Source organism: Streptomyces sp. NPDC002265 (assembly GCF_040296125.1).
Taxonomy (GTDB): domain Bacteria; phylum Actinomycetota; class Actinomycetes; order Streptomycetales; family Streptomycetaceae; genus Streptomyces.
In genome coordinates this window covers 1-42,510 of the sequence record NZ_JBEOWS010000040.1, presented here as the reverse complement: position 1 = coordinate 42,510, position 42,510 = coordinate 1, and the positions used below count along the sequence as shown (strand labels likewise).

The following is a 42,510-nucleotide window of genomic DNA, read 5'->3' as shown; positions in this document are numbered from 1 at the left end:
ACGACGGCTTCAGCATGCTCCTCCCCGGCCGGGAGGACGGCGCGGGAGACCCGATAGTCAAGGTCCGCGAGCCCCGCAAGCCCGCCGAGCCGTCCGACGAGGTGCAGTCCATCAAGGGCTCCACCCGCCTGGAGGCCAAGAAGCAGCGCCGCCGGGAAGGCCGCGAGCAGGGCCGCCGGCGCGTGCCGATCATCACCGAGGCCGAGTTCCTGGCCCGCCGCGAGGCCGTCGAGCGCGTGATGGTCGTCCGCCAGAGCGGTGAGCGCACCCAGATCGGCGTCCTCGAGGACAACGTGCTCGTCGAGCACTACGTCAACAAGGAGCAGGCCACCTCGTACGTCGGCAACGTCTACCTGGGCAAGGTCCAGAACGTGCTGCCGTCGATGGAGGCCGCCTTCATCGACATCGGCAAGGGCCGCAACGCGGTCCTGTACGCCGGTGAGGTCAACTTCGAGGCGCTCGGCATGGCCAACGGGCCGCGCCGCATCGAGGCCGCCCTGAAGTCCGGCCAGTCGGTCCTCGTCCAGGTGACGAAGGACCCGATCGGCCACAAGGGCGCCCGCCTCACCAGCCAGGTCTCCCTGCCGGGCCGCTACCTCGTGTACGTGCCCGAGGGCTCGATGACCGGCATCAGCCGCAAGCTGCCCGACACCGAGCGGGCCCGGCTGAAGACCATCCTCAAGAAGATCGTCCCCGAGGACGCGGGCGTCATCGTGCGCACCGCCGCCGAGGGCGCGAGCGAGGACGAGCTGCGCCGTGACGTCGAGCGGCTCCAGGCGCAGTGGGAGGAGATCCAGAAGAAGGCGAAGAGCGGCAACGCCCCGACCCTGCTGTACGGCGAGCCGGACATGACCGTCCGCGTCGTGCGCGACATCTTCAACGAGGACTTCTCCAAGGTCGTCGTCAGCGGCGACGACGCCTGGGGCACCATCCACGGCTATGTCTCGCACGTCGCGCCCGACCTGGCCGGACGGCTGTCGCGGTGGACCTCCGAGGTCGACGTCTTCGCCACCTACCGGATCGACGAGCAGCTCGCCAAGGCGCTGGACCGCAAGGTCTGGCTGCCCAGCGGCGGTTCGCTGGTGATCGACCGGACCGAGGCGATGGTCGTCGTCGACGTCAACACCGGCAAGTTCACCGGTCAGGGCGGCAACCTCGAGGAGACCGTCACCAGGAACAACCTGGAGGCGGCCGAGGAGATCGTGCGCCAGCTGCGGCTGCGCGACCTCGGCGGCATCATCGTCATCGACTTCATCGACATGGTCCTGGAGTCCAACCGCGATCTCGTCCTGCGGCGCCTGCTGGAGTGCCTGGGCCGCGACCGTACGAAGCACCAGGTGGCCGAGGTGACCTCGCTGGGCCTCGTGCAGATGACCCGCAAGCGGGTCGGCCAGGGCCTGCTGGAGTCCTTCTCCGAGACCTGCGTCCACTGCAACGGGCGCGGTGTCATCGTGCACATGGAGCAGCCGACCTCCGCCGGGGGCGGCGGCAAGCGCAGGAAGCGCGGGCGTGGCGGTGACGGCCAGGGCCACGAGCACGAGCACGAGGCGGTCGCCTTCGACAGCGTCGAGCAGGAGGCCGAGGCCGAGGCGGTCGCCGAGGTCGTCGCCGAGGTCGCCGAGCCGATCGCGCTGCCCGCGCCCGACTTCGCGCCCGACGAGGAGCTGTACAGCAGCATCGCCGAGGCGGAGGCCGCGGCCGGCCGCGGCCGCTCCCGGCGCCGGACGAGCCGGCGGGCCTCGGCCCCGGCCGGTGCGCCGCGCGGCCGGAACGGGCGCGGCGAGGAGCCGAGGGCCGCGGAGCCGAAGGCCGAGGAGACCGAGGCCGAGTTCGCGGCCGTGGCCGAGTCGCCGGTGCTGCCGGAGACGGCCGCCGTCGCGCAGGCCGAGCCGGTCGCGGTCGAGGACCCGGTCGTCGAGTCCCGCGTCGCCGAGGCCCCGGCCGTCGAGGAGGCCGCGCCCCAGGGGCGTACGCGCCGTCGCGCCACCCGCAAGGTGTCCGCGCCGGCCGGTTCGCCCGCGGGGGCGGAGGCCGCCGTGGTGACGGTCGCCGAGGCCGCGCCGCAGGAGGCCGTCGCGACGGAGCCGGCCGCGCAGGCCGAGCCCGAGACGGCCGCCGAGAGCGCCGCTCCGGCCCGTCCGCGGCGTCGTGCGGTGCGCAAGGCCACCGCCGCGACGGCGTCCGAGGAGGCGGCCGTGACGGTCGTCGCGTCGGCCCCGGCGGACGAGACGCTCGTCGCCGAGGTCCCGGCCGCCGCCGAGGCCCCGGCGGAAGCCGCCGCGGAGGCTGCCATGGAGGCCGCCGTCGAGGCGGGCGCGGAGGCCGAGGCGCTGGAGGAGACCGCGCAGGAGGCTCCGGCCAAGAAGGCGGCCGCCCGCAAGACGGCGAAGAAGGCCACGGCGAAGAAGGCCGCGACCAAGAAGACGGCCGCCAAGAAGACGGCGGCCAAGAAGGCCACGGTGAAGAAGGCCACGGCCGCGAAGACGACGGCGAAGAAGACCGCCGCCAAGAAGACGGCGGTGGCGGCCGAGCAGTCCTCGCCGTCCGTCTCGGCGACGACGGAGGACTGACCCCGTAGCGCATCGCTGAAGCGCGGGACACCGAGACGGACTTCGGTGTCCCGCGCTTTCTTTGTCGTGCATTGCGTTCGGGGAGAGTTTCGGTAACACTGCGTGAATCCTGTGATGGATTGCACCTCAACCAGGGGTTTCCCTGTAGTAACTCTGAGGAAAAGATTTGCACCTCTGCTGGTAACGTGACGGTGGACTCGGCAGCTGGTGACATGTGAGCCGTAGACCACGCGAGGTACCTCGGGGCAGGGCCTCGTGGAAGACGTTCGCCGCAGCAAGGACAGAGGTGGACGGACTTTCCAGGGATGCGGACGTGCGACGCTCGACACCGTCCCTTCCCGACCCGTGCACGACGTGGTGCGCCCTAGAGGTCACTGATGAAGGAGGGGGAGTCGATGAGCGACGCCCATGAGTTGATACCCGCCGCCCGGCCCGTGATCGGCGAGGCGGAGATCGAGGCCGCCGTACGCGTGCTGCGCAGCGGCCGCGTCGTACAGGGCCCCGAGGTCGCCGCCTTCGAGGCGGAGTTCGCCGAGGTGGTGAGCAACCGCCACTGCGTCGCGGTCAACTCCGGCACCTCCGCGCTGCACCTGACGCTGATGGCCCTCGGGCTCGGCCCCGGCGACGAGGTCATCGTGCCGTCGTTCTCCTTCGCGGCCTCCGCCAACGCGGTGCGCCTCGTCGGCGCCGACGTGGTCTTCGCCGACATCGAGGCCGACAGCTTCTGCCTGGACCCGGCCGCGGTCGAGGCGGCCATCACGCCGCGCACCGCCGCGATCATGCCGGTGCACCTCTACGGCCACCCCGCCGCCATGGACAAGATCATGGACATCGCCGGGCGGCACGGCCTCGCCGTGGTCGAGGACGCCTGCCAGGCGCACGCGGCCGCGCTGCACGGGACGCCGGTCGGCGCCTTCGGCAACGCGGGCACGTTCAGCTTCTACCCGACCAAGAACATGCACAGCCTCGAAGGCGGCATGATCAGCACCGCCGACGCGGAGGTCGCCCGGACCCTGCGCCTGCTGCGCAACCAGGGCATGGAGCAGCGCTACGCCAACGAGATCGTCGGCGCCAACGTGCGCATGACGGACGTCTCCGCCGCCATCGGCCGGGTGCAGCTCACCCAGCTGCACGGCTGGACCGAGCAGCGCATCGCCAACGCCGCGTACCTCACGGAGCACATCAGCACGCCGAACGTGGTGACGCCGACCGTCGCCGAGGGCGCCCGCCACATCTTCCACCAGTACACCGTGCGGGTCCGGGGCGACCGTGACGCCGCCATGGCGCGCCTGACCGAGGCCGGCATCGGCAACGCCGTGTACTACCCGACGCCGATCCACCGGCTCAAGCCGTACTGGGAGCCGGACCAGAAGGCCGGCCGCACCTGGGACCTGCCCGAGACGGAGCGCGCGGCCGCCGAGGTCGTCTCATTGCCCGTCCACCCGGGTCTGTCCGCGGACCACCTGGAGCGCATCGTCTCCGCCGTCAACGCGCTGGGGGAGCAGCTGTGACCACCACGCGCACCCTGCGGGCCGGACTGGTCGGCCTCGGTTCCATGGGCCGTCACCACGCCCGCGTCCTGGCCGGTCTGGAGGGCGTCGACTTCGTCGGCGTCGTCGACCCGATGGGCGACAAGTTCGGTGCCGCCCAGGGCGCCCCGGTCCTCGACGCCGTCGAGCAGCTCATCGCCCTGGGCGTCGACTACGCCGTCGTGGCCTGCCCCACCGGCCTGCACGAGACGGTCGGCATGCAGCTCGCCGAGGCCGGCGTCTGCGCGCTGATCGAGAAGCCCGTCGCCGACACCGTGGACGGCGCGCGCCGTCTCGTCGAGGCGTTCGAGTCGCGCGGCCTGGTGGCCGGCGTCGGTCACATCGAGCGGTGCAACCCGGCGCTGCGTTCGCTGCGCGCCCGGCTGGAGGCCGGCGAGCTCGGTGACGTCTACCAGGTCGTCACCCGCCGCCAGGGCCCCTTCCCGCACCGCATCGCGGACGTCGGCGTGGTCAAGGACCTCGCCACCCACGACATCGACCTCACCGGCTGGGTGACCGGCCGCGAGTACGTGTCCATCGCCGCGCACACCGTCTCCAAGAGCGGTCGCGCGCACGAGGACATGGTCTCCGCGGTGGGCCGCCTGGACGACGGCACGATGGTCAACCACCTGGTCAACTGGCTGAGCCCGCTCAAGGAGCGCTTCACCTCGGTCACCGGAGAGCGCGGCTGCTTCATCGCCGACACCCTCACCGCCGACCTGACGTTCCACTCCAACGCCGCGATGGCGACGGAGTGGGAGGCCCTCCAGGCCTTCCGCGGCGTCTCCGAGGGCGACATGATCCGCTACGCCATCCCGAAGCGCGAGCCGCTCCTCGTCGAGCACGAGCTCTTCCGCGACGCGGTGCTCGGCAAGCCCGCCGACATCTGTACGCTGCGCCAGGGCACGCGGACGGTGGAGATCGCGGCGGCGGTGCTCGAGTCGGCGCTGGACAACCGCAGCATCTCGCTCCTGTCGGAGGACCTGGCCGTCCATGGCAGCTGAGCACCACACGCCGGCGGAACTCCGCCGGCGGGGCACCGCGCCCGAGAGCTCCACCGTTTCGCGAGTCCTTCCTTCCAGCGCGCAGCCGCTCGACGGCTGATGGAGACCAGGAGCCGGAAAACATGAGTACCGCACCTGACGTCAGTGTGGTCGTCGCGGTCTACAACACGATGCCCTACCTGACGGAGTGCCTGAACTCTCTGATCGGGCAGAGCATCGGCCTGGAACGGCTGGAGATCGTGGCCGTCGACGACGGCTCCACCGACGACAGCGGCGCCGAGCTCGACCGTTTCGCCGAGCGCTACCCGAACACCGTCAAGGTGATCCACCAGGCGAACTCCGGCGGCCCGGCCGCTCCGAGCAACCGGGCGCTGGACATCGCCACGGGCCGCTTCGTCTACTTCATCGGCTCCGACGACCACCTCGGCGAGGAGGCGCTGGAGCGCATGGTGGCGTGCGCCGACGAGCACGGCTCGGACGTCGTCGTCGGCAAGATGGTCGGCACCAACGGCCGCTACGTCCACCAGGCGCTCTACAAGGAGAGCAACCCGGACATCCGGCTGACCGACTCCGCCCTGCCGTGGACCCTGGCCAACACCAAGCTGTTCCGGCGCGACCTGGTGGAGCAGTACAAGCTGCGCTTCCCCGAGAACCTCCCGGTGGGCAGCGACCAGCCGTTCACCATCGAGGCGTGTGTGCGCGCCAAGAAGATCTCGGTGGTGGCCGACTACACCTGCTACTACGCGGTGAAGCGGGGCGACGCCAGCAACATCACCTACCGGGCCGACCATCTGGCCCGGCTGCGGTGCACGGCCGAGATCATGGACTTCACCGCCGGTCTCATCGAGGCGGGCCCGGAGCGCGACGCGGTGCTGCGCCGGCACTTCACCTGGGAGCTGGCCAAGCTCGTCCAGGACGACTTCCCGGGGCTGGAGCGCGAACTCCGGCGCGACATCTGCGCGGGCATCGCCCGGCTCGCCGACGCGTACTTCACCGACGGCATCCGCGACGCCATGGACGTCAAGCGCCGGGTGCGCATCGCGCTGGCCCGGGCCGGCGCGGTCGACGAGCTGTGCGAGGCGATCACCTCCGAGCTGGAGCACGGCGCACCGCCGTTCGTCGTCGAGGGCGAGCGCGCGTACGCCCGCTACCCTGGCTTCCGTGACCCTCGTATCGGCCTGCCCGACCGGGTCTACGAGGTCGTCGAAGAGTCGGTCGCCGGCCCTCTCGCCCAGGGCACGCGGCTGCTCGTCTCCGCCTGGGAGCAGGAGGGCGACGACATCGCCTACACGGTCTCCCTGCGGCTGCCGGTGCTCGGCGACGTCGACGGCGCGGTGCTGCGCCTCGTACAGGGCGCGATGCCCAAGTCGGCGGACAAGCCCGGCGGCAGGAGACTGCCCGCGGACCACGAACTGCCCGCCGTGGTGGGCGAGTTCACGACCGTGCCGGCCGAGGACGGGGCCGCGGCCGTGCTGCGGGCGCGCATCCCGCTGGAGCGGAGCGCGGTCAAGCTCGGCGTCCGTGCGTACGTCGGCCTGGCCGGTTCGACGTACGAGATCCCGGTGCGCGGCAAGGACCTGCCCATGCCGCTGGCGCGCCGCTGGGGCGCCTACGAGGACCCGTACCGGGTGACGGCGACGGTGAACCCCAAGGGGCGCGTGGTGATCGCCACGGCTCCCCTGTACCCGCCGAAGCGGTCGCTGGCCTCCCGGGTCAGGTCGGCTCTCGCCCGGCGGCTGAAGACCCGATCCGCAGGCTCGAAGCCGAGCGGTTCCCCCACGAGCGGTTCGAAAAGGAAGTAGCGACCGTCCATGAACATCTGTGTAGTAGCCCTCGGCAAGATCGGGCTCCCGCTGGCCGTGCAGTTCGCGTCCAAGGGCCACCGGGTCATCGGGGCGGACGTCAACGAGAAGGTCGTCGAGCTCGTCAACGCCGGCACCGAGCCGTTCCCCGGTGAGCACGACCTCGACGTCAAGCTCAAGCAGGCCGTCGACGCCGGACTGCTGAGCGCGACGACGGACACCGCGTCCGCGGTCGCCCAGTCCGAGGCCGTCGTCGTGGTCGTCCCGCTGTTCGTGGACGCCGAGGGCACCCCGGACTTCGGCTGGATGGACGCGGCGACCAAGGCGATCGCCCAGGGCCTCAAGCCCGGCACGCTGGTCTCGTACGAGACGACCCTCCCGGTCGGCACCACCCGCACCCGCTGGGCGCCGATGCTGGCCGAGGGCTCGGACCTGACCCCGGGCGAGGACTTCCACCTGGTCTTCTCGCCCGAGCGGGTCCTCACCGGCCGCGTCTTCGCCGACCTGCGCCGCTACCCCAAGCTGGTCGGCGGCATCGACGAGGCGTCGTCGGCCCGTGGCGTGGAGTTCTACGAGCAGGTCCTCGACTTCGACGAGCGCGACGACCTGCCGCAGGCCAACGGCGTTTGGGACCTGGGCACGGCCGAGGCCTCCGAGCTCGCCAAGCTGGCCGAGACCACCTACCGTGACGTCAACATCGGTCTGGCCAACCAGTTCGCGCGTTTCGCGGACAGCAACGGCATCGACGTCAAGAAGGTCATCGAGGCCTGCAACTCGCAGCCGTACAGCCACATCCACCAGCCGGGCATCGCCGTCGGCGGCCACTGCATCCCGATCTACCCGCGGATGTACCTGTGGAACGACCCGGCCGCCACCGTGGTGCGCTCCGCCCGTGAGGCGAACGCCGCGATGCCGCAGTACGCCGTCGACCTGCTGGCCGCCGCGTACGGCGACCTGACCGGGGTGAACGTGCTCGTGCTGGGCGCCGCCTACCGCGGCGGCGTGAAGGAGACGGCGTTCTCGGGCGTCTTCCCGACGGTCGAGGCGCTCAAGGCGCGCGGCGCGGTCCCCTTCGTCTCGGACCCGATGTACACGGACGAGGAGCTGGCCGCGCACGGTCTGACCCCGCACGCCGGTGAGACGGTCACCGCCGCGATCCTCCAGGCCGACCACGCCGAGTACCGCACCCTGACCCCGGCCGACCTGCCGGACGTCACGGTCCTGGTCGACGGACGCCGTACGACCGACCCGGAGGCCTGGAAGGGCGTCCGGCGGGTCGTCATCGGCGGCTGAGGACACTCGAACACGCAGCGTCGGCCCCGCCCCGCCTCCCGGGGCGGGGCCGACGTGCAGAAAGGTTTCCCATGACCTGGCTCATCACGGGCGGCGCGGGCTTCATCGGCTCGCATGTGGTGAAGGCGATGACGGACGGCGGTGAGCGCGTCGTCGTCCTCGACGACCTCAGCACCGGCCGCGCCGACCGGCTCCCGGACGGCGTCCCGCTGGAGGTCGGCACGGTCCTCGACCGTGACACCGTGGCCCGGGTGCTGCGCGAGCACGCCGTCACCGGCATCGTGCACATCGCCGGCAAGAAGCAGGTCGCCGAGTCCGTCGAGCGGCCGCTGTACTACTACCGGGAGAACGTCGAGGGCCTGCGCGTCCTGCTCGACGCGGCCGTCGAGGCAGGCGTCACCCGGTTCGTGTTCTCCTCCTCCGCGGCCGTGTACGGCATGCCCGACGTCGACCTCGTCACCGAGCGGACGCCCTGCGCGCCGATCAACCCGTACGGCGAGACCAAGCTCGCGGGCGAGTGGCTGGTCTCCGCGGTCGGCGCCCGGCACGGCCTGGCGACCGCGTCGCTGCGCTACTTCAACGTGGCCGGCGCGGCCACGCCCGAGCTGGGCGACGACGGCGTCTTCAACCTCGTCCCGATGGTCTTCGAACGCCTCGAGGACGACGGGTCGCCGTGGATCTTCGGGGACGACTACCCGACGCCCGACGGCACCTGTGTGCGCGACTTCATCCACGTCGAGGACATCGCGTCCGCGCATGTCGCCGCCGCACGCCGGCTGGCCGCCGAGCCCGGGGCCCGGCTGGTGCTCAACATCGGCCGGGGCGAAGGCGTCTCGGTGGCGGAGATGATCGAGCTCATCCAGGAGGTCACGGGCCGCACGGACGTGAGTCCCAAGGTGACCGGGCGACGGGCCGGCGACCCGGCGCGCGTGGTGGCCGCAGCGGACCGCATCCGGGCGGAGCTGGACTGGAGCGCCGAGCGCGGCGTGCGCGAGATGGTCGAGTCGGCCTGGGCAGGGTGGCGGCTGCGGCATCCGTGAGACCGCGCACGGACCACGACCTGCGCGAAACGCCCGACCGGGAATCCCCGGCCGGGCGTTTCGCACAGGCGGCACACCGTGCGCTCCGTACGACTTGCACGACCGCACTACGAGAACAGCCCCCGGGGAAGCGTGTCCCCGGGGGCCGTTCTCGTAGTGTGCTAAGCCTTGCCGAGGAACAGCTCCTCGAAGTGCTTCCGCACCACGGGCCAGTCCCACACGGTCAGCGCGTGCTCGGTCGCGAGCGCGCCCTCGGCACGCCACGCCTCCTCGGTGGCCGTCGCCTTCAGGATCCGCTCGGCCGCCTCCTGCGGTGAGGCCACGACCCAGCCCTCCGGGTAGAGGGTGCGGGCGCTGTTGGGCTTGCCGGCGTAGAACGGCCAGTCGCGCGCGACCGGGACGGCACCGCTGGCCGCGCCCTCCATCAGGCCGACGTGGCAGCCCTCGCGGACCGAGGAGCTCAGGATCGTACCGATCTCGACGAGCTTGGAGGGCACGTCGTCCGTCGGGCCGAGGCGGACCACCGCGCCGGACTCCTCCAGCGGGGCGAGCGTCTTCTCGAACTCGCGCAGGTACTCACGGGTGGCCTGGCTGGTCTTCGGGTCCATGTCGCCGCCGACCAGCAGCAGCCGGTACCGCTCGTCGTGCTTGCGCACCCGCTCCAGGACGTCCACGGCCCACTGGGGGTCCTTGGCGACCTGACCGATGCCGATCAGGCCCAGGTTGAAGCGGGCCTCGGCCGGCTTGGGGCGGTTGAAGCCCGACAGGTCCATGGCGTTGTCGATGACATGGAAGCGCGGGGCCTGCTCGCCGCGCAGCATCGGCACCAGCGAGAGCGTCAGGTCCTTCACGTGCGGGGCGATGAACATCAGGTCGTCGACCCGTGAGAAGTCCGTCATGTGCGGCCAGCGCGTGAACGCCTCGTAGCTGTGCAGCCGCATGACGATCCGGGTGTCGCCCGGGTCGATCGTGGTGAGCATGCCGGCCGGACCGGCCGCCCACTCCAGGAACACCGTGTCCGCCCAGTCGAGGTGGGGACGCATCAGGCGCTCCACCTCCTCCTGGTAGTCGCTCTCGCCGTCCTCCAGCCGGTCCTGGAGCATCCGCGTGGCCGCCCACGAGATGCCCTTGAGGTGCTTGCTGGTGGACAGGTCCAGGAAGCGCAGCTCGACGCCCGGGTGGTTGCCGAACTGCTCCCTGATCAGGGGCAGGAAGTTGTCGTTGGCGCTCGTGGTGATGAGCAGCCGCAGCGGACGGTCGGTGGGCGCCGGGGCCGCAGGGACCTTGCGGCCGCGCGGCCGGCTCGCCGCCTGCATCGCCTTGGAGCGGTAGACCGGCGCCACGAAGCCGGCCGCGTCCTTGGCCAGCGGAGAGGACAGCTGATCGATGTGCAGCACCCGGTGGAAGCCCAGGTGCAGCGCCCGGTCGAGCGCCTTCGCGGCCTGCTTGGTACGGCCCTGCGCGAACTCCCGGTCGGCGAGGGCCAGCCGGGCCTCCACCGACTTCTCGATGCCGCGCGGGCTGATGCCCTTGCTGATCTCCTGCATCGCGGCCTCGTCGAAGAGGTCGGACCTGAGCTGGGGATCGGCGATCCGCGCGGCGGCCTCCGCGAGGGTGAGCGCGGCGCCGCTGGTACGGCCGGCCCAGCGCATGCCCTCGGCGACGTACCGCGAGGTCGAGGCGCGGATCTTCACCGGCACACCGGGCGCGGTGATCGCACCGCGCCACAGCCGGGCACCGACGCCGGAGTACATCACCGGGCGCGGGGTCGCCGCCCGGAGGAGCTGCCCGGGCAGCTGGTCCACGCTGCGCTTGACCTCACGGGTCACGGTGGACAGCGGCGGCAGGACCGAGCCGCGCGCGTCACCGGCGCCGCCCTGCTCCTGCAGGGCCTTGACGGCCCTGAGCGCGGGCGCGAGCCCGAACTGGGCGGCGGCGGTGCGGTTGTACTCCGCGAGCCGCCACACCGTGTACACGGAGCGGGGGTCGAGGGCGACGAGCACGTCCGCCTTGCGGGCGTGCGAGCGCAGCCAGGAGTCGCGCTGAGCCTGCAGCCAGGTGCGCGCACCGGCCGGGGACTTGGTGGCCCGGCGGCGCAGCGCCTGGCTGCGGTGCTTGAGGTTGCGCGGCAGCTGGTGCAGCTCGGCGAGCTCGATCGGGGCGAGCTGCTCGGGCACGCCCTCGGCGTCCATCGCGAAGGTGCCCGCGAGCCGGACGCGCGCGCCGAGCGCGTTGAACTTGCGCACCGACTCGGCGAGGACTCCGAACTGCGGCGCGGTCGAGGCGATGATCAGGACTTCGGTCACTTGGCCAGCTCCTCGACCAGGTTCTTGACGGCGACGGACATCAGCGCCTCCCGGGTGAACTGGTTGGCGTGCGTCATCGCTTCGGCGTGCTCCTCGTCGGTCGTCTCGACCGCCATGTGCGCGGCCCTGACGAACGACTCCGTCAGGCCCGCCGCGTCGATGCCGACGGCCCCCGTCCACAGCGGGTGGCCCCGCAGCACGTTCGACGCGTCGTGCTCGACGGCGTGGGCCGAGACGATGGGCAGGCCGGTCGCCATGTACTCGTAGACCTTGCCGGAGGTCACGTACCGCCCGCCGATCAGGATCAGCACCATGGCGTCCCAGCCGGCGTAGATCGAGGAGACCTCGGCCTTGGCGGCGGGGCCCCCGAAGAACACGCCGTCGGCCGCGGCCTCCTTGATGACCTCGGCGTGGCGGTTCGCACCGCGGTTGGCGCCGTTGCCTATGTGGCCGCGCAGCTCGAAGCGCGCGTTCGCCAGCAGCGGCTCCTTGGCCCGGGCCGCACGCCAGGCGTTCAGCACGGTCTCCAGGTGCGAGATGGAGAAGTTGACCGTGCCCAGGTACCCGAAGACGAGTCCGGAGTCGGGGTCGGGGTTGTGCACGCGGCCGGGCGAGCTGTCGGCGTCGTAGCCGTTGCGCACGACGTGGACGCGGTCGGCGAACGCCGGGTACCGCTTGCGGTAGTGCTCGGCGATCGGGTCGTTGACCACCCACAGGGAGACGGCGTGGTCGAGGATCTTCTGCTCCCAGCGGGCCTCCTCGGAGTCCCGGGCGAAGGGCTCGACGCCGTCGATGACGTCGATGGACCAGCCGTCGCGGAAGTCCACCGCGTACGGCACCTTCGCCTCCTCCCACAGCTTCCAGGCCGCGGCGAGGTTCACGTAGGGCACACAGCTGGCGAGCAGCAGGTCGGCGGGCTTGTCCCGGTGGATCTTCAGGACGGCCTGCTCGAGGTCGTGCCGCCACTCGCCGAAGTTGGGCTCGGGGAAGGTCTCGGTCTGGCGATCGCGCAGATCGGCGAGCCAGCCGTTGGGGTTGAGGGCGCGCGCCTCGGAGAAGGCGCGGATGTCGGTCTCCAGGTCCTCACGGGCCAGCTGGAGCTCGACGATCTCGACCCGCGGGTCGACCTGCTCGAGCAGGGAGAGGTCGATGCCGGAGTCGAGTTCCCAGGATTCGCGGGCGATGTTGACGACCGTGACGTCCCAGCCGGCTTTCACGAACTGGTTGGCCGTCTCGCGCATGCGGTAGGTCGAGCTCTTGGCGGCCGGCGGGAAACCGATGGCGAGATAGACGACGTGGGGCCGCTTGCCGTCCACAGGCGGACCGGGCGGGGGAGACGATGGCATAGCGATTGACGCTAGCACGCTGACGTGCGCGGATCCGGCCGTACGAAGCCGCCCGGGTAGCCGGGCGGCCGAGGGCCGAGTGGACCGCGTCACGCGTGCCGGCTGCCTCCCTTCAGCTCCTGGGTGAACTGCTCCATGAGACGCACCACGTTCTCGGCGGCCTTGCCGTCGCCGTACGGGGTGCCCGGGTCGTCGGTCGGCACCGGGCGGGTGACGGTGGCGGCGAAGTCGGCGGGCGACAGGGTGTGCGGGTCCGGCACGAGGACGTTCCAGCCGGTGTTCACGGTCTCCACCCACTCCGTCTCCGGGCGGATGGTGGTGCAGATGCGCTCCAGCAGGAAGGCCTCCTTCTGGAGGCCGCCCGAGTCGGTGACCACGCCGACGGAGGCGAGGACGGCGGCGACCAGGCTCGCGTACGGCAGCGGGCGGCCGACGTGCAGATTGCCCTGGGCCAGGGTGATGCCGTGCGCCTCGGCCTTGGCGACCAGCCGCGGGTGGGCGGCCAGCGCGACCGGCACCGGCAGCTTGGCGAGGGACTCCAGGATCGCGGACAGCCGCTCCGGGTCGTCCGTGTTGTCCGGGCGGTGCAAGGTCGCCAGCAGGAACGGTTCGGCCGGGTCGATGCCCTCCGGCAGCACGGGCGCCGGGAACTCGCCGGCCCGCACCTGGTCGCGGATGCGCAGGCAGATGTCGACCATCACGTCGCCGGCCAGGCGCGCCCGGTCGGCGAGGCCCTCGGCGGCGAGGTGGCGCATGGCCTCCTCGGTCGGGGCCAGCAGCAGGTCGGCGCTGTGGTCGGTGAGGACGCGGTTGTGCTCCTCGGGCATCCGCCGGTTGAACGAGCGCAGACCGGCCTCCAGGTGGGCGACCGGCAGGTGCATCTTCACCGCGGACAGCGCGCCGGCGATCGTGGAGTTGGTGTCGCCGTAGACGAGCACCCAGTCGGGCTGCTCCCGCTCCAGGACCGGGTCGAGGGCGGAGAGGACGGCTCCGGTCTGCACGCCGTGGCTGCCCGAGCCGACGCCGAGATGGACGTCGGGGTCGGGGATCCCCAGGCCCGAGAAGAAGACGTCGGAGAGGTCCGCGTCGTAATGCTGCCCGGTGTGCACGATGACGTGCTCGTGCTCGGTCCCGGCGAAGGCAGCCGCGATGGGGGCGAGCTTCACCAGTTGAGGACGGGCTCCGACGATGCTGATGACTTTCACGGGCACTCTTCTTCTCGGTCGGATCGGTGATCCGGACGCTCTTCGGCGGAGGTTTCCGCACGCAATGGTAGGCAACTGCCGCGCCGGCCGACCCCGCCGCCGAAGGGCGTGCGGGGCCCGGGACGCGTTCGTACGGCGATCGGGATGCAGGTGGCAGGGCGTGATCGGGCTTCGGGTGCGGACCCTGCGGCGGACGCATAACGATTGTATGAACCATCGGCGCACGTCCGCTGAAGCACAAGCGACACCCTTGGGGAAGTAGATGCCCGAGAGCCCTCGAAGGTTGTGCTGTGCCGTACTAAACGGCGCGCTCGCTCAGCACGCCGTCCTTCTCGTCGTGCAGGGCGCCGGTCCGTGGGCATTCCCACACGCCCGGCTCGTCCGCGCGCTCGACGAGGCGCTCACCGGCCCGGCCGACCCAGCCGGCCCGGCGTGCGGGCACACCCATGACCAGGGCGAAGTCCGGCACGTCCTTGGTGACGACGGCGCCGGCGGCGACCATCGCCCAGCGACCGATGGTGATCGGGGCCACACACACCGAGCGCGCGCCGATCGATGCGCCGTCGAGGATCTTGACGCCGACGGCCTCCCAGTCGGCGCCGCGCTTCTGCTTGCCCTCGGGGTCCACCGAGCGCGGGTTGTGGTCGTTGGTGAGGACCACGGCCGGGCCGATGAAGACACCGTCGCCGAGCTCGGCCGGCTCGTAGACGAGCGCGTAGTTCTGGAGCTTGCAGTTGTCCCCCATGCGCACGCCCGAGCCGACGTACGCGCCGCGGCCGATGACGCAGCCCTCGCCGAGGCGGGCGTCCTCACGGATCTGGGCGAGGTCCCAGACGCTGCTCCCGGCACCGATCTCGGCGGTTTCGTCGACCTGGGCACTGGGCTGGACCCTGTAGTTCACTTCTCTGCCTCTCGGTGTTCGGCTTCGCTCGGGGAGCATACGGGGGCGCGCTGCTCCCCGTATCCGTACTGCTCGGTGACCCTGCCGACAGGCCGACGGGGTCCGGTTTGACCCCTCAAGCCGGGCCCCGTAACCTTGACCGTCGGCGTGTCGACTGGCATGCCACATCCCCGTAAACCTCTTCCTCCCGGGCGCTTCGGTGGCCGGGAGAGGCCGCCCGTGTTCGTCCCGGACGGCTGGACTGCGGGGGTGCCGTTCCCGAGCGAGAGAGTGAGATCCGCGTGTACGCCATCGTGCGCAGCGGTGGCCGCCAGCACAAGGTTGCTGTCGGCGACATCGTTGAGGTTGACAAGATTTCCACTGCCAAGGTTGGCGACACGGTCGAGCTCTCGACCCTGCTCGTTGTCGACGGCGACGCTGTGACCAGCGACCCGTGGGTGCTGGCCGGCATCAAGGTCCAGGCCGAGGTCGTGGACCACCACAAGGGTGTGAAGATCGACATCCTTCGCTACAAGAACAAGACCGGCTACCGCCGTCGTCAGGGCCACCGCCAGCAGTACACGGCGATCAAGGTCACTGAGATCCCCGCGGCTGCGAAGTAAGGGACTGAGGAGACATGGCACACAAGAAGGGCGCATCGTCCACCCGGAACGGTCGCGACTCCAATGCCCAGCGGCTCGGCGTGAAGCGCTTCGGCGGTCAGGTCGTCAACGCTGGTGAGATCCTGGTCCGCCAGCGCGGCACCCACTTCCACCCGGGCTCCGGCGTCGGCCGTGGCGGCGACGACACGCTGTTCGCGCTTCAGCCCGGTGCGGTGGAGTTCGGCACGTTCCGCGGCCGCAAGGTCGTGAACATCGTTCCGGTCGCCTGATCGGAAGCTTTCGCGAGGCGGACCTCACTTCCCGTTCGGGAAGGCGGGTCCGCCTTTCGCGTGTTACGCAAGAGAGAGACCGGCAGCGCACAGGCCGGCAGCAAGAAAACCGTACGTAAGACCGAAGTGCTGGAGGCACCCCACCATGACCACCTTCGTGGACCGCGTCGAACTGCACGTCGCCGCGGGTAACGGAGGCCACGGCTGTGCCTCCGTACACCGGGAGAAGTTCAAGCCGCTCGGCGGCCCGGACGGCGGCAACGGCGGACGCGGCGGGGATGTCATCCTCACCGTCGACCAGTCCGTGACCACCCTCCTCGAGTACCACCACTCCCCGCACCGCAAGGCCACCAACGGCAAGCCCGGCGAGGGCGGCAACCGCTCCGGCAAGGACGGTCAGGACCTGGTCCTGCCGGTGCCGGACGGCACGGTCGTCCTGGACGCGGCGGGCAACGTGCTCGCTGACCTGGTCGGACACGGGACGTCCTATGTCGCGGCCCAGGGCGGCCGCGGCGGCCTCGGCAACGCGGCGCTCGCCTCCGCCCGCCGCAAGGCGCCCGGATTCGCGCTGCTCGGCGAGCCCGGCGATCTCGGCGAGATCGTGCTGGAGCTGAAGACCGTCGCCGACGTGGCACTGGTCGGCTACCCGAGCGCGGGCAAGTCCTCGCTGATCTCCGTGCTGAGCGCCGCCAAGCCGAAGATCGCCGACTACCCCTTCACCACCCTCGTCCCGAACCTGGGCGTCGTGACCGCCGGCTCGACCGTCTACACGATCGCCGACGTCCCGGGTCTCATCCCCGGCGCCAGCCAGGGCAAGGGGCTCGGCCTGGAGTTCCTGCGCCACGTGGAGCGGTGCAGCGTGCTCGTGCACGTGCTGGACACGGCCACGCTGGAGTCCGAGCGCGACCCGGTCACCGACCTCGACATCATCGAGGAGGAGCTGCGCCAGTACGGCGGCCTCGACGACCGTCCGCGCATCGTCGTCCTGAACAAGATCGACGTACCGGACGGCAAGGACCTCGCCGAGATGGTGCGCCCGGATCTCGAAGCGCGCGGTTACCGCGTCTTCGAGGTGTCCGCGGTGGCGCACATGGGGCTCAAGGAGCTGTCGTTCGCGCTCGCCGACCTGGTGGCGAAGGCGCGGGCCGCCCGTCCGAAGGAGGAGGCCACGCGGATCGTCATCCGGCCGAAGGCCGTCGACGACGCCGGCTTCACCGTCACCCTGGAGGAGGACGGCCTGTTCCGCGTGCGCGGCGAGAAGCCCGAACGCTGGGTGCGCCAGACCGACTTCAACAACGACGAGGCCGTGGGCTACCTCGCCGACCGGCTCAACCGCCTCGGCGTGGAGACGGAGCTGATGAAGGCGGGCGCCCGCTCCGGCGACGGCGTCGCGATCGGCCCCGAGGACAACGCGGTCGTCTTCGACTGGGAGCCGTCGGTCACCGCGGGTGCGGAGATGCTCGGCCGGCGCGGTGAGGACCACCGCTTCGAGGCACCGAGGCCCGCGGCCCAGCGCCGCCGGGACCGGGACGCGGAGCGGGACGAGGCCGCCCGCGAGTTCGACGGCTTCGAGCCCTTCTAGAGCCCCTTTCCGGAGCCCTCGCGGACCTCTTCCCGGGCTCTGGAGAAGTTCTCGCGGTGCCGTTCCGGATCCCTTCCGGGACGGCACCGGCATGAGGTGACACCACCGTCCGGACTGTCCACCCGCAGTCCCCGGGACCCGTTGCGGCAAGGGCGCGTTCGTCCCGCCTTCGCCACCTGGCAACGGGTCCCTTCTTGTCCGTCCGCTTGTCATGCACGCGAGGTCCGCTGTTCAGCGGGCCGACCGGCCGCCCGTGGGAGCTTCCGAACGACCAAGAGGCCGGCGAGGCAGGGGAGTTCGTCCCATGACCCCAGTGACCGGACCCGAATCGCCCGACCGACGCCGCCTGTTGACCACCGGTGCCGCCGTGCTCGGCGCCGCCACCACCCAGCTGTGGCTGCCCGCCACCGCCAGTGCCGCCCAACCCAGGCTTCCCGCGGGAGTGTTCAGCCTCGGAGTCGCCTCCGGGGACCCGTTGCCCGACGGCATCGTGCTGTGGACCAGACTCGCCCCCGACCCGCTGCACGGCGGCGGTATGCCGGCCCGTACCGTGCCGGTGCAGTGGGAGATCTCGGAGGACTCGCGTTTCGTCACGGGCGTGCGCCGGGGCACCGCGCAGGCGAAACCCGCGTACGGACACAGCGTTCACGTGGATGTACGGGGGTTACGCCCGGACCGTGCGTACTGGTACCGCTTCCGCGCCGACGGCCAGATCTCGCCCCGCGGCCGCACCCGCACCGCGCCCGACGCCACCGGCCGCGGCCCGCTGCGGGTGGCGCTCGCCTCCTGCCAGAACTGGCAGCAGGGCTACTTCACGCCGTACGCCGACATGCGGGTGCAGGATCCGGACGTCGTCGTCTTCGTCGGCGACTACATCTACGAGTCCCCGCCGTCGGCCACGGGTGTACGACGGCACGAGGGCACGGGGGAGCCGCACAGCCTGGTGCAGTACCGCAACCGCCACGCCCAGTACCGCAGGGACCCCGACCTGCGGGCGATGCACGCGGCCGCCCCCTGGGTGGTCACCTTCGACGACCACGAGGTCGACAACGACTACGCCGGCCAGGTCCCGCAGGACCCCGACAAGCAGTCCCACGCCGCGTTCGTCGCCCGGCTGACCCGCGGCCTACCAGGCGTACTACGAGCACATGCCGGTACGGGCGAGCGCGGTCCCGAACGGCCCGCACATCCGGATGCACCGCCGGCTGGACTTCGGGAGCCTGGCCCGGCTCGACGTGCTGGACACCCGGCAGTTCCGCAGCAACCAGGCGACCACCCAGGCGGGCGCCCGCAGCCCGTCGCGCACCATGCTCGGCGCCGCCCAGAAGAAGTGGCTCCTCGACGGGCTGCACGGCTCCACGGCGACCTGGAACCTCGTCGCCTCGCAGATCATGATGGCCGAGACGGATCTGCTGATCGGCGCGGGCAAGCAGTGGTACTACGACGCCTGGGACGGCTACCAGACCGAGCGCAACGCGCTGCTCGCCCAATTCGCGACTGTACGCAATCCCGTCGTGCTCAGCGGTGACCGGCACGTCACGATGATCAGCGATCTGAAGAGGGACTTCGCCGATCCGCGCTCGGCCGTCGTCGGCGCCGAGTTCGTCGGCACCTCGATCTCCAGCGGCGGCGACCAGGACCAGGCCGCCTTCCACGCCTTCACGGATCCGCGCAAACCCGACAACCCGCACTGGAAGCTGGTCGACGCACACCGCGGCTACCACCTCTTCGACATCCACCGCGACCGCATCGACGCGCAGGTCAGGGTGGTCGGCACGGTCCTGCGGACCAGGTCGTCGGCGCGGACCCTGGCCCGACTGCGGGTCGAGGACGGCAGGCCGGGCGTACGGCTCGTCTGACACGCCCGGCGCGAAAGACCCCGGCCCTCCGCGGAGGCCGCGGCAGATGCGCGAGGAGCCTGGGACTCATCCATGTCCCAGGCTCCTCTCAGCATGAGCTCAGAAACTTCCCCTACCGTCCGTTGACCATGGAGACGGACTGTACGAGGGATGACATCGGAGTGAACGCCGTCGGGTGCCGGGATGCCGCGGAATCCCCATAAGGAATTCCGCGGCAATGGGCTGCCCGCGAACCGTATTCGGGATGTGTCGGTGACGGCGTCGTCATGCATATGCAGAAAAGGTGCAGCCCGGCATCGCGGGACGTGAAGACCGAGACATTTGGGCGGGTCGCCGGAAGCCGTCGGGGCGCCGGCGGAGACCGGCGCGGTAAGGGTGCGGTAAGGGCGGGGCGTATCGGGGCCGCAGGGGTCCGTGTGAACGGTGATCCGGGTCCGCCGTCCCGGTGAAGTGCGCTTCCGCGGCCCGCACGGCGGCCGTGCACCGGACGTCGTCGAAGGCGCCCGCGCGGGTACACGGACACCACTGCCCCTCGCAGCGGCGGCGGCGCCGGGCCCTGCTCGGCCGTCGCTCTCGGGTGGCTTCGGCTCCCTGTGGAGTTACTCACAGCAAATGTCCGCGAGGAAGCGTGGAAGGTCTTGCCGTGACCCGGCTATCACCATCGGTGCAAGATGAATGACAGGTTGCGCGCACATATGCGGTGGAGGTCTCTCACCTTGCACAGCGGTAACCAGAAGTGGGACCCTTTCCAAGTTCCCTGTCGCCCCAAGGTAGGTCACCTGTGTTCCAGCACATAGCCAAGCCCCGTACCACCGCAGTGATCCTGGCCGGTGGCACCGGTCAGCGGGTGGGTCTGTCGATCCCCAAGCAGCTGCTGAAGATCGCCGGCAAGGCAGTCATCGAGCACACCCTGACCACCTTCGAGGAAGCCGACTCCATCGACGACGTCATCGTGCTGATGGCGCCCGGCTATGTGCCGGACGTGGAGAAGATCGTCGCCAAGGCCGGTCTCAGGAAGGTCTCCAGGATCATCGAGGGCGGCGCGACGCGGAACGAGACCACCGAGCGCGCCATCGCCGCCCTCGGCGAGGGCCTGGCCGAGGGCGAGGACGCCAACGTCCTCTTCCACGACGCCGTGCGGCCGCTGCTGTCGCAGCGCGTCATCGACGACTGCGTGGCGGCGCTGGAGCGCTACCAGGCCGTCGACGTCGCCATCCCGTCCGCGGACACCATCATCGTCACGCGCACGCACGGCGAGGACGGCGAGTTCATCACCGAGATCCCGGACCGCTCCCGGCTGCGCCGCGGCCAGACCCCGCAGGCCTTCAAGCTGTCCACCATCCGCCGGGCCTACGAGATCGCGGCCGGCGACCCCAACTTCCAGGCCACCGACGACTGCTCCGTCGTGCTCAAGTACCTGCCCGACGTGCCGATCCACGTGGTCGCGGGTGACGAGTACAACATGAAGGTGACGCAGCCGGTCGACGTCTTCATCGCCGACAAGCTGTTCCAGCTCGGCTCCACCGCCGCCCCTGAGCAGAAGGACGAGGCCGCCTACCGCGAGCTCCTCACCGGCCGCACGGTCGTCATCTTCGGCGGCTCCTACGGCATCGGCAAGGACATCGCCGAACTCGCCGGGGCCTACGGCGCGCACGTGTACGCGCTGGGCCGCTCCACCACCGGCACCCACGTGGAGAACCCGGAGGAGGTCGACGACGCGCTGTCCAAGGCGTACGCCGAGACCGGGCGCATCGACTACGTCGTCAACACCGCGGGCGTGCTGCGCATCGGCAAGCTGGCCGAGACCGACAACGCCACCATCGAGGAGGCGCTGAAGGTCAACTACCTGGCGCCGGTGCAGATCGCCCGTTCCGCGTACAAGTACCTCGCCGAGACCAAGGGCCAGTTGCTGCTCTACACCTCCAGCAGCTACACCCGCGGCCGTGCCGAGTACAGCCTGTACTCCTCCACCAAGGCCGCCATGGTGAACCTCACCCAGGCCCTGGCCGACGAGTGGGCCGGCGACAGCATCCGCGTCAACTGCGTCAACCCGGAGCGCACCGCCACCCCGATGCGCACCAAGGCCTTCGGCCAGGAGCCCGCGGGTAGCCTGCTCTCCTCCGAGGCGGTGGCCCGCACCTCGCTCGACGTCCTGCTGTCCGAGCTGACCGGACATGTGATCGATGTCCGCCAGCAGGACCCGACGGCGCCGGCCGGCAAGGCCTCCGGCTTCGAGCAGGCGCTGGCCAGTGTCCTGGACCGTCAGGACGGCGTGGCATAATTAGCGGCAATTAGCCTTCAGTCATTCAGGCCTCTGTGGTTGCCAGTTCACCCGGCATTCGCAGAGGCCTGAGTCCTTAAGGATTGCACAGTCTTCACAAGGTGATTTTCCGGCGCATTCCGGACTTTGATTTCGCCCAGACAACCAGCACCCTCCCAGAGCAGGTTCCTCTGTGATATCCACAGCTATTCGCGTCGCCCGCGTGGGCAGCGTGGCCGAGCTGGCCGCGGCGGCCCTCATGATGCTGGGCTTCCCCTGCCTCATGGTGGCCGCGCTCGTCCCGAGCGTCCCCGCCTTCGCGGCCACGGCCGCGGTGACCTACCTGGCGGACCACTATCTGCACCGCAAGGACAGCTACCTCGTCAACCGCCTGAGCAAGGTACGGGCCGGTCTGTCGACCCGCTTCCTGGTCCGCGAGCTGCTCCTGGTCCTGCTGCTCGCTCGCCTGGACCTCGGGGAAGACCTGGTCTTCTACGGCGCCATCGCCTGCTTCATCGCCTTCTACGGGCTCCAGGCCCCGCACGGCGTGCTGGCCACCCTGATCGAGAACCGTCGCCGGATGCCGGTCGCCACCCGCAACGTCGACCTGGTCTCCCGCATCCGCATCCCGGACGCGCCGCCGCGCCGCCTGGTGAGCCGCGCCGGCGAGAAGATGCTCCACCTCGACCTCGCGGCCGTCGCCGGCCTGCTGGTCTCCGCGGCCACCGGCCGGACCCTGCCCGGCGCCATCGGTATCGGCGTCACGCTGGCCCTGGGCGCCCTCTACGTGCTCGCGCTCCTGCCCCGCCTGCGCGGCAAGCGGATCCCGCCGAAGGCCGACAAGGTGCTGGGCGCGGTCAGCGCCTGGCTGCGCGAGTACCGCCCGGAGACGGTGCTGTACTTCTCCGGCTCCAAGGACTCCGCCTACCAGGTCAACATGTGGCTGGAGACGATGGAGCAGCTGGACACCCGGCCGCTGATCCTCCTGCGCGAGAGCGTCGTCATGGAGAAGCTGCTGCCCACGACGGTCCCCGTCATCTGCGTGCCCGGAGGGGTGCACCTGATGAACCTGGACCTGTCGACCGTGCGCGTCACGCTCTACCCGGCGAACGTCGGCAAGAACATCCACATGCTGCGCGTCCCCACCATGAAGCACGTCTTCATCGGACACGGCGACAGCGACAAGCTCGCCAGCGTGAACCCGTTCAGCAAGGTCTACGACGAGGTGTGGACCGCGGGCCGCGCGGGCCGCGACCGCTACGCCATCGCCGACGTCGGTGTCCGCGACGACGACATCGTCGAGGTCGGACGCCCGCAGCTGGCCCCGATCCGCACCGCCGAGGGCACGCCGGCCGCCGGCCGCGTCCCGACCGTCCTGTACGCGCCGACCTGGGAGGGCTGGGACGACAACCCCGGCAACACCTCGATCCTGCTGGCCGGCGAGAACATCGTGAAGAAGCTCGTCGCGGCCGACCCCCCGGTCCGGGTCCTGTACAAGCCGCACCCCTTCACCGGCACCCGCAGTGCCAAGGCCGGCGCCGCGCACCGGCGCATCACCGCACTGGTCGAGAAGGCGGCCGCCGAGCGCGCCGCCGACCCGCGGTTCGCGGGCGACGCGGCCGCCCAGGCCAAGGCGAAGGCCGAGCTGGCCCGCACCGCCGCCCGGCTCGCCGAGCTGACCGGACCCGGCAGCGAGCGGGGCGACGAGGCGGAGGCCGCCCGCGACGGTCTGGTCGACCTCAGGAAGCACGAGGAGGTCGCCCGGCTGCGCGCCGAGTGGAACGACGCCTACTGGCGTTCCTTCGGCACCGCCGAGCACCGGGTCGTCACGGGCGCCGAGCCGCGCCTGTACGACTGCTTCAACGTCTCCGACGCGATGGTCTCCGACATCTCCAGCGTGGTCTCCGACTTCATCGCCAGCGGCAAGCCGTACGCGGTGACGGACTCGGCCGGGCTTGGCGTGGAGGAGTTCAAGCGGCAGAACACCGCGGTGCGCGCCGCGGTGATCCTCGCCAACGACGCGGACCGGCTCGGCGAGCTGCTGGACGCCGTGCGCGACCCGGCCGCCGACCCGCTGGCCGGGGAGCGCCGGGAGCTCAAGCGCTACCTGCTCGGGCCGGACGAGCCGACGTCCATCGAGCAGTTCAACACCGCGGTGGCCGACCTCGCGCTGAAGGCCGAGGCCCGCAACGCCGGCCAGCACTCGCACGCGGTGCTCGACCAGGCGGTGCCGGCGCGGACCGTCCCCGGACAGCGGGTCGCGACGGCCGGCGAGACGGACGGCGTGGCGGCGGCCGGCTGACGGCCCCCGCACCGGCAACGGCGCGGCCCCCGGAGACTCTCCGGGGGTCGCGCCGTTTTTACCGATGCTCTTACCGTCCAGGTATAACCTGATTTCTCGACGGTAATTCTGTGATGTGGATCACGGATGCGACGGGGCGAGACAACCACTTGCCGAAACCGCCCGTCTACCAGGTAGCCGGTCGGCTGAATCGAGGGAAAGTTCTCGTGATGAGGGGGAAACGTGTCCGTGGCGCAGCCTGATGTGAGCGTGATCATCGGGGCGTACGAGGCCATGCCCTACCTGGTCGAGTGCCTCGCCTCGGTCGAGAGGCAGAGCATCGGCCCGGCCCGCATGGAGGTCATCGCGGTCGACGACGGCTCCAACGACGGCACCGGTGAATGCCTGGAGGACTTCGCCGCCCGTGCTCCCATGCCCGTCACGGTGATCCGTCAGGAGAACTCCGGCGGCCCCAGCGGCCCGCGCAACGTCGGCCTCGGCAAGGCCACCGGACGCTACGTCTTCTTCCTCGACGCCGACGACCGGCTCGGCCCCGAGGCCCTGGAGCGCATGGTCGCCATGGCCGACGAGAACGGCACGGACGTCGTCCTCGGCAAGATCGAGGGCGTCAACCGCAACGCGCCCAAGTCGATGTTCGGCAAGACGCTCAAGCGGACCGACGTCTACTCCTCCAACATCAAGTTCACGCTCAGCGCGCAGAAGCTGTTCCGCCGCGCCCTGCTGGAACAGCACGGCATGCGCTTCGACGAGTCCCTGTGGACCGGCGAGGACGCGCTGTTCACGATGGAGGCGTATCTGCGCGCCGACGGTGTCTCCGTGGTCGCCGACCACACCTGCTACTACCTGGTGGGCCGCGACGACGGCAAGCATGTGACCAAGAGCGGAAGCTACAAGCTGCGCTTCGACTCGGCGCGGGCGCTGATGGAGCTGCTCGCGCGGATGCTGCCGCCCGGCGCGGAGCGGGACGTGCTGATGGTCCGCCCCTTCCTGGTCACCCTGCTGCCGCAGTTCGGGCCGGTCTTCCTCAGGAACGACGAGGAGACCCGGCGCACCAAGATGGAACTGGCCCGGCCCCTGATGGACGCCCACTGGAACGAGGGCGTCGCCCAGCGGCTGCGGGTCCACGAGCGGCTGCGGCTGCACCTGGTGGCCCGGCAGCGCCCGGATCTCCTCATGGACGTCCTCCGGTTCATCAAGGACAAGCAGGAGCCCGCCCCCGTCCTGAAGAAGGGCAACACCCGGCTCTACCTCGCCTACCCGCACTTCCGCTCCAGGGCGGCCGGTGTGCCCGACCGCGTCTACCTCGCCGAACCCCGCGAGGCCAAGGAGTACCCCGGCTGGCGCAAGAGTCCGGCGGAGTCGTTCCTGCGGCGGGCGGTACGCAAGGTGCGGCGCCGGATCTCCCGGCTGCGGACGGCTCCGCGAAGCGCCACGGCGGGGTGAGACGGACGGCCGGGGGCGGCCGGCGACGCGCGCGGCGCGCCACCGTCCCCTCCGTGGCTGTGCGGAGCTACTTCGACTTCAGCGCCTGCCGCAGCGGACGTCCGACCGCCCGGCGCGCACGCCGGTAGATCGAGGGCGAGGGGAGCGCCGCCTTGGCGGCGGCCTTCGCGCCGGACCGCGCCTTGGCCAGGTCCCGCTGCAACTGCGTGTTGTGGCTGTCCAGTTCGGTGATCCGCTGCTGCAGCCACCCGAACCGGCTGGTCAGGGAGGCCAGGTCGGCGTCGTTCCACGGGCGCACGCCCGCCGGGAACGCCAGCGATCGCAGCTTCTTCTCGAAGGCCGCGCCGCCGTCGCCGTGCGTGAAGGTGTTCTCCAGGCCGTTCTTGTCCAGGAACGCGGTGAAGCGGTCGAAGCGCTGCCTGTGATTGCCGGTCAGCGGGCCGAAGTCCGCCTCCTCGTACAGCTGGGCCGGGTCGAGGTCCGCGGGCGCCTCGCTCAGCAGCCGGTGCGGGATCTCGAAGTACCGGCACAGCTCCAGCGTGCGCGAGTCGAAGGCCAGCACGGTCGCGGGCGTTCCCGCCAGCAGCGCCGCGATGTTGCCGTGGATTCGCGATCCGAACGAGTAGTCGAAGCCCCGCAGATCGTCGATCCAGGTGACCGGGTCGACGTAGACCCGGGCCTTGCCCTCCCGGTACATCGGGTGGTCGGGGTGGGTCGGCATCTCGGTGATCCGGCCGGCCGGGGAGTTCACGTCCCGCCAGTGCAGCTGCTTGGCGTCGGTGAGGTTCTGGCCGATGTACATCAGGTTCGGGTACTGCTCGTGGGACCGGTCGATGATCTTCGACAGGCCGCCGCCGCGCACCGCGGTGTGCGAGCCGTTCACCGCCACCCGGGAGTCCGCGGTCAGCGCCGCCGTCCGCTTCTCGACGGGGAGCCGGTCGCCGTGCATGAACATCGACGGGCAGCCGATCACCTCGACGTCCCGGAAGCCCATGTCGTTGAGGTACTTCTCGGTGAACTCGCCGCGCACACCGATGGACGCGCTGTGGTCCAGGACCGCCGAACAGAAGGCGCGGACGCTGGGTTCCATGGCCTTCAGCCGCGCCGGGTCGTACGTCACACCGGTCTGTGCGCCGACACCGACGACGACGACCGGGATCTTCAGCTTGCTGATCAGCCGGGTCAGCCGCTGCAGCGGGAGCTCGAACGACGGCCGGAAGGCGTTGGCGAGCGGCACGACGAACACGTCGTACTCCTCGTTGATCCGCGAGGCCGCCCCGACGTCGCTCTTCATACCGTTCGAGACCACCTCGGCACCGGGGGTCTCGAGGATCTTGTGCGTGGCGTCGCTGAAGATCAGGTTGCCGGAGTTGGTGGCGATCACGTCACGGTGGAGAGCCTCTTCGACGCCGAGGACGTCGAAGGGGCTCTTGCCTGATCTCAGGAGGATGCGCTTCACGGGGTGAACTGTAGGTGGCACGGCGATCACATTAAATTTAAATAGGCTTTGATTTCCAGTCGTAACCTGTACAACTTCTTTGCCATGTGCGATCCGTAAGCGGAAGGTCACCGGACGTCCTGTCCGGGAGGTGGACCGATGCACGCCATGCGGCCCGCTTCGCGTAGATTGCCGGGCGGGACGCCAGACCTACGCGAGGGGACATCGAGCAAGGTGGCAGGGGCAAGGCAGGCCGTGGGCGAGGCCCGCAGGATCGTCGTCAAAGTGGGTTCCTCGTCGCTGACCACCGCCGCCGGCGGACTGGACGCCGACCGGGTCGACGCGCTCGTGGACGTCCTCGCCAAGAGCCGCAGCGGGGGAGAGCGGGAGATCGTCCTCGTCTCCTCCGGCGCCATCGCCGCCGGCCTCGCCCCGCTGGGCCTGCGCCGCCGCCCCAGGGACCTCGCCCGCCAGCAGGCCGCCGCGAGCGTCGGCCAGGGCCTGCTCATGGCCCGCTACACCGCCTCCCTCGCCCGTTACGGCGTTCGCGTCGGCCAAGTCCTGCTGACCGCCGACGACATGAGCCGCCGCGCACACCACCGCAACGCCTCCCGCACCCTCGACAAGCTCCTCGCCATGGGCGCCCTCCCGGTCGTCAACGAGAACGACACCGTCGCCACCGACGAGATCCGCTTCGGCGACAACGACCGCCTCGCCGCCCTCGTCGCCCACCTCGTCCACGCCGACCTGCTCGTGCTGCTGTCCGACATCGACGGCGTGTACGACGGCGACCCCGGCAGGCCCGGCACCTCGCGGATAGCGGAGGTGCGCGGCCCCGCCGACCTGGCGGGCGTCGAGATCGGCAGCGCGGGCAAGGCCGGCGTCGGCACCGGCGGCATGGTCACCAAGGTCGAGGCGGCCCGGATCGCCGCCGCCGCCGGTATCCCCGTGGTCCTCACCAGCACCGTCCACGCCGCCGAGGCCCTCGCCGGCGGGGACACCGGCACCTACTTCCACCCGGCGGGCAAGCGCTCCGCCGACCGGCTGCTGTGGCTCCAGCACGCCTCCACCCCGCAGGGCTCCCTGACCCTCGACGAGGGGGCCGTGCGCGCCGTCGTCGAGCGGCGCAAGTCGCTGCTGCCGGCCGGAATCGCCGCCGTGGAGGGCGAGTTCAGCGCCGGTGACCCCGTCGAGCTGCGCGACGGCGCAGGGCGCGCGGTGGCCCGCGGACTGGTCAACTTCGACGCCAAGGAGATCCCCCGGCTGATCGGCCGCTCCACCCACGAGCTGGCGCGCGAACTGGGCCCCGCGTACGAACGCGAGATCGTACACAGGGACGACCTGGTGATCCTGCACCCGTAAACCGGGTCGAACGGGCGCTCCCGGTGGGGGACGTTCCGTGAAACCGCCACGCGAAGCCTCCCGGCCTGCTCAACTTTGACTCAGGGAACAATCCGCAGGAGCAGTGCGCTGACGCGAAGGAGGCCGTAGTGAGACGAGTGCGCCCTGGTGCGGGAGCGTCCCGCGGCGGCGCCGAAGGCGCTCGTGCCACCCGCGGTGCCTCCTCCCGCGCCCCCGGTGAGGAGCGCGCCCTGACCAGCGTCGCGGCCGGCGACCGGTACGAGGGCGAGCGGCCCGCGGACCTGCCCCGGCTGTGGCACATCACCCTCAGCCTCTCCGGCGCCGCGTCCCCGATCACGGAGGTCCGGCGGGCCCTGGAACAGCTGGCACACGACCACCCCTTCCTGCTGACCAGCCGGTACGCACAGGACCACGCGGAGATCCGCTACTGGGAAGAGGCCCGCGACCTGCACGACGCCGCCGCCGTCGCCCTGCGGCTGTGGGGCGAGCACCGCCAGACCGCGGGCCTGCCGCCCTGGGAGATCGTCGGCCTGGAGGTCATCGACCGGGAGACCTACCACCAGCGCGTCGCCGAGGGCTACGGCCCCGCACCGGCGACCCCGGTCGGCGTGCACCCCTACTAGGTCCTGCCGCTCACGCCGTCCCACCAGGGCCTGTCGGACCGCTTGGCCCTCACCGGGTCCTGCCGGTCCGCCGGGGCTTGCCGGGACCCTTGCTCCGGCGGGCCCCATCGGCGCGCGTGCCCGCTTGCGTGGCATTCCCCGTTCGATGCCCTTCCCCGTTCAGCGCTCTTTCGGGCCTTTCGGGTGTTGTCTCGGGGTTTGGGATGAGCTCCGGACCGCCCCTCGCCGCGCACTACGCTTCCTCCATGACCACGCTCTCGCCGTACGACTCCATGTCACCGGTCACCCAGGCCGCCTACCGGGCCAAGGCCGCCGCCGCCGACCTCGCGCCGTTGCCGCGGGCCGTGAAGGACGACGCGCTGCTCGCCGTGGCGGACGCGCTGGAAGTCCGTACGGCGGAAATCGTCGAGGCCAACGCCAAGGACATCGCCAAGGCCCGCGAGGCCGGCACCAGCGAGGCGATCATCGACCGGCTCACGCTCACCCCGGAGCGGGTGCGGGCCATCGCCTCCGACGTGCGCGACGTCGTGGCCCTGCCCGACCCGGTCGGGGAGGTCGTCCGCGGCTCCACCCTGCCCAACGGCATCGACCTGCGCCAGGTCCGCGTACCGCTCGGCGTCGTCGGGATCATCTACGAGGCCCGTCCGAACGTCACCGTCGACGCCGCCGCCCTCTGCCTGAAGTCCGGCAACGCCGTGCTCCTGCGCGGCTCGGCCTCCGCCTACGAGTCGAACACCGCCCTCGTGCGCGTCCTGCGGGACGCCGTGGGCGGCGCCGGGCTGCCCGCCGACGCCGTACAGCTCGTGCCCGGCGAGAGCCGCGAGAGCGTCCGCGAGCTGATGCGCGCCCGCGGCCTGGTCGACGTCCTCATCCCGCGCGGCGGAGCCTCCCTGATCCGTACCGTCGTGGCCGAGTCCACCGTCCCGGTCATCGAGACCGGCACCGGCAACTGCCACGTCTACGTCGACGCCCACGCCGACCTGGACATGGCGGTCGACATCCTGATCAACTCCAAGGCGCAGCGCGTCAGCGTCTGCAACTCCGCCGAGACCCTCCTGGTCCACCAAGACATCGCCGCCGAGTTCCTGCCCCGCGCGCTGGACGCCCTCGCCGAGGCCGGCGTCACCGTCCACGCCGACGAACGGGTCCTGGCGTACGCCAAGGACTCCAAGGCGACCGTCGTGGAGGCCACACCGGAGGACTGGGAGACCGAGTACCTCTCGTACGACATCGCCGCCGCCGTCGTCGACTCCCTCGACCGGGCCGTCGAGCACATCCGGCTGTGGACCTCCGGGCACACCGAGGCCATCGTCACCACCTCGCAGCAGGCCGCCCGCCGCTTCACCCAGCTGGTCGACTCCACCACCGTCGCCGTGAACGCCTCGACGCGCTTCACGGACGGCGGCCAGTTCGGCTTCGGCGCGGAGATCGGCATCTCCACGCAGAAGCTGCACGCCCGCGGGCCGATGGGCCTGCCGGAGCTCACCAGCACCAAGTACATCGTCACCGGGGACGGCCACATCCGGCGCTGAGACCAGGCGCCGTGCGGTTGCAGCGGCTGCGGCGGCTGTGCGGCGGGTCGGTGGGTCCCGTTGGGACGGGAGCCACCGGTGGGGCGCATGTGACGGGTGTGCACGTCCGGCCCGGTCCCGCCGCCACGACGGAGCCGTCTCGGCCGGCGGATGAATTTCCATACCGTCTGCCCAAAATGACCCCCCAGGTCTACTCTGGATCCGTGCCGGAGGACGTGGGGGGCACGCCGTTCCCTGACGGCTGGGAGCCCGACGACGACCACGACCGCGGGGTGTCGGACGAAGAGTTCGCCTCCGTGGTCTTCGACGAGGCCTTCGTACGGGCGGCGGAGGTGCACGAGCCGACGGCCGTGGAACGCCTCCTGGCAGCCGCCCAGGCGAGAGCGGAGGCCTCCGAGGCCGAGGCCCGCCGCGCCCACGCCAGAGGTGAACGCCACGACGACGGGTACGGCCCCGAGGAACCCGGCGATCTCGGCCATGATCCGGACCTCGACGATCTGGACGACCCCGACGACCCCGATGGCCACGAACGCCGCTACAGCCCTCTGTGGGGGTACGGCAGGCAGGTCCGCTGGCATCGCCCCGTCGCCTGGATGCTCGCCCTCGTGATGGGGATCGGCATGGTCGCGCTGGCTTTCACCGCGGTCTACCGCGGCGCCTCGGCCGGCGACCGGGACCAGATGCCGCCGCCCGCCTCGACAGGCCTCGAACAGGGCAGCGCGGCGGATCCCTCCGCTTCCGCCGACCACTCCCGGCCGGCGGTCCCCGCGCTCCCGCGCACTCCGTGACACGCTCGGCGATCCTGGTGAGAACCTGTCAGAACTTGTCGTACAGCAGGGCGTTTACCGGGGCTCCCCGCGACCTACCCTGAATGTATGGGCGGACCTGGAGACCCACCTGAGGGGACACCCGAGGGCGCTCCCGGAAGTGGCGAGGAAGAGTACCGATCCGTCGTCTTCGACGAGTCGTTCGTCCGCGCTGCTCGCATCCAGGAGTACTCCGCGCAGGAGCGCATGACCGACCACATGCCCGCCGTGCGTCGGCGTCCGCCCCTGCACCGGGGGCTGTCCCGGCAGGCACTGATCCTGGTCCTGCTGATCGCCGTCGCCTTCGGCACCGCGATCTACATGGGCGTACGCAACCCCTACCAGTCGCCCGGGGCCCTCCAGCCGGCCGAGCCGCTGCGGATGACCATGATCCCGCTCTCCCCGTCGGGCAAGGTGCCCGGCACGGCCGACGCCGAGTACCTGTACGCGCACAGCCCCGCGGCGCAGTTCCGCCTGGGCGCCGAGGGCGTACCGCTGCCCGCCTCCCGGGCCACCGCGCACTTCTCCGAGAGCCAGGTCATGACCGCCCTGACCACGGCCAAGGACTACATCGTCCGCTCCGCCCTCTACCCCGAGGTGCTCACCGGACAGCAGGTCCGCCCCGTGCGCGTGCTGCTCGACCCGGACCAACTCGACCAGTTCGACCAGAGCTTCGGCCACCCGAGCGCCGACGGCCGGCACGCGCCCACCGGATGGCTGATCCGCTTCGAACCCGCCCAGGTGGAGCTCGCCGACTCCAGGATCCGGGTGCAGGGCACGCTGGCCTTCGCCGAGAGCGACGCCTCGACCCTGGAGGTCACCGCCGACCACACCTTCGTGTACGCGCTGCGGCCGGCCGGCTCCGGGGCGACGGCCGAGGCCTCCTTGTTCACCGTCCGGCGCGAGCTGCGCTTCCGGTTCGACCAGGACGACCTGCGCCTGCGTCAGGCCCAGCTCGTCGGCTCCGTCGCCCAGGCCGGCCCGCTGTCCTGCTCCGACGACTCCGCGAACCGACTGCACCCCCTGCTCTCCGGCCAGACCGCCAGGAGCGGCGGCCCGGCAGGCACCGACCCGTACGCCACGGGCGACGCGACGGCACTGTGCGGGGCCCTGGCCCCCAGCGCCCAGCCGAAGGTGTGAGCCGGCCGGACCGGGGCTCAGTCCCTGTCGTGCGGCGGGGTGTCCGCCGGGCCCTCCTGCGGGTCCGGCCCCTCCGACGACGGACGGTCCTTCGGCGGCGGCGGGCTGGTGAACCCGCCGAAGCCGCGCCGCACCCGCCCGCCGAGATCCCCCGCCCCGCCGGCGATGTCCGTGACCAGCTTCATCAGCGGGTCCTTGGAGCTCTTGACATGGCCGGCATAGCTGGCGGCCGACTCCCGGAAGGAGTCCGTGACCGAGGTGTCCTTGTCGTCGGAGCGCCGCGGGTAGTGACCGTCCATGATCCGCTGGTAGTCGCGGGACGCCGCCCACTTCTTCAGCTCGCCCGCGCGCACCGCGGCGAAGGGGTGGGTGCGGGGCAGCACATTGAGGATCTTCAGCACGGAGTCGCGCAGGTCGCCGGCCGCGTCGTACTCCTCGGCCTGCTGCAGGAACGCGTCCACGTTCATCTCGTGCAGGTGGTTGCCGCCCGCTATCTTCATCAGGCCGCGCATCGAGGCCTGGAGGTCCTGGCCCACCAGCAGACCCGCCCGGTCGGCGGACAGCTCCGACTTGCGGAACCACTCCCGCAGCGCGGTCACAATCGCCATGATCGCGAGGTTGCCCAGCGGGATCCAGGCGACCTTCAGCGCCAGGCTGGTCAGGAACAGCAGGATCGTGCGGTACACGGCGTGGCCGGACAGCGCGTGCCCCACCTCGTGACCGACGACCGCCCGCATCTCCTCCTCGTCGAGCAGTTCGACCAGGCCCGTGGTGACGACGATGATCGGCTCGTCCAGGCCGATGCACATCGCGTTCGGCTGCGGATCCTGAGTGACGTACATCGGCGGGACCTTCTCCAGGTCCAGGATGTAACAGGCATCCCGCAGCATGTCGTTGAGGTGGGTGAACTGCTGGTCCGACACCCGCACCGAGTCGGACAGGAACAGCAGTCTCAGGCTGCGCTCGGGCAGCAGCCCGCTGAGCGCCTTGAAGACCGTGTCGAAACCGCTGAGCTTGCGCAGCGCCACCAGGGCGGAACGGTCGGCCGGGTGTTCGTACGCCCGGGAGGAGATCCCCTGGAAACGCCTGCGCTGCCGGCTCGGCGCGTGCTCGTGCCCGTTGTGCGGGCGGCCGTCGTCGGACATGTCTTCCCCCATGTACGTCTGAGTGCCGTGCCGGCGGTGCGCGCCGTGCGCCGCCGCCGTGTCCGGTCGTTTCTGCCTGCCCCCCGAGGCTGAGCCCAGCCTAGGCGGAGTTACCGTGTACGGGCAGTACAGCGAAGGAGTCCAACGCCATGGAGCACACCCCCGCAGCCGCCTGGCTCACCGAGGCCGCGAGCGCGGCCGAGCAGCAAGGGACGGGCAATCTGCTCCGGATCGTCCTGATCGTGATGGTCCTGGGCTGTGTACTGACCGGGTGGTTCCTGTTGCGGGGCTACAAGCGGAAAGACGACTGACGGTCTTCGAAGGTTCCCCAACGGCGGAGTCGGCGTGATCGTCGCCGAGGCGCCCGCATACGATGGGCCGACGTCTTTATCCCGCCCTCTCCCTTTCTCGGCCCCGCCGAGCGGGGGGACCCCCATCGGATAGGTTCTGCTGAAGATGAGCTTCCACAGCGCCGCAGCCCAGCTGGTCACTCTCGCCGCCGAGGGCGAGGAGCACGGTGGCAACCACGACAGCCTCAACCCCCTGGTCACGGGTGGTGGCGCGTTCATCATCCTGCTGCTCCTGCTGTGGATCACCACCCGCTTCAACCGCGACCGCTGAATCCGGCGGAGGCCTCCCGGGGCCGCCCCGGGGAAGTCGTGGCCAAGGCCCTCGGACCGGGCCGGTAGGGTCTGCACGCATGGGAGAGCAGGACATGCCTACCGGTCCGGTGAACGGCACGGCCGACCCGGCCGACACCGGCCGCGGCACCTTCGCCGGACCGTCGCACCACGGCCCGGCGCAGCCATCGCCCGGCGGACCGGGCAACGGGCCGTCGACCCCGGGCAAGCGCCGCCTGGGCGTCATGGGCGGCACCTTCGACCCGATCCACCACGGACACCTCGTGGCCGCCAGTGAGGTCGCCGCGCAGTTCCACCTCGACGAGGTGGTGTTCGTACCGACCGGCCAGCCGTGGCAGAAGAGCCACCGCAGCGTCTCGCCGGCCGAGGACCGCTATCTGATGACGGTCATCGCGACCGCCGAGAACCCGCAGTTCTCGGTCAGCCGCATCGACATCGACCGCGGCGGCCCGACCTACACCGTCGACACCCTGCGCGACCTGCGCGCGCTCAACCCCGACGCCGACCTGTTCTTCATCACCGGCGCCGACGCCCTCGCCCAGCTCCTGACCTGGCGGGACTCCGAGGAGCTGTTCTCCCTGGCGCACTTCATCGGCGTCACCCGACCGGGCCACCAACTCACCGACCCCGGCCTTCCCGAGGGCGGAGTCTCCCTGGTCGAAGTTCCCGCGCTCGCCATCTCCTCCACAGACTGCCGTGCGAGAGTCGCCAAGGGCGACCCCGTCTGGTATCTGGTGCCGGACGGAGTCGTGCGCTACATCGACAAACGTGAGCTGTACCGCGGCGAGTGAGCCGAGAGGGGCTACCGGTGAACGACCGATACGACGCGGAATACGGTGAAGACCAGTACGAACTCGTCGGTTACGACGAGTACGGCCGGCCGATGTACCGGCAGGTCCGGACGCAGCAGGCGCCCCGGCGCCCGCAGCAGGCGTACGACCCGTACACGCAGCAGCAGGGCTACGGCTACGACCCGTACGCCACGGGCAGTCAACAGCCCGTCTCCCCGTACGACCCCTACGACACCGGGCAGCAGCCACAGGTGCCCGCCTACGACGACTACGCCTCCGGCACGCACCCCGGCGCGGGTATGCACTCCGGCTCGGGCACGCACGGCAGGCGCACGAACGGCGCGGCCGCCGCCCCGTACGACCCCTACGGGCAGACCGCCGCCAGCGGGCAGCAGCCCCGCGTCGCCGAGCGGACCGGCTACATACCGCAGCAGGCCGGCCCCGCCCCGGACCCGGAGCCGTCCGGGAACGAGGCGCCCGACGCCGACGGCCGGCCGCAACCCGATTACAGCACCGGACAGTTCGCCTTCGTGGAGGAGCCCGACGGCGACTCCGAGGACGTCATCGACTGGATGGCGTTCACCGAGAACCGCACCGAGCGCCGCGAGGAGGCCCGCCGCCGCGCCCGCAGCCGGATCGTCGCCCTGGTCGTGGTCATGGCCCTGTTCGTGGTCGGCGGCGTCGGCTACCTCTGGTACGCGGGCAAGATCCCCGGCCTCGGGAAGTCGGCGGACAAGTCCGGCACCACCACCGCCGCGGGCGCCCAGAACCGCGACGTCATCGTCGTCCACCTGCACAACACCAAGAAGGGCGGCACCTCCACGGCGCTGCTCGTCGACAACACCACCACCAAGCAGGGCACCACCGTCCTGCTGCCCAACTCCCTCGCCGTGACCGGCGACGACGGCTCCTCCACGACACTCGCCAAGTCGGTCGACGACGACGGCTCCTCCGGCACGCGTGACGCGCTGGACACGGTCCTCGGCACCGACATCGAGGGCACCTGGCGCCTGGACACCCCCTACCTGCAGAACCTCGTCGACCTGGTCGGCAACATCGAGGTCGACACCGACACCGACGTCCCCGACCCCGAGGCCGAGAAGAAGAACGCCGCCCCCCTCGTCCACAAGGGCAAGGACCAGACCCTCAGCGGCAAGATGGCCGTCGCCTACGCCACCTACAGCGCCTCCGGCGAGGCCCAGAACGCCCAGCTGGAACGCTTCGGCCAGGTCATGCAGGGCGTACTGCGCAAGGTGTCCTCCGACGCGCAGGGGGCCACGGTCACCGTGCAGACGCTGGCGCAGATCCTCGACCCGTCGCTGACCGACAAGGACCTCGGCGCCTTCCTCGCCAAGCTCGCCGACCTCGCCAAGGGCGGCGACTACAAGACGGCGCTGCTGCCCGTCCAGTCCGACGGCACCCTGAGCGCCCAGACCAGCAGCAGCGTGGTCAAGGACGTGCTCGGCGGTGCCGCGAAGAGCCCCGACCAGGGTTCGGCGATCCGCGTCTCGGTCCAGAACGCCACCGGCACCAAGGACAACACCGAGAAGGCCCGCGTCGCGCTCCTCAACGGCGGCTTCACCTTCCTGGACGGCGGCACCGCGGACGGCTCCGAGGCCACCTCAGAGGTCACCTACGCCGACGCCGCCGACAAGGACAACGCCACCGAGGTCGCCAAGACGCTGGGGCTGCCCACCAGCGCCGTGACCAAGGGCAAGGTCTCCGCGAACGCGGCCGTCGTGGTGATCCTGGGCCAGGACTACAAGCCCCCGGCCCTCTAGCCCGCGACCCCCCGCCCCACGTGATCCGGACGAGTGATCCGTTCGTCACGTGGGGCGCCGTCGGTTGTCCGTGAGACCCTTGGTGACACATGACCGCCGACGGAAAGCCTTGTAGTGACCGCCACTGACCGTTCCATCGAGCTCATCAACACCGCCGCCCAGGCGGCGGCCGACAAGCTCGCGCACGACATCATCGCCTACGACGTCAGCGATGTGCTGTCGATCACGGACGCCTTCCTGCTGGCCTCCGCACCCAACGACCGCCAGGTCAAGTCCATCGTCGACGAGATCGAGGAACGGCTCAACAAGGAGCTCGGCGCCAAGCCGGTGCGCCGCGAGGGCGACCGCGAGGCCCGTTGGGTGCTGCTCGACTACGTCGACATCGTCGTCCACGTCCAGCACAGCGAGGAGCGGGTCTTCTACGCCCTGGAGCGGCTGTGGAAGGACTGCCCCGAGCTGACGCTGCCCGCGGACGCCCAGGCGACCCGCGGCAAGGCCGAGGAGCACGCCAAGCTGCGCGCGGCCGAGGAGGAGGCCGACGGGGACGGTGAGTGGCGATGACCACCCCGGGTGCCCGGGCCGGATCCGCGGCCGACCGTGAGCCCGGCCGCGGGCGCCGGATCATCCTCTGGCGGCACGGCCAGACCTCCTGGAACGTGGAGCGCCGCTTCCAGGGCAGCACGGACGTCGAGCTCACCGAGACCGGCGTGGCCCAGGCCCGCCGCGCCGCCCGGCTGCTGGCGTCCCTGCAACCCGACGCGATCGTCGCCTCCGATCTTCGGCGGGCCGCCGACACGGCCGGCGAGCTCGCCGCGCTCACCGGCCTCTCGGTCGCCCACGACGAGGCCCTGCGCGAGACCTACGCGGGCGTCTGGCAGGGGCTGACGCACGAGGAGATCCTCGCCCTGCACGGCGAGGAGTACGCCGCCTGGAAGCGCGGTGAGCCGGTCCGCCGCGGCGGCGGCGAGCTGGAGACCGAGGTCGCCGACCGGGCCGCCCCGGTCGTCCTCGACCACGCCGAGAAGCTCCCCGACGACGGCACCCTCGTCGTGGTCAGCCACGGCGGCACGATCCGCACCACGATCGGACGCCTCCTCGGCCTGGAGCCACGGCACTGGGAGAGCCTCGGTGGCCTCTCCAACTGCTGCTGGTCCGTCCTCGGTGAGGGCGCCCGCGGCTGGCGCCTGCTCGAGCACAACGCCGGCACCCTCCCGGAGCCCGTGCTCGGCGACGACGACTGACCGCCGTCCCGGGGCCGCGCAGCGGGGCCCGGTACCCGGATTTCACTTTCCGGCAGGTCACAGGCTAGAGTTCTTCTTGTTCGCACCGCAGAGCGGAACGAAACACCAGGCGGTTTCGCCCGGTGAAGCAAGGGGCTATAGCTCAGTTGGTAGAGCGCCTGCATGGCATGCAGGAGGTCAGGAGTTCAATTCTCCTTAGCTCCACAGAACGACACTCTGTCGAGTTGTCAAAGATCGGTTGGATCAGGATCCCGTCCCCTCAGGGGGCGGGATTTTCTGTCTGCCACTGCCCGGTCTGCCACTGCCGGATGATCTCCGCGACCCCCTCGTCCGACGGCCACAGCCGCTGTTTGGTCTCCCTCAGCAGCCCGAGCCTGCCTCGCGCCTCCTCGCTCTCCGGTGTGTAGACGACGATCCGGCACTCCGGCATCCCGTCGATCGACAGCGACTGCGAGGTCATCCGCAGCTCGCCGACCGCCAGATGCCGGAACGTCTTCACCCGCGGTCCCGGCGGTATGACCTCACCGCTCGCCCACACCTCGGCGAAGTGCGGGCTGGCCGCCGACAGTCTTCGGATGAAGTTCTCCCAGGCCGGCTCGCCGACGTGCCGTCCGTACGAGGAGCGCAGTGTCGCCACCATCAGGGGCAGCTCACGCTCCCGGTGCACCACCGGGCAGTCCTCCTCCGACACCGTGAACAGCGTCCACAGCACGTTCGGCACCCCGATCCGCACGGTCTCCGGGATCAGGAACAGGTCGCGGTAGGCCGGGTTGGTGGCCAGGACGTCGTAGCGCGAGTTGTAGACCGCCGCGGGCAGCGGGTCGAGGGCGTCGATGACGCCATGGATCTCCGGGGCGACGGTCTGCGTCAGACACCCCGGGTCGGGCTCGAAGGGGACCTCCGCCAGGCGGTAGAGATGCTCCCGCTCCGGCGGGTCCAGCCGCAGCGTGCGGGCCACGGCGTCCAGGACCTGCGCGGAGGCGTTGATCGGCCGCCCCTGCTCCAGCCACGTGTACCAGGTGACCCCGACACCCGAGATCTGGGCCACCTCCTCGCGCCGCAGCCCCGGTGTACGGCGCCGCAGCCCCGGGGGCATGCCCACGTCGGCCGGTGTCACCCTGGCGCGCCGGTTGCGCAGGAAGGCCGCCAGCTCAGGCCGGCGCCGCTGTGTCGTCCTCATCACCACGTCCCCCCGTCGTCCTGCCGTCCGTCGTCCCACCGCCCGCCGCCGCGAAGTCCATCGTCACCGCCCGGCGAGGTCCCTGCCAGGTGCTGGCAGTACCAGCATCAGCGGGCACTGCACACCCGTACCGAAGCCTCGTCACGCTCGACGGCATGACGACAACACCTCGCACGGAGCCGGATTCCGCGCCCGTACCGCGACCTGGATCCAGTAAAGCCCCCGGCACTGACAACCGGTCCCGGCGGCTGCTCGCGGTCGTGCTCGCGGCCCAGTTCATGGCACTGCTCGACGTCTTCATCGTGAACGTGGCGGCCCCCACCATCGGTTCCGACCTGCACGCCTCCGGCGCCGACCTGCAACTGGTGATCGCCGGATACGCCATCACGTACTCCGTGCTGCTGATCACCGGAGCCCGCCTCGGCGACCGGCTCGGTCACGGCCGGGTCCACCTGGCCGGGCTCGCGCTCTTCACCGCCGCCTCGCTCGCCTGCGGGCTGGCCCAGGGCGTGACCGGGCTGATCGCCTTCCGGCTGGTGCAGGGCGCCGGTTCTGCGGTGATGATCCCGCAGGTGCTCAGCCTGATCCAGCGTTCCTTCACCGGAGAGGCCCGGATGCGGGCCCTCGGCGCGTACGCGGCGGTCGTCGCCGTCGGCGCGGCGGCCGGACAGGTGATCGGCGGTGTCCTGGTCAGCGCCGATCTGTTCGGCACCGGCTGGCGGCCCGTGTTCCTCGTCAACGTGCCGGTCGGCGCCGTGCTCCTGGCCGTCGGCCGGCACGCACTGCCCCGGGGCGGCGCGGCCGAGCGGACGCGCCGGTTCGACCTGACCGGGCTGGTGCTGCTGGGCGGGGCCGTCTCGCTCCTGACGGTGCCGCTGGTGCTCGGGCAGGAGGAGGACTGGCCGCTGTGGTCCTGGCTGTCGCTGGCCGCCGCGGCGGGCCTGTTCGCGCTGTTCTGCCGCTTCGAGGCGCGGCTCGCCCGGCGCGGCGGCGCCCCGCTGATCGCCCCGCGGGTCCTGCGCCACCCCGGCATGGGCCTGGCCGTCTTCCGGATCGCGGCCGTCATGGCCGTCAACGGCGGCTTCCTGTTCGCGCTCACCCTGCACGTCCAGGGCGGCCTCGGCTACAGCGCGCTGCACGCCGGTCTCACCTTCGCGCCGACCGCCGTCGTCTTCGGACTGGTCGGCCTGACCTGGCGGTCCTGGCCCGCCTCCTGGCAGCGGATGCTGACCCCGGCCGGATTCGCGCTCACCGCGGTGTCCATCGTGGCGGTCGGCCTGGTGTTCGAGGGCGGCGGCGAGGGCGGCCCCTGGCTGTACGCGGCCTACGCGGGGACCGGGACCGGTGTCGCGCTGGGCTTCAGCCCGACGCTCACCCGGGCGCTGGCCGACGTGCGCCCCGAGGACGCGGCGGACGCCAGCGGACTGCTCGCCACGGTCACCCAGCTCGGCCAGCTGATCGGCGTCGCGGTCTTCGGCACACTGTTCCTGGACCGCCTTGAGTCACTTGGGGTCCCCGGGGCGTATACCTCTGCGGAAGCGCTTGTGGCGTGCATGTTCGCGCTTGCCGCGGTGGCCGTGACGGGCGCCGTGTCCGGACTGGTACTAAGGCGTCGCTGACCGTATCGGCCCGGCCGTGGCAGAATCAAACGGCCGGAAGGGGGCGCGGCCCGACTGGGAGGGAGTGGTGATGCCTGCGAGCATCCTCGAAGAGGTTCGTGACCTCTTCGACGCAGTACTGACACGGGATACGATCATCCGGCTCAGCTGCCCTTCCTGTGGTTCCGTGGACGTCGCGCAGGTGCTGGGCGACAACGGCGGGATTTCCTATGTGTGCACGGCCTGCGGCCACAGCTGGAGCTGAGCGATGGGTGCACACAGGCGAAAGTGCGACTGGTGCGGCAGCGGGACGCCGATCGTGCGCGACATGGAGCCGCTCAATCCCGACTACCAGTACTGGTGCGAGGAATGCGCGCGGGCGCTGATCATAAAAGGCGACCCCATCGAGACGTACCGCGAACTCGACGGCGAACCGATCTACGGCCGGCTCCTCGAGGAGCACTGCACACTCAAACGGTTCTATTCGTTCGTCACGGCTTGATCACGGCCGGGGCCTCGTAGCGAGATCCCGGCGAGGACGAGGAAGAGCAGGCCCGCCCCCGAATAGAGGGCCGACAGTGCCAACTCGACACCCTGCTGGTGCAGTTCGGGCCGCCCGTGGCCGTGCGGCACCCACCACAGTGCGTACGAGCCGAAGACGAGCAGCGTTCCCAGGGCCGCAGCCCGGTGTCCGTGCGTCACCAGGAGCAGGATCAGTGGCACACACCACACCCAGTGGTGCGACCACGACACGGGGCTGACGAGCAGCGCCGTCATCGCGCAGACGATCACCGCCCAGGCCCGCAGCCCGCGCAGCTCCGCCGCGACCGCCATCGCGAGCCCTCCCAGGGCCACCACGGCCGCCGTGGCGACCCAGAGACTCCCCGGCTCCGGCGTGTGCAGGAAACGGGCCAGGAGGCCCCGCAGGGCCTGATTCGCGGTCTCCTCCGCGTGACCGACCCGGCCGGCACGGAACATCGTGTCCGTCCAGAACCGCCGGGAGTCCCGCGGCAGGACCGCGGCCGTCAGCAGGGTGGCGCAGGCGAACGCGGCCACCGCCCCGCGCGCGTGCCGCAGCCGGTGGCCCGCACGACCGTGTCCGATCCGGGCCGTGACACCCGCGGCGAGCAGGAACACCACGAACAGCGCGGGCGTCAGCTTCACCGCCGTCGCCAGCCCGATGCCCAGACCGGCCCAGCGGTGCCCGGGGCGCCGCGTCAGGTCCCACAGCACCAGGACGGCGACCAGCAGGTTCACCTGCCCGTAGCGCAGCGTCGTCCACACCGGCTCGCACCACACGGCCACCGCGGCGGCCCACCAGACGGTCTCCACGCGCGTGTGGCCCACGAGCCGCAGCGACAGCCTGACGAACGCCACCAGGAGGACGAGGTTCCCGGCCGTCGCCAGGACGCGCAGGCTCGCGGTGCCCGGAAGGGTCAGCGGAGTGAACAGCACGGCCGCGAAGGGCGGGTACGTGGTGGGCAGGTGCTCCGCCGTCGCGCGCAGCGCGTACAGGTCGCCTCCGGTGCGCACCGTCGCGCCCTCGGCCCGGTAGACCATCAGGTCGATCATCGAGACGTGGGCGGCCCGCTGGGCGATCCAGAAGACGGTGAAGGAGAACAGGCAGGCCCCCAGGGCCATCGGCGTGCGGCGGTGGCCTGCGGAGAGCGTGAGCGCGGTCACAACGGACGACACTATCCCGAGCGAATCCGTACAGAACGGAATCGATTTGGTGGTGCACCCCGGTGACCGTGTAATGTTGGCGTCGCCGCCGGGGAAACCGGGCGACACGGTCAGGATGCGGGTCCACCGCATGACCACGAGGGGCTATAGCTCAGTTGGTAGAGCGCCTGCATGGCATGCAGGAGGTCAGGAGTTCAATTCTCCTTAGCTCCACAGAAGTAGAAGGCGGATCACTC

34 protein-coding genes, 2 tRNA genes and 1 pseudogene are annotated in these 42,510 nt (G+C 70.9%); 29 read left to right on the top strand and 8 right to left on the bottom strand.

Features of this window, described 5'->3' with window-relative positions; genetic code table 11:
- From ABT085_RS10390 to galE, 6 genes are all read left to right on the top strand, one after another.
- On the top strand, positions 1 to 2,570 hold a 2,570-nt coding region (locus ABT085_RS10390; protein WP_351604325.1), incomplete at its 5' end, for an Rne/Rng family ribonuclease.
- Between the two features lie 395 nt (positions 2,571 to 2,965).
- Positions 2,966 to 4,081 (top strand): DegT/DnrJ/EryC1/StrS family aminotransferase, encoded by a 1,116-nt coding sequence (locus tag ABT085_RS10385; protein ID WP_351604323.1) that lies wholly within the window; start codon positions 2,966 to 2,968, stop codon positions 4,079 to 4,081.
- Positions 4,082 to 4,125: 44 nt separating this feature from the next.
- The gene (locus tag ABT085_RS10380) at positions 4,126 to 5,103 is read left to right on the top strand and encodes a Gfo/Idh/MocA family protein (RefSeq protein WP_351604333.1); all 978 of its coding nucleotides are present in this window, start codon (positions 4,126 to 4,128) and stop codon (positions 5,101 to 5,103) included.
- 122 nt (positions 5,104 to 5,225) lie between these two features.
- Complete coding sequence (locus ABT085_RS10375) at positions 5,226 to 6,905, top strand: glycosyltransferase family 2 protein (protein WP_351604321.1); 1,680 nt, start codon at positions 5,226 to 5,228, stop codon at positions 6,903 to 6,905.
- Positions 6,906 to 6,914: 9 nt separating this feature from the next.
- Positions 6,915 to 8,198: a nucleotide sugar dehydrogenase gene (locus tag ABT085_RS10370; RefSeq protein WP_351604319.1), complete on the top strand. Its 1,284-nt coding sequence runs from the start codon at positions 6,915 to 6,917 to the stop codon at positions 8,196 to 8,198.
- Between the two features lie 71 nt (positions 8,199 to 8,269).
- Entirely contained in the window at positions 8,270 to 9,238 is a 969-nt protein-coding gene (gene galE, locus ABT085_RS10365; RefSeq protein ID WP_351604317.1) for a UDP-glucose 4-epimerase GalE, read from the top strand.
- 161 nt (positions 9,239 to 9,399) lie between these two features.
- Here galE and ABT085_RS10360 read toward each other — a convergent pair whose 3' ends face one another.
- The 4 genes from ABT085_RS10360 to ABT085_RS10345 all read right to left on the bottom strand — a co-directional run bounded on the left by ABT085_RS10360 (position 9,400) and on the right by ABT085_RS10345 (position 14,996).
- Positions 9,400 to 11,544: a glycosyltransferase family protein gene (locus ABT085_RS10360; RefSeq protein WP_351604315.1), complete on the bottom strand. Its 2,145-nt coding sequence runs from the start codon at positions 11,542 to 11,544 to the stop codon at positions 9,400 to 9,402.
- A complete protein-coding gene (locus ABT085_RS10355) occupies positions 11,541 to 12,785 on the bottom strand; it encodes a glycosyltransferase (protein WP_351604331.1) in 1,245 nt (414 codons plus the stop codon). The genes ABT085_RS10360 and ABT085_RS10355 overlap by 4 nt, the downstream gene beginning before the upstream one ends.
- Before the next feature lie 194 nt (positions 12,786 to 12,979).
- Positions 12,980 to 14,095, bottom strand: a complete 1,116-nt coding sequence (gene wecB, locus ABT085_RS10350; RefSeq protein ID WP_351604313.1) for a non-hydrolyzing UDP-N-acetylglucosamine 2-epimerase — start codon at positions 14,093 to 14,095, stop codon at positions 12,980 to 12,982.
- A gap of 298 nt (positions 14,096 to 14,393) precedes the next feature.
- Positions 14,394 to 14,996 carry an acyltransferase gene (locus ABT085_RS10345; protein WP_351604311.1) on the bottom strand — a complete coding sequence of 201 codons (603 nt, stop codon included), beginning with the start codon at positions 14,994 to 14,996 and terminating at the stop codon, positions 14,394 to 14,396.
- A 281-nt stretch (positions 14,997 to 15,277) separates the two neighbouring features.
- Here ABT085_RS10345 and rplU point away from each other — a divergent pair, with 281 nt between their 5' ends.
- The 7 genes and pseudogenes from rplU (at position 15,278) to ABT085_RS10310 (ending at position 25,313) form a co-directional block, all read left to right on the top strand.
- The gene (gene rplU, locus ABT085_RS10340) at positions 15,278 to 15,598 is read left to right on the top strand and encodes a 50S ribosomal protein L21 (RefSeq protein ID WP_007381993.1); all 321 of its coding nucleotides are present in this window, start codon (positions 15,278 to 15,280) and stop codon (positions 15,596 to 15,598) included.
- Between the two features lie 14 nt (positions 15,599 to 15,612).
- A complete protein-coding gene (rpmA, locus tag ABT085_RS10335; RefSeq protein ID WP_040253648.1) occupies positions 15,613 to 15,867 on the top strand; it encodes a 50S ribosomal protein L27 in 255 nt (84 codons plus the stop codon).
- Between the two features lie 145 nt (positions 15,868 to 16,012).
- Positions 16,013 to 17,449 (top strand): GTPase ObgE, encoded by a 1,437-nt coding sequence (gene obgE, locus ABT085_RS10330; protein ID WP_351604307.1) that lies wholly within the window; start codon positions 16,013 to 16,015, stop codon positions 17,447 to 17,449.
- Between the two features lie 304 nt (positions 17,450 to 17,753).
- Positions 17,754 to 19,308, top strand: a pseudogene (locus ABT085_RS10325) (alkaline phosphatase D family protein).
- Between the two features lie 781 nt (positions 19,309 to 20,089).
- Entirely contained in the window at positions 20,090 to 21,589 is a 1,500-nt protein-coding gene (locus tag ABT085_RS10320) for an SDR family NAD(P)-dependent oxidoreductase (protein WP_351604305.1), read from the top strand.
- A 202-nt stretch (positions 21,590 to 21,791) separates the two neighbouring features.
- Positions 21,792 to 23,870: a CDP-glycerol glycerophosphotransferase family protein gene (locus ABT085_RS10315; protein ID WP_351604302.1), complete on the top strand. Its 2,079-nt coding sequence runs from the start codon at positions 21,792 to 21,794 to the stop codon at positions 23,868 to 23,870.
- A 222-nt stretch (positions 23,871 to 24,092) separates the two neighbouring features.
- On the top strand, positions 24,093 to 25,313 hold the full coding sequence (locus ABT085_RS10310; protein ID WP_351604300.1) for a glycosyltransferase family 2 protein: 1,221 nt from the start codon (positions 24,093 to 24,095) through the stop codon (positions 25,311 to 25,313).
- Between the two features lie 67 nt (positions 25,314 to 25,380).
- Here ABT085_RS10310 and ABT085_RS10305 read toward each other — a convergent pair whose 3' ends face one another.
- Positions 25,381 to 26,772 (bottom strand): polysaccharide pyruvyl transferase family protein, encoded by a 1,392-nt coding sequence (locus tag ABT085_RS10305; RefSeq protein ID WP_351604298.1) that lies wholly within the window; start codon positions 26,770 to 26,772, stop codon positions 25,381 to 25,383.
- Positions 26,773 to 27,006: 234 nt separating this feature from the next.
- Between ABT085_RS10305 and proB the strand changes: the two genes are divergently transcribed.
- The 5 genes from proB (at position 27,007) to ABT085_RS10280 (ending at position 32,214) form a co-directional block, all read left to right on the top strand.
- Positions 27,007 to 28,113, top strand: a complete 1,107-nt coding sequence (proB, locus tag ABT085_RS10300; protein WP_351604329.1) for a glutamate 5-kinase — start codon at positions 27,007 to 27,009, stop codon at positions 28,111 to 28,113.
- 137 nt (positions 28,114 to 28,250) lie between these two features.
- Complete coding sequence (locus ABT085_RS10295) at positions 28,251 to 28,736, top strand: DUF8830 family protein (protein ID WP_385531008.1); 486 nt, start codon at positions 28,251 to 28,253, stop codon at positions 28,734 to 28,736.
- Positions 28,737 to 28,981: 245 nt separating this feature from the next.
- Positions 28,982 to 30,268 (top strand): glutamate-5-semialdehyde dehydrogenase, encoded by a 1,287-nt coding sequence (locus tag ABT085_RS10290; RefSeq protein WP_351604294.1) that lies wholly within the window; start codon positions 28,982 to 28,984, stop codon positions 30,266 to 30,268.
- Positions 30,269 to 30,471: 203 nt separating this feature from the next.
- Positions 30,472 to 31,056 carry an SCO2584 family spore wall biosynthesis protein gene (locus tag ABT085_RS10285; RefSeq protein WP_502982705.1) on the top strand — a complete coding sequence of 195 codons (585 nt, stop codon included), beginning with the start codon at positions 30,472 to 30,474 and terminating at the stop codon, positions 31,054 to 31,056.
- Between the two features lie 87 nt (positions 31,057 to 31,143).
- Entirely contained in the window at positions 31,144 to 32,214 is a 1,071-nt protein-coding gene (locus tag ABT085_RS10280) for an SCO2583 family membrane protein (RefSeq protein WP_351604290.1), read from the top strand.
- Positions 32,215 to 32,231: 17 nt separating this feature from the next.
- Here the strand turns inward: ABT085_RS10280 and ABT085_RS10275 are convergent, their stop codons facing one another.
- Positions 32,232 to 33,359, bottom strand: a complete 1,128-nt coding sequence (locus tag ABT085_RS10275) for a M48 family metallopeptidase (RefSeq protein WP_351604288.1) — start codon at positions 33,357 to 33,359, stop codon at positions 32,232 to 32,234.
- A 149-nt stretch (positions 33,360 to 33,508) separates the two neighbouring features.
- Here ABT085_RS10275 and ABT085_RS10270 point away from each other — a divergent pair, with 149 nt between their 5' ends.
- From ABT085_RS10270 to ABT085_RS10240, 7 genes are all read left to right on the top strand, one after another.
- Complete coding sequence (locus ABT085_RS10270; RefSeq protein WP_351604286.1) at positions 33,509 to 33,670, top strand: hypothetical protein; 162 nt, start codon at positions 33,509 to 33,511, stop codon at positions 33,668 to 33,670.
- Between the two features lie 145 nt (positions 33,671 to 33,815).
- On the top strand, positions 33,816 to 33,980 hold the full coding sequence (locus ABT085_RS10265; protein ID WP_202919654.1) for a hypothetical protein: 165 nt from the start codon (positions 33,816 to 33,818) through the stop codon (positions 33,978 to 33,980).
- A gap of 79 nt (positions 33,981 to 34,059) precedes the next feature.
- The gene (gene nadD / locus ABT085_RS10260) at positions 34,060 to 34,791 is read left to right on the top strand and encodes a nicotinate-nucleotide adenylyltransferase (protein ID WP_351604284.1); all 732 of its coding nucleotides are present in this window, start codon (positions 34,060 to 34,062) and stop codon (positions 34,789 to 34,791) included.
- A gap of 17 nt (positions 34,792 to 34,808) precedes the next feature.
- A complete protein-coding gene (locus tag ABT085_RS10255; RefSeq protein ID WP_351604282.1) occupies positions 34,809 to 36,572 on the top strand; it encodes a LytR C-terminal domain-containing protein in 1,764 nt (587 codons plus the stop codon).
- A gap of 114 nt (positions 36,573 to 36,686) precedes the next feature.
- Entirely contained in the window at positions 36,687 to 37,133 is a 447-nt protein-coding gene (gene rsfS, locus ABT085_RS10250; protein WP_351604280.1) for a ribosome silencing factor, read from the top strand.
- Entirely contained in the window at positions 37,130 to 37,813 is a 684-nt protein-coding gene (locus tag ABT085_RS10245) for a histidine phosphatase family protein (protein ID WP_351604278.1), read from the top strand. The genes rsfS and ABT085_RS10245 overlap by 4 nt, the downstream gene beginning before the upstream one ends.
- 131 nt (positions 37,814 to 37,944) lie before the next feature.
- A tRNA-Ala gene (locus ABT085_RS10240) sits at positions 37,945 to 38,017 on the top strand.
- 55 nt (positions 38,018 to 38,072) lie between these two features.
- Here the strand turns inward: ABT085_RS10240 and ABT085_RS10235 are convergent.
- Positions 38,073 to 38,993: a helix-turn-helix transcriptional regulator gene (locus tag ABT085_RS10235; RefSeq protein WP_351604276.1), complete on the bottom strand. Its 921-nt coding sequence runs from the start codon at positions 38,991 to 38,993 to the stop codon at positions 38,073 to 38,075.
- 260 nt (positions 38,994 to 39,253) lie between these two features.
- On the opposite strand from ABT085_RS10235, the gene ABT085_RS10230 reads away from it, so the two are divergent.
- The 3 genes from ABT085_RS10230 (at position 39,254) to ABT085_RS10220 (ending at position 41,093) form a co-directional block, all read left to right on the top strand.
- Positions 39,254 to 40,612 carry an MFS transporter gene (locus tag ABT085_RS10230; RefSeq protein WP_351604327.1) on the top strand — a complete coding sequence of 453 codons (1,359 nt, stop codon included), beginning with the start codon at positions 39,254 to 39,256 and terminating at the stop codon, positions 40,610 to 40,612.
- A 70-nt stretch (positions 40,613 to 40,682) separates the two neighbouring features.
- Positions 40,683 to 40,856 carry a hypothetical protein gene (locus ABT085_RS10225; protein ID WP_351604274.1) on the top strand — a complete coding sequence of 58 codons (174 nt, stop codon included), beginning with the start codon at positions 40,683 to 40,685 and terminating at the stop codon, positions 40,854 to 40,856.
- A gap of 3 nt (positions 40,857 to 40,859) precedes the next feature.
- Complete coding sequence (locus tag ABT085_RS10220; protein ID WP_351604272.1) at positions 40,860 to 41,093, top strand: DEAD/DEAH box helicase family protein; 234 nt, start codon at positions 40,860 to 40,862, stop codon at positions 41,091 to 41,093.
- Here ABT085_RS10220 and ABT085_RS10215 read toward each other — a convergent pair.
- Positions 41,072 to 42,274 (bottom strand): glycosyltransferase 87 family protein, encoded by a 1,203-nt coding sequence (locus ABT085_RS10215; RefSeq protein WP_351604270.1) that lies wholly within the window; start codon positions 42,272 to 42,274, stop codon positions 41,072 to 41,074. The genes ABT085_RS10220 and ABT085_RS10215 overlap by 22 nt on opposite strands.
- A 140-nt stretch (positions 42,275 to 42,414) precedes the next feature.
- On the opposite strand from ABT085_RS10215, the gene ABT085_RS10210 reads away from it, so the two are divergent.
- Positions 42,415 to 42,487: transfer RNA gene (locus ABT085_RS10210), tRNA-Ala, on the top strand.
- Positions 42,488 to 42,510 lie beyond the last annotated feature (23 nt).

What these genes read in the sequence shown, in the direction of transcription:
- ABT085_RS10385 (WP_351604323.1), top strand. Translation starts at nt 2,966, where the DNA reads ATGAGCGACGCCCATGAGTTGATACCCGCCGCCCGGCCCGTGATCGGC.
- ABT085_RS10380 (WP_351604333.1), top strand. Translation starts at nt 4,126, where the DNA reads ATGGGCCGTCACCACGCCCGCGTCCTGGCCGGTCTGGAGGGCGTCGAC.
- ABT085_RS10375 (WP_351604321.1), top strand. Translation starts at nt 5,226, where the DNA reads ATGAGTACCGCACCTGACGTCAGTGTGGTCGTCGCGGTCTACAACACG.
- ABT085_RS10370 (WP_351604319.1), top strand. Translation starts at nt 6,915, where the DNA reads ATGAACATCTGTGTAGTAGCCCTCGGCAAGATCGGGCTCCCGCTGGCC.
- galE (WP_351604317.1), top strand. Translation starts at nt 8,270, where the DNA reads ATGACCTGGCTCATCACGGGCGGCGCGGGCTTCATCGGCTCGCATGTG.
- ABT085_RS10355 (WP_351604331.1), bottom strand. Translation starts at nt 12,785, where the DNA reads ATGCGCGAGACGGCCAACCAGTTCGTGAAAGCCGGCTGGGACGTCACG.
- rpmA (WP_040253648.1), top strand. Translation starts at nt 15,613, where the DNA reads ATGGCACACAAGAAGGGCGCATCGTCCACCCGGAACGGTCGCGACTCC.
- obgE (WP_351604307.1), top strand. Translation starts at nt 16,013, where the DNA reads ATGACCACCTTCGTGGACCGCGTCGAACTGCACGTCGCCGCGGGTAAC.
- ABT085_RS10290 (WP_351604294.1), top strand. Translation starts at nt 28,982, where the DNA reads ATGACCACGCTCTCGCCGTACGACTCCATGTCACCGGTCACCCAGGCC.
- ABT085_RS10280 (WP_351604290.1), top strand. Translation starts at nt 31,144, where the DNA reads ATGGGCGGACCTGGAGACCCACCTGAGGGGACACCCGAGGGCGCTCCC.
- ABT085_RS10275 (WP_351604288.1), bottom strand. Translation starts at nt 33,359, where the DNA reads ATGTCCGACGACGGCCGCCCGCACAACGGGCACGAGCACGCGCCGAGC.
- ABT085_RS10270 (WP_351604286.1), top strand. Translation starts at nt 33,509, where the DNA reads ATGGAGCACACCCCCGCAGCCGCCTGGCTCACCGAGGCCGCGAGCGCG.
- ABT085_RS10265 (WP_202919654.1), top strand. Translation starts at nt 33,816, where the DNA reads ATGAGCTTCCACAGCGCCGCAGCCCAGCTGGTCACTCTCGCCGCCGAG.
- nadD (WP_351604284.1), top strand. Translation starts at nt 34,060, where the DNA reads ATGGGAGAGCAGGACATGCCTACCGGTCCGGTGAACGGCACGGCCGAC.
- ABT085_RS10245 (WP_351604278.1), top strand. Translation starts at nt 37,130, where the DNA reads ATGACCACCCCGGGTGCCCGGGCCGGATCCGCGGCCGACCGTGAGCCC.
- ABT085_RS10235 (WP_351604276.1), bottom strand. Translation starts at nt 38,993, where the DNA reads ATGAGGACGACACAGCGGCGCCGGCCTGAGCTGGCGGCCTTCCTGCGC.
- ABT085_RS10225 (WP_351604274.1), top strand. Translation starts at nt 40,683, where the DNA reads ATGCCTGCGAGCATCCTCGAAGAGGTTCGTGACCTCTTCGACGCAGTA.
- ABT085_RS10220 (WP_351604272.1), top strand. Translation starts at nt 40,860, where the DNA reads ATGGGTGCACACAGGCGAAAGTGCGACTGGTGCGGCAGCGGGACGCCG.